We start from the raw sequence: 57,671 nt of genomic DNA on the forward strand, positions 1-57,671 counted from the left end.
AAAGTTACCTTCGGCAATGCCCAGGCAGAAGTCAAAGAACTTAGTGCCACTGAGATTTCTGTGATCCTCCCACGAGGTCCTGTCATTCCCAATGATGACATCAAAATATCTGTCGACGTTACCGTAACCAACCAAGATGGTGAATTCTACCGAGTAGAAAAAGGATTCACCTATTATAAAGACGGCGGTCTCCCCGAAGACCCTCCAGAGATCCTCGCCCGAGTCATCGACCGTAACACCATAAGCATTACTTGGTCACCTGTTAACATGGCCCAAGCTTATGAAGTAGAAATCTCCGAAGGGAACCACCATAACTACCGCCTCTATGAAGTCGTCCCCGCAGCGAAAGTGCAAAATGGGCAGTTCTACAGCCTCGTCCGCGCACTCGAATCACAGACCCGTTACGCCTTCCGCGTTCGTGCCATCTCCTCTGCCGGCACAGGTCCATACTCCGAAGTCGTCTTCGCCACTACCAACAATACCCGCGGCTGGGAGGGCTTTGGCCAAGCAGAAACAGAAGTTCTTGTCACTGCAGAAGGTGCTACACTCATGTTTCGTCAAGGTAGACCCGATGGGTACTACGATCTCCGACAGGGCCTTCTCGGTGCCGCCCAGAACAAAGCCGTTTCCTTTAGCCCCCAATCCCAAAGCTATAACACTTCCGTTCTCTTAGACAATGACAACTGGAAAATAATTGTTCCAACTCAATCTTTACGCTTTAACGCTGCCCACATGACCCATAGCTACAGCACCATTCAAGTTAACCAAGCCTCTGAAAGAGAAGCAGAACGACTCCTTATCTCCAACGGCCAACGTCGTCCCCTAACACCTATATACGAAGTAAAGCTCACCTACGAAAATAACAACCAACAAAGATTCGCCCCTGCGATTTACCCCCAACCCTTCACCTTAAGCCTCCGATACAACAACCTATTCAATAACCCCAGCAACTTGAGTCGCCCTCACCTCTACTGGTACAACCACAATACCAGACAGTGGATCCGATTAGAAAGCTCGATGGATAGCACCGCTATCTCAGCGACCATCAATCGCCCCGGCTACTACGCCCTTTTCACTGATTAAAAGACACCCCCTGCCCGTCCGGTCACAACCAGCAACATGTACCTGGGTCAGGGCTTATTCCTTCCTGGAGAGAGGACTTCAGACCTCAGCCATCGGCAGCTACGCTGCCGCTCATGGCGTGGGATGAGTCCGTTCGGAAGGAATGAATAAGGACTGACCCCACCACAAGGCAACTAATTTCGCACTAACCAACCAAATGGTCACTGAAAGATATAATAAAGCAAGCCAATAAGGACAGACATAGTAAATCCATAGACAAGAACAGGTCCAGCAATGGAGAACATTTTCGCTCCAACGCCGAAAACGTATCCCTCGCGCTTATACTCCATGGCCGGCGCTACAATCGCATTGGCGAATCCTGTAATAGGAACGATTGACCCCGCTCCGGCATGTTTGCCGATTTTATCATAAAGACCAAGACCTGTTAAAAAGGCGCCAAGAAAAATCAAAGTGGCTGCAGTAGCGGCTATGGAATCTTTCTCCGCAAAACCCAAGCTTATATAGCTATTGTAAATAAGCTGACCGAGTGCAGAGATCAGTCCACCGACAATAAAAGCCCAAAAAGCATTTTTGAAAACAGTAGGCTTTGGTTTAACCTTTTGTACTTTTTCTTCATATTCTTGTGCCGATAAGTTCTCGAACTTGTAGGGCAAAGATTCCACCCCCCTATGCTATTATGGAGTTGCATAGACGCCTTTTATACGAAAACCGCCAAAAGGGATAGAGCAACGTAAGCTCTACTCTTTTGGCGGTTTTTATACCTTATTATTCTCCGGAAGTTTTCGCATGGTAAAACATTGTCTTAATTTTCTTCAAGGCCGATCGCTCAATCCGTGAAATCTGCACTTGCGAAAGTCCCACTTGTTCAGCCACTTCTGTCTGCGTCTTATCTTGAAAAAAACGCATATGTAAAATCTCTTGCTCTCGCGGTGCCAAGCGACTCATGGCGTCTCTTAAGGCCAGATGCTCAAACCATGTCTCTTGATCGCTTTCTTCTGTCGAAAGCTGATCGAGTAAATAAATGGGATCACCATCATCCTGATAAAAAGTCTCGTGAATGGATGTGGGCGATTGAACGGCTTCTAAAGCTTCCACAACTGCTTCTGGTTCAATTTCCAAAGCGTTGGCAACTTCTTGTATGGTCGGTTCTCTTCCAAGTTTTCCTGTTAATTCATGCTGGCAGCGATGAATCCGTTGTGCCGTCTCTTTATAAGAACGACTTACCTTCACAGGACTATCATCGCGCAAAAAGCGGCGTATCTCTCCAATAATCATAGGAACGGCATAGGTACTAAAGCGGACGTTATAGGTCAAATCAAACTTATCAATCGCTTTAATTAAGCCAATAACACCAATCTGAAATAGATCTTCTAGTTCATAGCCGCGGTTTTGAAAGCGCTGCACCAAATTAAAAACAAGTCGGAGATTGCACTGAATCAACCGCTCCCGCGCGTCACTATCACCACCCTGGGCTAGTTGAAGCAATCGAGTGGTCTCTTGCTCTCCGAGCAAAGGAAAGCGAGGCAAGTTCATCTCTGTCAATCGATAATTCATAGAAGCCTCACATCACTGAACAGCCCGCTGCAATTGCGGGACATATTTGTAGAGGCGAACAACAGTACCTTGACCCACTTCCGACTTTACGTCGATCTGATCCATAAATGATTGCATAAAGACAAAGCCGAGACCCATTCGATCCGGCGAAGTCGAATAAGAAGGCTCCATGGCTTTGGCAATATCTTGAATGCCCTGCCCCTGATCAGCGACTATAATCTCAAGACCTTCGCCATCTAAAGTGACAGCAAAATCAATCAAGCCATCGGTTTTATTATGATAACCATGCATTATGGCATTAGAAACAGCTTCCGACACAGCGACTTTCACATCATCTAAGTTCGTCAAAGTGAATTCTAGGTTCGACATCATTGTCGCTACAACAACACGAGCCAAAGCAACATTTTCAGGAAGACTCGCAAACTGCATCTTCACCTGATTCACATTCCTCACAACACACCATCCCCCTCTAAAGCACGCAAAGCCAACTTTTCTTTTCGATAATGCTTCATTAGACCATATAATCCAGACATATCCAACAAACGATCCACCACTTCATTCGCGCCTGTCAAGGTAATCTTTCCACCGACATTGACAACATACTTATATCGACCTAAAAGCATTCCCAGCCCAGAGCTGTCAATAAAATCGACTTTGCTTAAGTTAAAAAGCAAGTTCTTCGCTCGTTCTTTTTCCATCTCACGTTCAATCGCTTCTTTAATACTGTTGCTGACAGACATATCAATCTCGCCTTCATAGCGGACAATGAGGGTCTGTCCCACTTTTTCTAATTGTAAATTCATCATTCACCATCCCCAAGCTCAAAAACATTTTTCGCAGAGTTCTAACAAGTAGGACTTCTAGAGCTACTTGTTCTACAAAAGATTGGTAATTCCTTCCTTCCTTAAATAAAAAAGTGCCCTGAAATGCTAAAAATTTGCAAATCGGACACTTTTGCTAGGTATGAACAGATTCTTATTGCTAGAAGTTTATCATTACTGGCTTACCAAACCGACATAGATATCCATGTCAATATCATCTACAACAAAAGTGGCTTTCATCGCTTTCGGTACAGATAACATAACTTGACCTTTTTCACCAGCAATTATGTTCGGCGGTGATATATCGAGCCCCACAATCCCTTCATTGCTGTAAAGTGTGCAAGAAGTAGCACAAACCATATTTCCCAGTTCAGAAAGAGCACTTACAGCCATATCATCTAACTCTGAAACAGGCATACCCATCATCATTTTAGATGCTATATGTTTGGCTGAAGTAAGGTCCATACCAATGAGTATGGAGCCTTTTAAGGGTCCAACTACACTAACATTAATAAAAATCCCCCTATTGTCCAAGTGCTTATCGACCAAAACTGCTGTATCTTTCTCCTCAATATGAGAAAAGCCCAATTGTGGCATGATTTGATTAAAAGCATTAATTACAGGATTTATCATATTCATGTCCATAAAGCCGACCCCTTTTTAAAACCGATAAATAAATTAATACGTCCATGGGGTGTTTCCGCACCGATACATTGTAAATGTAGACTTGGGCTGATAACTTTCGTAGGAGCACCATAAAAAACGTTCGGTGGTGATACCCGTAACTGAAAAGCCTTTTCCTTTTTATTAAGCATGGAACAGGCAACACCAGCTATAATGTTGGCAAACTCAGCACCTAAAGCCATGACTTCATCACGATTCTTAGGTTCCCGTCGGAGCAGTACTTTTGCCATTTTCTCAGCCGTAGATTCAGATAAATCCAAAATCATCGTTCCTGAATAATGTCCAATTATTCCAATAACAACACTAATTCCTTGCGAAGGAAAAAAGTGCTGCTGAGGCTCTTCATCCAATAATGAGGCCGAAACCTTCGTCATACGGGTAATGTTCTGACTCAATGATTCTTTGAATGTAGGAATGCTCATTGTGATCAAACTTTCAAACAATCTATCAGGGGCCATAACATTGTCGATAACTCTTTTTAGCTCTTCTGCCTCAACAGGCTTTTGGAGGTAACCAGAAACGCCAATTTGCTTGGCTTTTTCTATAGTCTCATCGTCCTTCATCGAACTAACCAAGATAATTCTTGCTTGTGGATCATGGGCTAGAAGCGCTTTACTGCATTCAAATCCATCGGCGCCAGGCATGGCAATATCCATCGTCACAACATCAGGCTTGACTGTAGAGTACCTATCGATAAGCCCTTCTATTGACTCTGCTTCTCCCACAACTTCATAACCAATCTCTTCAAGATAGTCCGCAATAATGGTACGAGAAAGCATTGAGTCATCCACAATCATGATTTTTGTTTTCACGTAAAAAAGCCCCTCCTGATCAAAAAATTTATCTTTTTGAAAAAGAACATCTCTAATTTTGTTTCATTTATACGAATGTCGTTAGCCAAATATTCACAACACTTGGCTGTATTTCCCTTGTAATCAGTATAAGTTATCGTTATTTTACCGTCAAGGCATTTTCTTCTTTATCTAACCAGCCATATGTAATGAGGCCTGAAAAGTCTAATTCCCATAGAAGGACGCAAGACCGCTTGCCCTACGCAGCATAACAATCTGCCACATAAGGCAAGGGCTGCCTCGCAGGAAATTAAGCTCTACAGGCCTACTGTAATGTTGCTCTCTGCCGAAGTATACATTGCGGACTCCACAAATCGATAGCTACACTTACTAAGAGAACGTAACAAGTTAAGCAACATCCAAGCAGTTATTGAAATCCATACATACCCCGAAAAATCTTAAATAACTGATGATCAAAAGTCCCTCGCATTACGGCTTCTTGGGCAATCAAGTCAATGCGCTTCTTTTCTTGCGAATCTTGCAAAATAATTAATTCACCAAGCTTCTGACCCGCTTCTACCGGTGCATCAACGTAAGGAAGTACTTCCATCGATGAAGTAATCCCTTTATCCTTGCCTTTTTCTACAACAATGCCTGGCTTTTCTTTCGGAATTAAGGCAACTTGATCGACTGTTCCTTTACCGACAGGAACTTGCCCTAAAGCTTGATCCGGTTGTGCGACTAGCTTAAAGCCATAGCGGGCAAAACCGTAGTTGTATACTTTCATCGTCTCTTTGAAGTGACCGCGCATTTCTGGTACACCGAAGACAGAAGCAATCAAGCGAAGATTGTCTCGCTCTACTGTTGAAACAAGACAGTATTTGGCTTCATTGGTCCAACCTGTTTTGAATCCGTCTGTACCTGGATACCACCAGAGTAGCTTGTTATGGTTATCAAGCTGCATTGGCTTGTCGCTTTCTTCGCGAATTTTATAATGTCGTATAGAAACCATTTCCCGTAGCTTGGGATACTTTAAAGCCTCTCGAGCAACCAAAGCCATATCATAAGCGGAAGTATAGTGGTTTTCTGCAGGCAATCCATGAGGATTTACAAAGTTGGTATTTTTCATCCCCAACTCTTGCGCTTTTTTGTTCATTTCTTCTACATAGGCTTCATAAGAGCCACTGATATGCTCGGCTACAGCAACACAAGCATCATTGGCCGATTGCACAGCAATAGAAATGAGCATTGTTTCTAAAGGCATTTCTTCGCCAGGTTCTAAGTAAATCTGAGAACCGCCCATTTCAAAGGCTCTTTGGCTCGTTGTGACCCTGTCGTCCATGCTAACGCGACCCTGGTTGATCGCATCGAAGGCTACTAACAAGGTCATCAACTTTGTTGTACTGGCTGGTGCTACCTTTTTGTGAGGATTCTTCTCAAAAAGAACAGCACCGGATGTGGGATCCATGAGTACAACACTGTCAGCTGAAGTTTCTAGCGGTACCGTTGCGAAAGCAGCAGCAGGTGAACCTAAAAGGAGCAAGGTACTTAATAAAATACCCCAAACTGATTTTTTCCAACGCTTCAAAGCAGATTCCCCCTCGAATATACTCGCCTTTATCACGTAGCAATTTGAGATCATTATGTCCTTAAGGGGAGACTGTCATTCGAAGAGGCTGCTGAAAAAAATCAACCTTTAAAGGGCCTTAAAGAGGTTTATAAAGGATTCTCTTCCCAAACTTTTCTTCATTATGAACAATATAGATGACATCGGGCCTAAACTTGTATACTTTATTTTTCTCTACTTCTTGTAACAAAGATGGCTGCTGCAAAAATTTCTCAAAAAAAGAAAACCGTCTTCCAAAAGCAAGCAATAAAGCACTTCTCTTATGAAAGGCTTTGACTTCCTCCACTGAGCCACTCATCTGTAACCCTCGAATGGCCTCATAGGCTTCCGGTTCATTATAGATGGACACAGACGCTTTCATCGATGCTTCTAGTTGCAAAAGCTCTACATGACGGCTCTTTGGAGAAGAAAAAAAGTAAAAGCATTGATCTTGATAGAGATAGTAAACAGGCGCACTCCAGGGCGCACCTTCTTGATCAACGACAGCGACAGTCATGGCTCGATGTTCATTACAAAGGGCATGAAAAAGTTCTTGTAACTTCCTTTTATTATTTTGTGTCATGGTATCTTGATAACGATTCATAGGCTTATCTACCTTTTCTACCTTATCTAGAGCATAACTTCACCCAATAGGAGTGCTGTAGGAGCAGGCACAGGTTCTTCAACGATCTCGTACGCTTTGGCAATCTCCTGAAGCGCTTCTTTTCGATGTTGTCCATCATTATAATGGATTTCGGCCAAAGGCTCTCCCGCTTCCACTTTATGACCTTGTCTCTTATATATAATTACACCCGCTGCTAGATCAATGGCATCTCCTTTTAAGATTCTGCCAGCTCCGAGTAAGGAAGCAGCTTTTCCAATCGGAAGCGCTTGCAACGATTTTACATAACCACTTTGTGCAGATACGATCACTTCTTTGTTTTGCGCTTTCGGCAAATATCGATCGGGATCTTCAACAACAGCGCCAACACCACCTTGGGCCTCAATCCATTGACGAAAAGATTGTAAAGCGCAGCCTGTGCATAAAGTTTCCAGGGCTTTCTCTTTTCCTTCTTCAATAGAGGCACTTTGACCTGCCAGATAAGATATTCGCGCCGCCAGTTCAACGGTCAGAAGTAGAGCATCGTCTGTGACTTGCTCAACACTCTTTGGTTGTAGCAATTCAATGGCTTCTCGCACTTCCAGAGCATTACCAATCATATTGCCCAAGGGCTGATCCATCGATGTAAGTACAGCAGCTGTACGGCGACCCAATTGATTGCCTATTTGAACCATTGCTTTCGCCAATTTTCTTCCCTCGGCTAGACTTTTCATAAAAGCACCATTGCCAACTTTTACATCAAGCATAATCACATCAGCGCCGGCCGCTATCTTTTTACTCATAATACTAGAAGCAATCAAAGGAATGGACTCCACAGTAGCCGTTACATCGCGAAGTTCATACAATTTTCCATCGGCAGGTACCATTTCTTTGGTCTGACCGATCAAAGCAAGATTCCATCGCCGAACTTGTTGAATAAATTCTTCTCTACCTAGATCAACGCGAAAGCCAGGTATACTTTCTAACTTATCAATCGTACCTCCCGTATGTCCTAAGCCACGTCCTGACATTTTCGCCACTTTTAGTCCCATTGCGGCAAGCAGGGGTACTAATAGAAGTGTCGTTAGATCTCCAACACCACCGGTGCTGTGCTTGTCTACTTTCAGACCTTCAATAGGAGATAAGTCAAGCTGTTCACCGGACTGAATCATCACCTTCGTTAAGGCAGCTTGCTCTTTCGCTGTCATTCCTTGGAAAAATACAGCCATAGCCCAGGCTGCTACTTGATAATCTTCAATCTCATTTTTTACATAGCCAGCAATGAGATGGTGGAGTTCTTCTTCTGTAAGCTCCTGCCCTTCTCTTTTCTTCCATATCAGATCGTTGGTTCTCATTATCTCACCTTCCAAACAATCATGGGCTCACCGACTTCATGAGAAGGTAAACCAAGCCAAGTGAGCACCGTTTCTCCTACATCGGCAAATGTTTTTCTTATGCCTACAGACTGTCCCTCTACGGTCGGACCATAAAGCAATACAGGTACATATTCTCTAGAATGATCTGTTGAGACAGTGGTAGGATCGCAGCCATGATCGGCTGTAAGAATCAAAAGATCGTCATCTCGCAAGGCTTTTAAGAGATCTGGTAATTGCTGATCAAATTCTTGTAAAGCTTGGGCATACCCTTTCGGATCATTTCGATGCCCATAAAGCATATCAAAATCAACAAGGTTGGTCATAATAAGACCTTGCTTTACTTTCTTCATCATTTCAATTGTTTTTTCCATGCCTTCTCGGTTCGACGTAGAAGATTCGTAGGCTGTAATACCTTGTCCTGCATAGATATCTTTGATTTTTCCAATGGCTACCACGTCCATGGATGCTCTTTTCACTGTATCAAAAATCAAAGGCCGCGGTGGCAACAAAGAGTAATCTTTGCGATGAACGGTCCTTTGGAAAGATCCGGAAGTTCCTACAAAAGGTCGAGCAATGACTCTGCCTACAGCATGCTCACCTCGTAACATTTCCCGAGCGATTTCACAGTATCGATAGAGATCCGCAAGCGATATGACCTCTTCATGGGCTGCAATTTGAAAAACCGAATCGGCAGAAGTATAAACAATGGGAAAGCCTGTTTCTACATGCTCTTGACCAAGCCTTGCTATAATCTCCGTTCCCGAAGCCACTACATTGCCAAGTATCTTACGACCAATTGCTTTTTCATAGGCTTTAATGAGTGTAGACGGAAAGCCCTGTGGGTACGTGGGAAAAGGCCTATCGAGGATCACGCCTCCTAGCTCCCAGTGACCGGTTGTCGTATCTTTGCCGGGCGCTTTTTCAGCCATTTTACCATAGGCTGCCAAGGGCTTGTCTACGGCAGGAACTCCTTCAATAGGGCCAATATTGCCAAGGCCCAGTTGCCCTAAGGTAGGGAGATTCAAACCGCCAACAGCACTGGCAACATTGCCAAGGGTGTTAGTACCTTCATCACCATAAAGATGAGCATCAGGCATAGCGCCGATACCAACGCTATCTAGGACTATTATGATGGCTCTTTTGTTCGAATTCGGCAGAATCATTGTTGTTCGTCTCCTTTTCTGGTTCTTTCAATAAAGCCCGTGGATGACTGCGATCATAAACTTCTCGAATCCGTCCCGTTGTTAGATGCGTGTAGATTTGGGTCGTGCTAATGTCAGCATGTCCCAACATCTCTTGCACCGAACGTATATCAGCGCCATTGGCTAACAGATGGGTGGCAAAAGAGTGCCGTAACGTGTGCGGAGATATCTCCTTGGTAATACCAGCCTTTAAAGCATAGCTTTTTAGAATTTTCCAGAAACCTTGACGACTCATTGCTTTTCCTTTTTGATTCACAAAAAGGTGATTCTCCCGACTATGACCGACCCAGCGACTTCTCGCTTTTGTTACGTATGCTTCAATCGCTTCAATCGCTTGACTTCCTAGAGGAACAATGCGTTCTTTCCCACCTTTGCCCATCACTTTCATAAAAGCCTGTTGAAGCTGAACTTGATCCAACTTTAGTGAAAGAAGCTCGCTCACACGTATACCTGAAGCATACAGCGTTTCTAGCATGGCTTTATCGCGAAGACCTACGATGGTCCGCGGAGGGCTTTCTAAAAGCGCTGCTACTTCCTCTACATTCAGTATGTCCGGCAACAACCGAGATTGGCGAGGCCCATCAAGGAGCGCCGTCGGATCTTTTTCCAATTGTGTCTCTTGCAACATAAAAGTAAAAAAAGTCTTCATCGCAGCAAGACGCCTCGCTCGCGTTGACGATGCCAGTCCTCTCTGATGAATATCATATAAATAGTCTTTCAAAGCACTACGGTCGACCAATGTCCAGGATTGTATTTCTCGATTTTCTAAAAAAGAAACAAGGTCTGTTAAATCTCTTCGATAGGCTGCAACAGTATGATCAGATAAGCCTCTTTCTACAACTAGATGCGTAAGAAACATGGAAATTTCTTTCTGCAAACTATCATCCCCTTTAGGGTCCAAGAGCCCTAGATTGAATCCCTATGGGAATCTTTCATTCGACTTCTTCTTCTATCTTTCCTTCATCAGGATGGAGGACTCGCATTGGTTCACCGGAAGGTTCTTCTTCTTTTGGCATTTGTGCGTACCTTTCGTTCCAACTCATAATCTGAGGCACAAGCAAAGCGAGGACCAACAAGATAACGAGCAGTCGTACTGCCATACGAAGGCGCTTTTGAACTTTTGTAATCAATACAAAAAGCATGGCTATCCCCTTTTTTCTAAAAGAATTTGCTATAGAAAAGCTATGCCTTGAAAAAATCTATAGACCATACATTATTTTCTATTTTTTAATTGGTGTAGCCTTTCCCGGCCAGGAGCACACTAGTCAGTGCAGAGGCAAATTCATGATGGCTAATCCTTATAGCCGTGAAAGGAGGACGAAATGGCTAGAAGAAGAAATAATTTTATCGTAGCCCGTTCCCTAACAGCAACGACAACAGGTGCTCAGACTGGCGCAATGGCTACGACAACAACAAATGATACGATGACGAATGTACAAACTCAAAGGGGAACAGAAGCTCTTCCAGAGTATGGTCAACCTACCCAAGGTACCGACACAGCCCTCTTTGGAAGTGTACGACCTACTTTTGAAATCTATCCTGGCGAGTAATTTTCATGGAATGAAAAAAAGAGTCACTTTGTACTTGTAAACTTGTACAAAGTGACTCTTTTTTGAACCCATTCTTAAAGTACGAACCAGCGCAAAAACAGGGGCGATACATAGGCGTCAAGAAGTGCTGCAATAATGGCTATAAGCAAAGTAGCGCCACCGACTGTCATATATAACATAAGAGCTTTCCCTAAAGATATACTGCTATCTTGACGCCCTTTGATCAACCACAGTGAAAAAGCCAGCGCGATGGCTCCCGTAATGGCCAAGGCTGGAATAAAGAGCAGGCTCGACGGGACTAAAGAAAGAAGAACGATAAAAATCCCATCTTCACGAGTTAACATAAGGAAGCTGGCCGTAAATCCAAGCACAAAGCCACGGAAGAAAAGTAGAGCCACAATAAAAGGAAGTCCTAAAACTGTTAAGCCGAGAAAGAGGATAAGTCCAATTACCGTAAGATTGCGTGTAATGGCCACATAAGCGAGACTATGGTAATCTAGACCACTTTGTACGATATAAAAAGCATCTGAAATTCTTGTACTTAAGATTTCTAGTTGTTCCGGCGGTAACGCTCTTGCTCCAATCGCTCCTATGGCAATACCAGCACTAATCACGACAACGATTGCAAGGTAAAAACTCCAATGAAGATTAAAATGGTACATCAGAACTTTAATCGTTCGTAACACCAAAACCGCCCCTTCGCCGCACCTTTCAGACAAGCTGTTAAATGGTAAACATTAACAAGGCTGTCCTACTTCACTCTATGCAGCTTGGGGTCAGGGAAGAACCTTCATGCCTGAGAAGAAGTGCCTCCTTACTTTTGTCGAGCTACTTCAATCAATGCTGTAATCGTCTTCCCATCAAAAATTTCTCCACTTTGAATTTTCTCTAAGGCTTCATCTAAAGGCATGGTCAGGGATTCAATAAATTCATCCTCATCGGGTCTTGCTTCTGAAGGAATAAGATGGTAAGCCTTGTAGATATGAATCTTTTCATTGCAAAAACCAGGACTGGCGTAATAACTGAAAAGATGATGCCATTCCATCGCCTGAAAGCCTGTCTCTTCAGCCAACTCACGCTGTGCACAAAGCAGGGGATCTTCACCCACTGAAAGCTTGCCGGCAGGTATCTCCAAGGAAAGGCGCTCCAAGGGATGACGCCATTGCCGGACTAGAATGACCTCACCTTGATCGGTGAGAGGAACAACACAAGCAGCGCCAGGGTGGGTTACGACTTCCCGCGACGCTTCCTTTCCATTGGGAAGACGGACTTTGTCCAGTCGCAAGGTGATAACTTGGCCTTGAAAAAGGACTTTCTTTTCTATCGTCTTTTCCATCAAGTGATCCATGAAACCGTTCACCCTTCCCATTTTGAAGCGGCTCTAATAATCTCCAGTACATTGCGAGCATTAAGCTCTAAATCTTCTAAGGTGATGAATTCTTCCGTCGTGTGTACTTTTTGCATACCAATGCCTAAGTTGGCTGTAGGTATTCCAGCACCGTTAAAAATATTGGCATCGGAACCGCCTCCGGTTCCCTCTAGAGTAGCTTTTCTTCCAAGCTTTTCGGCCGCTTGTACAGCCAGGACCACAACAGGATCTTTTTCATCTAAAGAAATTGCGGGATAGATCTGCTTTGTTCGCACATCAGCTTTTCCGCCAAGCTCTTCGGCGGCTATATGAAAAGCGGATACCATGCTCTCCGTTTGTAAAGCTAGCTTCTCTAAAGACAGACTACGTGCTTCTCCCATAATCGTAACACGCTCGGGAACAATATTGGTAGCCCTGCCCCCGTTGATAGTCCCAATGTTCGCTGTTGTTTCTTCGTCAATACGACCGAGTTTCATCTGTTGAATGGCTCGAGAAGCAATTCGAATGGCACTAATTCCTTCTTCTGGACAAATTCCAGCGTGAGCAGCACGACCCAAGATATGGGCTTCAATGTTATTTTGTGCTGGGCCTCTGATAATAATATTTCCTGCAAATCCAGCTGCATCTAATACATAACCCATCTTAGACTGCAAGCGACTCATGTCAAAAGCTTTAGCACCGTTGAGGCCGCCTTCTTCTTGCACCGTGAAAATAACTTCTATTGTTGGATGAGGCTCTCCTGTTTCCATAAGCACTCGCAAAGCCTCTATTATCGCAACAAGACCGGCTTTGTTGTCAGCCCCCAAAATGGAGGAACCAGCCGAATAAACAGCGCCATCTCGAACAATGGGTTGAACCTGATCACAAGGAACTACGGTGTCCATATGAGCACAAAAGAACAAGGCAGGACCCGTTCCTGTACCAGGAAGCATTGCATAAAGGTTACCAGCATTGCCTCCGATCTTCTGACCTGCATCATCTTCTTCTACTTTCAAACCCAAGCCCTCTAAAGTACGAATCAGATCATCGGCCACCTCTCGTTCCTCACCCCCGGGCGAAGATAGGGCGCACAAGCGCAAAAAATCCTGCAGCAAACGGTCTTGCTGAATCAAGAAATTTCACTTCCTCTCATCTGTAAGGTACATCCTGAAACATCGTCAATATGGCCTTCATCAATTAACTCTAAAAAAGCATCTACTACAACGGGATCAAATTGTGTCCCCTTGCCTTGAATTAACTCTCCAATTGCTTTTTCTCGAGGCATAGCACGTCGATAGACTCGGTTCGCTGTCATAGCCTCAAAAGAATCGGCGACAGCAATAATTCTAGCACCGAGTGGAATCTCTTCTCCAGCTAACCCTTCAGGATACCCTTTTCCATTGTACCACTCATGGTGCGCAGCCAGCGTAGCAGCCAAGTCCCGAAAATCAGGTACTTGGGAAATAATCTGCTCCCCAATAATAACATGCATTTTAATTTCCGCATATTCAGCATCCGTGAGGCCACCGGGCTTGCGCAAAATAGAGCTATCAATACCAATCTTTCCTATATCATGTAACGTCGCTGCCATCGCAATACGTTCTACCGTCTCTTCAGGCAGTCCCATGCGTTCAGCAATTAATTTGCTATAGCGATGCACATATTCCGAATGACTCCGGGTGTAAGAGTCTTTCGCGTCGATGGCCATAATAAAAGCTTGCACAACAGAGTGGTATAGATTTTTTTGCTTTTGGTAAGCCGACGCGTTTTCAATCGCATGCCCCATCTGTACTGATAAAAGGTCAACCAACTCTAGGTCGTCTTTAGAAAAAGGCTTTTCTTCGTTGGAGAAAAGGGTAAGTAAACCTAAAGTTGTGCCACAACTTTGCAGAGGTACTAATAAGAGCTGGCGATATTCTTTGAGCAACTCATCTTTTTCACAATGCGAAAAAGCCACTTCAACATTGCGAGAGCAAGCCACAGGCGCTCCTTTTTTTAGTACGTCGCCAAAAAAACTATTCTCCAGAGGCAGTTCTTTTCCCTCTAAAGAAGGGATACCCAAATTGGCCATCGGCTGCAAATATCCTTTTTCTTCATTAAGAATATGTACGGTACAACCTTTTACTTTCATAGTCACCACAGACAACTGAACGATCGATGAAAGTACTTGGGGCACCTCTAAGGAGGAATTGACGGTGCGGGCTACTTCTGCAAGCGTGCTAAAGCGATTCACTTTTTTCTCTAGTTCTTCTTTGGTGCTTTTCAGTTGATCAGATAGATAACCAATCGTCAGTACCAGCGTAAACAGAATGCCAGCACGAAGCATTATGTCGCCACCATAATAATATAAAGAAAGCGGTACATTCGTAGCGATGTAAAGAGTCATTGCCATCACAGCAATTGAAAGGCTCAGTTTCAGACCAAAATATAAGCTATGCAATGCGCAAAGCAAAAAGTAAGCAAGAAAAAAGTTGCTTTCTAGCCCTCCTGTTAAATGGACCAACCAGGTGATCATGATCAGATCACAAAAAATTACACCTAGAAGGAGGCTATCTTTTTGAATCAAGCCCACGTAAAAAGATAGATATAAAAAGGAACTGTAGACCAAAAAGAAGAGAATCGGAGGTACTAGTGTTGAAATTATATCTTGCTGAGGAGAGAACAAAGTCCAGAGTAAAATAGCAACAAAGGAAACAACTCTTACGATAGCAAATACGAATCTTTCATCGAAAAAAGGGTCTTGCAGCGTCCTCTTCATTACACCCCTCCTTCTGATACAACCTGAGGGTTATTTTTTTCGACAAACTAACACTTATCACCTTCATAAATAGAGCCTTTAGTTTAAAATTTTTTCTTCACTAATAAACTTTCTTTAAAAACAACTGCTATTTTCGTTCATTGAAAATATAAAAGCATCTTATGCTCCCTTATATTCATAAAATTGCTCAAAGAAATAGGACACCTTGTAATAGCTAGGACCCTATAATTTTTGCATAGAGATTACTTCGTTACTTATTCTTCAAAAACATTGATTTCCCTTTCTTGAGCAAATTACAAAAAAATAATAGTGCTTGGCAAAAGAGCACAGTCTACTATAGACTGTGCTCCGATGTATCTGATATTTACCTAGATGCTCTAGGAATTTAACCGACTTTTTGACCTAAGCGCAATTTATCAGCTACCATCGCAATAAATTCTGAGTTCGTTGGTTTGCCTCGCTCTAAGTTGATGGTGTAACCAAAAAATTTAGACATAAGCTCGACATTACCACGATCCCAAGCCAATTCAATGGCATGACGAATGGCTCGCTCTACACGAGAAGGTGTGGTCATATACTTCTGAGCAATCATGGGATAGAGCTCTTTTGTAACAGCACCCAGTAAGTTAACTTCTTGAATCACCAACAAAATTGCATCGCGAAGATATTGATATCCTTTGATATGAGCTGGTACACCCATTTGGTGTATGATATTTGTCACTTCCACATCAAGATTCCGTGGTTTCGAAGGCGGCGGCGGTGGAAGCTCCATGGAAGCACAGCTTTGTTGTATGGCCATGGAAGAACTGGTCGCTATATATCCACCCATAAGTTGTCGGATGCGGTTACCTAAAATCTCAAAGTCAAAAGGCTTTAAGATAAAATAATCAGCACCTAACTGAACAGCACGATGGGTCATTGACTCTTGCCCGAAGGCTGTCAAAATAATGACTCGCGGACGCTGTCGCAATTGCATATCACCAAGACGTTCTAGAACACCAATGCCGTCAAGATGAGGCATAATAATATCTAGTATGACAAGATCAGGTTCTTCCTGTTGAATGAGTTTCAGGGCATCATTGCCATTATGGGCAATCCCAACAATTTCGATATCATCCTGAGAAGATATATAATCTCGGAGAATATCACAAAATTCCTTATTGTCATCAGTGATGACTAGGCGAATTTTGTTTAACATTATTTTACCAGCCTCCCCAAGTTTTTCACTGGTCATAGCTTTTCGACAAACGAAAAAAGATATCCTCCTAACTTCCCACAAAATCGTTCGTAAAAAAATGTGAATTTATGACATTTAGTACCATTGTATGTATTTCCTGTTATTTGTCAAAGATTGAAAGAAGGACTCTGCTTTGATGGCAAAGTCCCTACTTGCTTTTGCTCCTTTTTCCACAGTCCTGCTTCTTCTAACATTTGCTCGACTAGGCATCCATATCCAGTACTGGGAGAATTTATGAAAACATGAGTGACCGCCCCCACGATGTGTCCGTTCTGGATAATTGGACTTCCACTCATGCCCTGGATAATGCCTCCTGTTAGGTTGAGTAACCGCGGATCGGTAACGCGAATCACCAATCCTTTTCCATCCGAGCGATGAGGCATAATCCGATCAATATGAATCTGGAAGCGCTCTAAGCGGTCTCCATTGATTACGGTAATAATCTCAGCAGGTCCTTGCGTAACCTGCGCTGACAAGGCGATAGGAATCGGCTCTGGGTAAAAAGGATTGGTCAGCTTGCCTTCTAAGTGCCCGAAAATTCCCACATAGGTATTACGTTGAATATCTCCACTAAAAGAAGCGTCCTCTTCTTGGAAAAGACCTACCTTTTCTCCTGGTGAACCTTTTCTGCCGGGATGAATTGATTTGATAGTAGCTGGAATAATCTTTCCATCTGCCACATCGATTCGCTTATTCGTATCGGCATCATTAATAACATGACCTAAAGCACCATAGGTTTGTGATTTTGGTTCAAGAAAGGTTAAAGTTCCTACACCAGAAGCGCGATCGCGGACAAATAGACCAATACGATATCGCTTTGTTTCGTCACATAGAATGGGCTCTATTTCTGTCTTATTCATTTTACCATTTCTTGACCATTCTATCTCTAATTTTCCTTTAGATTTTCCCATTTCGTCAATAATTCTTGCTAAATCAGCGTCACTTTTTACCGTTTTCTTGTCGACTCGATGAATAACATCGCCTACTTGAAGACCTGCTATTTTAGCAGGATAATGCTTCTCTCCTTTTTTATCGGCAATCGGTGCTTGTCCAACGACGATTACCCCTTCGGAATGGAGCATCACACCAATCGAATGGCCGCCTGGAAGCAGCTCTAACGGTGGCATTACGTCTACAATAATGTTTTTCAATGGAATAAGCCCTAGTAGGCGTAAGGTAACACTGATTCGACCTGGTTCATCGGTTGCAGTGTCCGTTGTAACGACTGTAGAGGCACCTTCTTGGCCATCTTGGTGACTATAGTCCACAAGATCGTCTCCACCCGATAAAGCTTGTAGTGCCGGCATATCGATTCGATTCATCTCTAGTGTTACATGGCGCATCATAGAGGGAGGAAACATACGGTCAAAAGGAATCTCTTCGCCCACAGTCGTGCGTAATTTTGATGGAGCAGACCAAATGCTCTGCGCTTCTTTTGTCATACTACCCGTCAAAATCAAAAGGGCCAGAAGAATGCCTGTTAGCTGTTTTATCCTCTCTTTCGCCATTACCGCCTCCTCTTTCCTCGGTGAGCCAATAGATTTGAAAAGCTTTTTGTTGGCGCTGTCCTTACTGTCTCCTTGTAAGGCCGCACCTATCCTGTCAAAACCGTGGTTACAGCGCAATGCGCTGGAAGTAGAGGTTGTTTCACGGCTTAAAAAACAATGAACCCCTTTCCTGATCATCCTCAATCAGGAAAGGGGTTCAAAAATATGAATTTACGATATCTTCGAAAGAGCGCGCCTGGATTTTTGATACATCTCTTTGGCATGCTCGACAGTGGCTTCACTGGCCTCATCGCCGCCTAACATCCGTGCTAGTTCGCTGATTCGTTCTTCTTCTTGTAATGGTCGAATCTGAGTTACTGTCCGCTCTTCGTTAATTTCTTTACGGATTAGGAAGTGATTGTCAGCATAGGCAGCCATTTGCGGTGCATGGGTTACACAGATCACTTGCACATGTTCTGCCACTTGTGCCATTTTCTGTGCCACTGCTTGTAAGGCTTGTCCACCAATGCCAGCATCGATTTCATCAAAAATAAGTGCAGGAATGCCTTCAACACGGGCCAATAGAGTCTTAAAAGCGAGCAGAATTCTACCTAGTTCACCACCGGAAGCGATGCGCGCCAAAGCTTTTGCAGGCTCACCCACATTCGGAGCAAAAAGAAACTCAATCTCTTCCAAGCCCTGTGCTGCTGGCTCTTGCCTTTGGCGAAATTGAACTTCTAACCGTGCTCTGGCCATACCGAGAAAAGCAAGTTCCTTCTGTAAAGCTTCTTCCAATTCTTTGGCCTTTTGGCGACGTTTTTCGGTTAAGATTCTCGCTGACTCCAAATATTTATCAAGCCACTGTTGTCGCTCTTTTTCCAGAACCGTAATTTTTTCATCACAACTTTCCAATTCTAGCAGTTCTGCAGCGATGCTGTCATGGTACTCTAAAATATCTTCAATTCGATTGCCGTATTTATGTTTCAGCCGATCGATACGAATCAGTCGCTCCTGCACCTCATCGAGACGACCTGGTTGATATTCTAGGTCTTCCCGATAATCGCGCAATCGCTCGGTCACATCTTCTACTTGATAATATGTTTCTTCTAGAACTTTACTAAGATCACCTAAGGTGCTATCAAAAGGGGCTGCCTCATCTAAAGCCTGGCGTGCTTTGGCAAGCATTTCTAAGGCACCTTGGCCTTTATCACCATAAAGAGCCTCATAAGCCTCATTGCTGTGCGCCATAAGTTTTTCCATATTCTGTAGCTTTTTGCGCTCTACTTCTAATTCTTCATCTTCACCGCATTGCAACTGGGCATCCTTAATTTCTTTGCTTTGAAAGGCAAGCATATCAAGGCGCTGCATTCGATCTCTCTCGCTTTTTTGTAACTTGACAAGATCTTGTTCAATTTTTTGAAGCTTCTTGTAGCAGGCTGCTACTTTTTCCAAAATTTCCTCGCCCTCTTGCCCAACGAGGCGATCGAGCAGTTGTCCATGCTTTCGAGGATTCATTAAAGACTGTTGTTCATGTTGACCTTGTAAGTCAATCAAGCGACCGCCTACTTCACGAAACAACGACAACGTCACAGTACGCCCATTGACTCGACAAGTATTTTTACCACTTCGAGCAATCTCTCTTGACAACAACAGTGTTCCGTCTTCCTCAACTTCTATCCCAAGCTCTAGTAATTCAGCATAAAGCTTGCTTTGATTTTCAAGATCAAGAACAAAAAAACCTTCAATCCGCGCTTTATTGGCACCGCTACGTAACGCTTCCAGGGTCGAGCGACCCCCAATGAGCAAACTGACTGCATCAATGACCAAGGACTTGCCAGCACCGGTCTCGCCTGTTAGCAAGTTCAAGCCAGGCGATAGTTCAAGCTCCACCTCTTCAATCAACGCAAAATTCTCTACCCTAAGTCTCTCCAGCATAGTGCCTCCGTTATCTCCTTTACAGTCCTTCCGTCATTTAGTCGTCATCTATCCATTGACCGATTCTTTCTACAACCTCTTCTACCGCTTCAGGCGGTTTGACGACGAGCAAAATGGTATCATCACCAGCAACCGTTCCTATCACTTCCGGCCAAGGATTGCTATCAAAAATGGCCGCGACAGCATGGGCATGACCGGGTAAAGTTCGAACAACAATGATGTTGAGACTGTAGTCAATTTGTGTAATCGTATCGCGTAACATGCGGAATAAAAGATCCGATGGCGAGGGTTGATGTCCCGACTCTGCCGGCGGTGCATAACGAGATTCGTCTTTGCTTACAGGTACTTTGATCAAGCCCAGTTCTTTGATATCTCGAGAGACTGTAGCTTGCGTCACCTCCATCCCCCTATCACGCAAATGCTGCGCCAGTTCATCTTGGGTGCGAATTGATTCCGTCTGAATAATATGCAAAATCGTTCTATGTCGTTTGCTTTTCAAGGTCATTCGCACCGTCCTTTGACTTTCTTTTTCTCAGCCAGCAAGACATAGGGGGGATGACCTCGACGATTGGGAAAGGTGATGGATAAAGTATCCCACTGTTCTGGCGGCAATTGGGCCCACCAATGATCGACTGCTTTCGCTTCTTCTTCTGCACCATCATGACCGACGTAGACAACAACAATCAAACGCCCTTCCGGCGCCAATCCTTTGGCACTTCCATCAAGAGCGGCAATGGTAGAAGTCGCTTGAGTCGTCACAGTACGTTCGCCCCCTGGCAAATAGCCAAGGTTAAAAATCGCTGCTTTCAGAGGTGGTAAAGTTTCTGTTCCTCTTTCTAAAAGCTTTCCCAGTTGACCATGATCTGTTCGGAACAGAAAGATGCCTTCTCGATCCAGCGAAAACGCAGAGCCTTGATTCAACAAGCTTTCCATTTCTTTTTCCTCAAAAGTATAGGTTTTAGAATGATAGCCACTTTTTTGCAATCGCTCTGCTGTTTTATATATTGCTTGTTCTTGAATATCGAAAGACCAGATGCATCCACCTGGCATAACTCGTTGTGCCAGAAATAGACTATCATGACCATTGCCTGCCGTCCCGTCAATCACAAAGTCGCCAGGTTGTAATTTTTCTTGTAACAATTTCTGTGACCACATTACAGCTGATGTTAAGGACGTCATTACGCTCTCCCCTGTTGCATCTTCTCATGGAGAATATGGAAAAAACTACGATTTTTGATCTTTAGCAATCGACAACTTACGGAAGCTTTTCGAATTAAAACGCTTTCACCCCATCGTAAAGGGCGCCCCGGTTGACCATCAACAGTGACGAGTCCATCGACATAGGGTGAACGAACGGTGATGCGAATTACTTTCTCTTTTGATATTACGAGAGGTCTTGCATCTAGACTATGAGGACAAATGGGTGTCATAATCAAGGCCTGTAAATCAGGTGACAGTATAGGGCCACCGGCTGACATAGAGTAGGCTGTTGAACCTGTTGGCGAAGCTACGATCAATCCATCGGCCGAATAACTCGCAACCACTTCATCATCAATAGAAGCATCCATTCGTAACATTCTAGGATTGGCACCTTTGGTAACAACCATATCATTGAGGGCGTAGAAGATGGGACTGGCCCCTTCTTCATTAAGAATATAAGCTTCTAGCATCATGCGCTCCTCAATGGAATAATCACCTTCTATAATTTTCTCTAAAGCGAAAAAAAGATCTGCTTCTTCAATTTCTGTTAAAAAACCAAGCCGTCCTAGGTTCACACCCAACAAAGGCACTTTAAATGGTGCTACCAATCGCGCTGTATTTAAGAGGGTACCGTCACCGCCTAAAACGATTACATAGTCAAGCTTTTGCAGATTCGCAGACAATTCTTTCGACGTTGACTTGACCAGTTCCGTTACATTGGTCAAAGGAATCCCCATAGAAATACCTCGAGCAGAAAGCCATTGGGCCATTTTTCGAGCCACTTCATGAGCTTGTGGTTTTTCTTCGTTTAAAATCACGCCAATGGCTGTCAAATACCTCTCCTCCACATCCGAATTAACAGTCTTCTTCTATCTCATAAACTCAATACGATGAATTTCTTTTTCTGACATATCGACAAGTAGTAGTCCGTCGACTGAATAGGCAAAGTAATATTCTAATAGCTGCCGCCGCGTATCGACAAAAGTAGGGCGCGGCGCTACATTTCCCGTTTTTACTTCCGCAATATATCGTTTTCCGTGCCGCGTTACCAGATAGTCAGCTCGCACTTGAATTGTTGTCCCTTGTCCATTCACACGCATGTTCACTTTCCCAAGAGGCTGACTCTCTATAACAGTATACCCTTTTGATGAAAGCACCTTAATAGCTTTGCTCTCTCCTTTTTTTCCTCTTCGCTGTCTCATCTGGATCAGCCAACGTTGATAGAAGCTACGAAGCTTGGAAAAAAGAAATGCACCTAGAGCCATAGCCAGGAAAAGCAAAAAAAGCAGCCTGAACCAATCGAAAGATCCTTCCGCCTGAAGTAGGTCGGGCAAGCTCTACACTCCTTGTATTTCATCAGGACCTTATTTTGCTTTTTATCTTCTACGCTCTTCCAATCTTGTCCTGCCCATAGGAAAAAAAAAGGTCGAACAACCTTCCTATTCAAGGAATCTTGTTCAACCTTTTTGCTTTTACGACGTTAATCGATTATGGGCTCTGTCTACAAGCTCGGCAATCGCTTCTCCATCGATCACGTAGAGGTTTCTATTGCTATCGTCCCTATCGTTTGACTGTTCCTGCTCCGTGCTTTGCTGGGTTTGCTCCTGCTGACCTTCTGGATAGGTCTGCTGTAGATTTTTTTTCTGTAACCAGAGCAGATATTCAATATTGCCTTCTGGTCCTGTAATGGGAGAGTGATCCAAGCCAAGGACCTTCCAGTCATGATCAAGTGACCATTGTACTAGCCCTTCAATTACTTCACGATGGACTTTACGCTCGCGAACAACACCTTTTTTGCCTACCTTATCTTTACCTGCTTCAAATTGAGGCTTGATTAAAGCAATGACATAACCTGGTGGTTCAAGCAATTCTTTCACGGCTGGCAATACTTTTTCTAAAGAGATAAAAGCAACATCAATCGTAGCAATCTGGGCTTTTTCACCCAATTGCTCTGCTGTTACGTAACGAATATTAGTTCGTTCTAAAGAGCGAACTCGTTCATCTTGCCGTAGAGACCAGGCCAATTGCCCATAACCAACATCAACAGCAATGACTCGACTGGCACCATTTTGAAGGGCTACATCGGTAAAGCCGCCTGTCGATGCACCTACGTCTAAAACAGTATAACCCTGCAAAGAGAGTTCAAAAGCTTCTACAGCACGAGCCAACTTAAAGCCACCTCGACTCACATAAGGACAGGCATTCGATTCTACCGAAACTTCTGCATCTTCGGGAATCTGGGTGCCTGCCTTGTCGATACGCTGTCCATTGACGCGTACAAGTCCAGCAAGAATCGTAGCTCTCGCTTTTTCACGACTCTCAGCAAGACCTTTTTCTACCAGTAAGAGATCCAGTCGTTCTTTCTTAATAGCCATCGTTGATTTATTTCTCTCCACGGAAGGCAACTTTTACATTCCCCATAAAAGGAGCTAGCTTCAGATTGCCTCGTTTAGTTAATGCTTTCTTAATACCGACAAAATCAGCAGCCACGGACGCAATGTTATCAGCAGTTAGCCCATAATCTTTTAACAAAATAGGCGATGCACCATGCTGTATAAATTCATCAGGAATCCCAATGCGACGAACTTGACAATCTACAGCTTCCTCTTGAAGAAGCTCGATAACAGCACTGCCAAAGCCACCTTCAAGAGCATTCTCTTCTACAGTTAGGACTTTCCCAAGAGCTTGCGCTTTTTCAACAATCAAATCCTTGTCCAAAGGTTTGACATAACGAGCGTTAACAACAGTGGCTTCAATGCCCTGGCTCGCCAACTGCTTGGCTGCTTCCATAGCAGGATTCACCATTGAACCAATCGCCAGAAGAAGAAGGTCATCTCCTTCTCGCAGTACTTCACTTTGACCGATGGGGATCTCTTGTAGTACCTGATCAAGAGGTACACCCTGGCCTTTACCACGAGGATAGCGAATGGCTACAGGACCTTCTTGCTTATAAGCTGTATAAAGCATATGTTGCAGTTCGTTTTCATCTTTCGGTGCCATCAGGATTAATTCAGGAAGATGACGAAGGTAGGAAAGATCGTAAACACCATGATGGGTCTCACCATCTTCACCGACAATGCCAGCTCGATCGAGAGCTAGAATGACCGGTGCTTTCTGGAGACAAACTTCATGAAAAACCTGATCGTAAGCTCGTTGCAAGAAAGTAGAGTAAACGGCAACGACAGGTTTCAGCCCTTCTAAAGCAAGTGCAGAAGCCATACAAACGGCATGCTGTTCGGCAATACCAACATCATAAAAACGAGCCGGAAAAGCTTGGGCAAAAGGCGCTAAGCCAGTACCATCTGGCATCGCTGCTGTAATGGCCAGAACACGCTCATCTTGTCGAGCCAGTTGCATCATCGTATCGCTGAAGACTTGCGTATAGGTCTTCGGCCCTTCGCTTTTGTGTACTTTGCCTGTCTTGATATCAAAGGGACCAACACCATGGAAAAGACCAGGATTTTGTTCTGCTGGCTCGTAGCCACAACCTTTTTTGGTTAAGACATGAACAAGTACGGGACCTTTAAGCTGTCGTGCATTATCAAGAACAGCCCGTAACTCTGTTAGGTTATGTCCATCAATGGGCCCTAGATAAGAATAGCCCAGTTCTTCAAAAAGCACACCTGGAACCATTAAGTGCTTGAGGCCTTCCTTGACTTTTTCTAATATTTTGAAAACCTGCGGACCAATTGACGGAATCTTTTTGACAACGTCTTCCATCTCTTCCTTGTTGCGGAAATAACGTGGATCGGTGCGCATTCTGGTAAGATAGGTAGAAAGGGCGCCCACATTATCAGCAATTGATTTTTTGTTGTCATTGAGTACAACAATAAGATCGGTATTTTCATTGCCCGCATGGTTTAAAGCTTCCAAAGCAATACCACCCGTTAGGGCGCCATCACCTATGACAGCAACAATGGCGTTATCTTCACGCTTTAGATCGCGGGCAAAAGCGAGGCCCAGCGCAGCGGAGATGGATGTGGAACTGTGTCCGGTGTTAAAAATATCGTGAGGACTTTCTGAACGTTTCGGAAAACCAGCCATCCCTTGGTAGGTTCGTAAGGTATGAAAATCTTCATACCTTCCCGTTAATAACTTGTGAACGTAAGATTGGTGTCCCACATCCCAGACGATTTTATCATCTGGTGAGCGGAAAACAAGATGGAGTGCAAGAGTCAGCTCTACAATGCCCAGGTTAGGGGCTAGATGGCCACCGTTTGCGGCTGTCGTTTGAATCAGAACCTCTCTGATCTCCTGACATAGCTGTTCCAATTCAGGTTCAGAGAGCTGCTTCATATCTTCTGGGTCTTTGATCTGGTTAAGAACTTGGACCATAGGCGTAGGTCACCTTCTCTCTGCTAGCATTCATAGTATGTTCTACTCATTCTTTTTCGCTTTTTCTTTTTTACTTCCTCTTTTATAGACTTTTTTCTTTTTCATTTGAAAAATGTTTCTTCCTGTCAATGCTTCAAAGCGAGCCAACCAACGAGCGACTATAAAAACGACTTCATGACTGTAATTAATTGCAATCATTTTACCGAGAGATTTGCCACCTACTGTTAAAGCAGCCACAAAACCAGTAATAATAACACCCCAGTAGATCCCTTCAGCCCCAGGCAATTGGGCCAACCGGATGGCGATGCTAATGCCTATAGCACCGGCTACAGCAGCAGCAATATCACCAATGACATCATTACAAAAATTGGCTACACGATCGGCATTTCTTACGATCCATAGCGCTTGTTGAGCGCCTTCTGTTTTGCGCGCTGCTTTGGCATGAAAAGGGATCTCTGTTGCAGCAGCAGCAGAGGTTCCAATCGTGTCAAATAAAACGCCCGTAAAAATCAATATTAATAAGACAACAATCGACAAAGAGATAGACACCACTTTGCTCAAGACAAAGTCAGAGCCTACTGTAATACCCATGGCAATGAAAAAAGAAAGCAGACCAATTAAGGCCGCATGACGCGCCGATTGTCGTAAATCTCTAAGTAAACCAGGACCCAAATGTATGTTCACCTCAATATAACTACACAAAAAAGATGCCTGAGTAACAGGGTGACAGTCTGCTAAGTAAACTCTATGGCTTAGGTTCGGTAGGCTTTCCCCACCCGGCTCCGACAAGTCACCTTATCGGCGGTTTCCCTTTATGCCAGGCGCAGTCCTGTCACCAGGGCACTGAACCGAATCACCACTTAGTCCATACTTTAATCCCTAACAGACCTCTTGACAGAACAGTCTAGGAATTTTCTTCAACAACTCTACCTGTCTCTAGCCTCTTTTGCAGTATTGGTTTCAAGTCGCGGCTCTTCCTCCCTGGCCGGGGAGAAAGCGCCGTATCCTCCTATCCGCCAATCCCACTCAAGGCAGGCTACACTGCACCCAGCATGAACCAAATGCAGGTTCTTCCCAAGCCATAGTTTCCTCCGAAAATGGTCCCGGAGTTCCCCACGTATCTTGGGTCTCCACGGAGGTAGGGTCATCGCCCGCATGCCATTGCAGATCGCCCTATCCCCCTTAACTCCCAGTACCAACCCCCGACTGGGCGTCGGCAGCCAGCACCAGGAACTTCATCGATATGCCCTTGACGGATTTTTAGCCCCGCCTTCAAAACAGGAGATGCTGACTAGAATACTGCGTCACCACATTCAGACATCTTGTCTGAGTATTATAGCACAAGATCTTGCCACTATCAAAAAAAATGCATCTTTTTTGTCTGGTTATATTCTGGGTCATTTCTCAATACTATCCAATTCGTAGCGGGACACCCCCTGCCTGGTCGGGCACAACCAACGATGAAAATCAACTTTTCCTGATTACGTTGGGGTTACTTCTTGCAGGGGCCAGGTCATCACGCTTTCCTCCGCTCTGGACTGGTCCCACGCTGTTACCGCCAGCAAGCTACTGATGCGCTGAGGTCCCAAGTCCCGCTACGGAAAGCGTGATGCCCTGGCCCAGAAGGCTTCTACTGATTGTTACTCCCATTGGCATTGCTTTGCGTAACTTTCTGCTATGTTTAAGCAACTACCTATTGTATTTGCAATGCAATAGGCCAAAACTCAGTCACAACCAGCAAAATCTACCTAGGTCAGGCGTTATGACTTCCTGGAGAGAGGACTTCAGACCTCAGCCTTTCACGCAGCTTGCTGCCGCTCATGGCGTGGGATGAGTCCGTTCGGAAGGAATTCATAACGCCTGACCCCACCACAAGGTAGCTATTGCGTGTTAAAGCTCATGTCCATAAGAACACTACAGAATCATCGCTGTGCTAATTCTCTCGCTCCAGCAAGTAAAGTGCCAACTGACGAAGCAGTTCTGCCTCTGAACCGAAGGGTTCTAGTGCTTCTACAGCCGACTGTACAGCTTCTTCTGCCGCTTCTCTCGCTTTTTCTACGCCTAGCAAAGAAGGATAGGTTGATTTTTGGTTTTTCTCATCGCTACCAACAGGTTTGCCTAGCTTTTCTGTATCTCCTTGGATATCTAAAAGATCGTCCGTAATCTGGAAGGCAAGGCCTAAGTATTCGCCATAGGCAGAGAGTGCTTCAATCGCTTCATGAGAGCCCCCACCTAAAATGGCACCCGTGCGGAGAGATGTTTTAATCAGAGCGCCTGTTTTGTGTTGATGTATGTACTCCATCGTAGGAAGATCAATGGCCTTTTCTTCCGCTTCCATGTCCATAACTTGTCCGCCGATCATGCCTTGACTTCCAGAAGCCTGAGCGATTTCTGTAATCACTTGCAGATAGCGCTGTGCTACTTCCGCCGACTGGCCTTTCGCTTCAGCAAAAGCTGCTTCTGCTAAGAGACCAAAAGCTCTTGTAAGAAGACCATCGCCAGCGAGAATGGCCATGGCTTCTCCGTACACAATATGATTCGTTGGTTTGCCACGGCGAAGGTCATCATCATCCATGGCCGGCAAATCGTCATGGATTAAAGAGTAGGTATGAATCATTTCTAAAGCACAAGCTGCGGCCATAACTTTGTTCTGGTCACCTTGGACAGCTTGGCACGCTGCGAGTGCCAGAAGGGGACGCAATCGTTTGCCCCCAGCAAAAAGGCTATAGCGCATTGATTGATGGATTATCGAAGGAATGGCCTCTTCTTCGGGAAGAGCTTTCACTAAAGCTTGGTCAATCTGTTGCGCCATTTTTTTTAATTCTTTTTTCAAATCATAGGTCTGCTGAGCTATCGTTTCTACTTGCAAGGACAGATGACCTCCTTACTCTTCTGTCGAGAAAAGCTCTAGATTTTCTGGTGCTTCTATCAGCTTCTGTACTTTCGCTTCAAAAGCTTCAAGCTGACCGTGACAACGCCGCACAAGAACAATACCTTCTTGAAAAAGCTCTAGCGATTGATCTAGGGTGACATCGCCTTTTTCTAAGGCACGGATCACTTCTTCGAGACGGGCCAGCGCATTTTCATAGGAAAGGTTTACTTCTTCTCTATCTGCCATCGCCGAGACTCCTTCCTTTTTTCCACTTTGCAAGTCAATTCACCTTTGCCTAAGGTAACATGAATCTGATCTCCCACCGAGACTTGCGTCGCTTCACGCAGGATTTGTTCTTTCTCATCAACGCAAAGGGCAAATCCTCGCTCCAAAACAGATAAAGGGCTCAAGGCATCGAGCATGGCGCCTTGTCGAGCTACTTCTTGGCGTCGTCTCTCTATCGCCTGGTTCGCCTGCTGTATCAACCGTTTGCGCAATTCTTCAATACGCTGGGTCATCCACTGAAAACGCTGCGTTTCTACCGTAGCAAGAAGGCGTTTCTCGAGATCGCTGACTTGTTTTTTCATCTGTTCGACTCGCGCCTTTTCAAAAGGTCGTAAAAGGCGTTCTTCGAGTTGATCAACTCGCTGTTGTTGAACACGCAGATTTTGCAGAGGATTGGCTAAAGCAGGTCTTTGCTCCAGATTGATAATAGCCTGGCGAGATTTTTCCACTTTGCTATGAATAGCCCTTTGAAGCCTCATTTCCATTTCTTCTAGCTGTGCTTTGAGTCCATCATACCGGGGAACAGCCAGTTCAGCCGCGGCAGAAGGGGTAGCCGCTCGCACATCGGCGACAAAGTCACTTAATGACACGTCGGTCTCATGACCGACTGCTGAGATAATAGGAAGAGGAAAGTTGGCTATAGCGCGACAAAGCTTTTCATCATTAAAAGCCCAAAGATCTTCTCGCGAGCCACCACCTCGACCGATGATAACAACATCAACCAAAGGATGGTCTCTTAAGGCTTCTAAGGCTTTTATCAGGCTTTTTGGTGCTTCCTCGCCTTGCACAATCGCTGGTGACAAGATTATATTCATGTTCGGATAGCGCCGAGTAATGACTGCGTAAAGATCCCGAATGGCAGCACCTGTTGGCGCTGTTACAATTCCAACGGCGCGCGGTAGAAAAGGGAGAGGCTTTTTGCGCTCTGGTGCAAAAAGACCCTCTCCTTCTAAACGTTTGCGGACTTGTTCTAAGGCTAGATAAATACCTCCAAGTCCAGCAGGCTCCATCTCTTCGGCATAGAGTTGGTAGATACCATCGCGGGCATAGACCGAGATGCGCCCTCGAAGAATTACTTTCAGACCGTTTTCAGGGCGAAACTTTAGAAAGCGAGCCCGTCCACGAAACATCACTGCTTTGAGGGTGCTTTCTCCATCTTTCAAGGTAAAGTACATATGTCCGGAGCTGTGGTGCTTAAAGTTCGATAGCTCTCCTTCAACCCAAAGATTGAGCAAGCTCTCTTCCTGGCTGAACAGTCCTTCGATGTATTCATTAAGCTCCGTGATGGACCATACTTTTCTCATCGAAAGCCTCCGTTCTTTTCTCTACAGAAAAATAGCTTCACGGAGAAAAATCTGCTTTCCCTGGCCCCATGTTCGGTAAAAAGGGCCCTTCGGCAGTTCAAGCTTTATTTGCTTTGCAAATATTGATCCATAGCGCGGGCTGCTTTTTTCCCTGCGCCCATCGCCAGAATAACTGTTGCAGCACCGGTAACAATATCACCACCGGCAAAAACGCCCTCTAGAGAAGTGCGTCCCTCTTCGTCTGCATAAATCGTTCCTTTGCGATTCAGCTCAAGTCCTGGTGTAGACTGCGTTACGAGAGGATTGGGACCTTGTCCAATCGCTACAATCACGGTGTCTACTTCCATAAAGAATTCTGATCCGTCAATAGCCACAGGTCGGCGGCGGCCTGATTCATCAGGCTCTCCCAGTTCATAGCGTAGACATCTCATTCCTTTGACCCAACCTTGTTCATCACCTACGATTTCTACAGGATTGGTAAGGACTTTAAATTGCACACCTTCTTCGTGGGCATGTTCGATTTCTTCCGCTCGAGCTGGCATCTCTTTTTCCGATCGACGGTAGACAATCGATACTTCTTCGGCTCCAAGTCGAAGGGCCGTACGTGCTGCATCCATCGCCACATTACCAGCACCGAGGACAGCCACTTTACTGCCAGCACGAACAGGCGTGAGAGCGTTGGGAAAGTCGTAGCCTTTCATCAAGTTGGTTCTCGTTAAAAACTCATTGGCTGCAAAAACACCACAAAAGTTTTCACCAGGAATCCCCATGAAATTAGGCAATCCAGCACCTGTGCCGATAAAGATAGCTTCGTATCCTTTTTGCTGCAGTTCTTCGACTGTAAAAGTCTTGCCACCTACCATATTCACTTGCACATTGACGCCAAGCTGGCAGAGGGTATTAATTTCTTTTTCTACAATTGCTTTGGGCAAGCGGAATTCTGGAATTCCATACATAAGAACGCCACCAGCAACATGTAGCGCTTCAAAGACTGTAACATCATAACCGAGGCGAGCCATATCGGCTGCGCAGGTTAAGCCAGCGGGACCCGCTCCAATGATAGCTACTTTTTTGCCTTTTGGACTGACTGTTGATGTCGCAGAGGTACACTTTTCTTTTGCCATCTGCCCTTCTTGGGCCATTTCCCAATCGGCAACAAATCGTTCTAGACGCCCGATGGCAACGGGCTCTGACTTAATGCCTATAATGCACTTGCTCTCACACTGGCTTTCTTGAGGACAGACACGACCACAGACAGCTGGTAAAGCATTTTTCTCTTTGAGCTGTGCTGCTGCTTCCGCAAAATTGCGTTCTGCAACAGCTTGAATAAATTCAGGGATCAGAACTTCTACAGGGCAACCATCGCGGCATTTGGGCTTTTTACATTGCAGACATCGTTGTGCTTCTAAAACAGCTTGTTCTTCTGTATATCCAAGGGCTACTTCACGAAAATTTCTAATACGTTCTTCCGGCGCCTGGCAAGGCATTTCTTGCCGGTTGGGACGATCTTTTACTGACACCCGCAATGGCCTCCTTTATGCTCCAGTGCTGCTAGGGCTCTCTTTTCTTGATCTTTATAAATAGCCAATCTTTTTATGGCCAAGTCAAAATCAACGAGATGACCGTCAAATTCAGGGCCATCAACACAGGCAAACTTGGTCTCTTCACCAACTTGAACTCGACAAGCGCCACACATGCCTGTACCGTCCATCATCAAAGGATTCATGCTAACGATGGTTTTGACAGCCCAAGGGCGTGTAACATTGGCAATGGCGCGCATCATGGGCATAGGACCAATGGCCCAAACAGCAGCAAGCTTGCCTCGCTCTGCATAGAGATCTTTCAGCGCATCGGTTACAAAGCCTTGACGTCCATAGGAGCCATCGTCAGTACAAACAATAAGCTTGTCACTGACAGAGGCCATCTTCTCTTCCCAGATCAGCAGATCTTTGTTGCGTGCGCCAATAATAGAAATGACTTCATTGCCTGCTGCTTTCAGAGCACGAGCAATGGGAAAGATTGGCGCAATGCCAATACCACCACCGACTAAAACAGTCGGTCCATCGAAAAGTTCAATCTCAGAGGGAACGCCAAGAGGACCTACAAAATCTAGGATTTCGTCGCCTTCTTCCATCTGTCCAACCAAAGTGGAACTTGCCCCTAATTCTTGAATAATCGTTGTAATGGTACCTTTTTCACGATCATAATCGGCAATGGTTAGAGGAATTCTTTCTCCTCTTTCATTGGCACGCATTATAAAAAAATGTCCAGCCTGGGCTTTTTCTGCTACCATCGGTGCTCTCACTTCGAATTCTTTGACAGCAGAAGAAAGAACTACTTTTTTTACGATAGGGTACATGCGCTGTTGCTCTCCTCCTAAAAAAAGGGCGACCCCTCTTGGGCACCCCTATTGTATGTTGTCGCGGTTGCTCAATTTTTTTAGTTTATCACTAAGATTTGTAAGGGTCAACGACAATGGATGAAGTTTCTAGCCTTTTATGACCAATTAAGGCGACGCCTACAGCATTATCTCCTGATAGCTGTGGTGTTGCAAAAGCTAGCTGAGCGCCTACCGCTTTATGTTCTAACCGATGGCGCAGTCGCTGACGAAGGAAAGTATTGGCGGCTACGCCACCGACGATAAGAATCTTTGAAATTTTTTCTTCTTCTACGGCTTTGCGCAAGATTTTTTCTAAGGTAGAAGCAATACAACGTTCCACAGCGCGAGCAATATGACTCGCTTGGCCGGTCCTAAGTACAGATTTCTCTCGGTTGACAGTATCACAGTCGTTGGCACTATCTAACTTGGAAATCATCCGCAATGCCGCCGTCTCGGCGCCTGAGAAACTAAGGTTGTACCCTTTGACGGCAGCAGGCAAGAAGATCTGATCCTTTTCTTCTGTCGCTCTTGCAGCCACTTTTTCTAATTCCGGTCCTGCCGGAAAAGATAAACCAAGGGCAACACCTACACGATCAACAAGTTGTCCAGCATGGAGATCTAAAGTGCCACCTAATTTTTTAATCTGAAACATTGTTGCATTGTACGCAGCGGCATCTTCACAGTGGCTTATCTTTGTACTCTCATATTGAACTCGCAACAACTCTGTAGTCCCACCAGAAAGATGAACTGCCAAGAAAGGGCTTTGTAACCATTCGTCCCTTTGACCCACTTCCTGGGCCGAGTAAAGACCTGCCATAATATGTCCTTCTTGATGGGAAGTCTCAATCAAGGGTACTTCTAAGGTCGTCGCCAAAGCATGGGCCACAAGATAGCCAGCTCGAAAGACAGGCAGATAGGATTCCGGCTCTGGCCTAGGACGCGTCGAAATCGCTACTGCTTCTATCTTTATTTTCTTGCCTCCATCGCGAAGTTCCTGCAGAATTTCTGCTAAAAGTTCTGGCAAATGTTGCCCATGCAAAAAAAAGGCATCTCCTTGCCGGAGACCCCTTTCGCCTTTTTTAACAGGTAACATACGTCGCTTCTCCGCTCGGACTTTTCCTCTCTCGTCGACAAAAGCAAGAGAAGTCGTATAACAACTTGTATCAAAAGCAAGAATGCCTGAGATAACCGGTTCACTTTTTGTGCTGTCCTGCATCATGATTGCACCTGGTTTTGTAGTTCTCGTGCCAGTTGACCTAAGATACCATTGATGAATTTAGCCGCTTCTTCGCCAGAATAGATTTTCGCCAATTCTAAAGCTTCATTGATCGCTACATTATTCGGTACCTCAGGGCTATATAGAATCTCATAGACAGCTAGACGTAAAAGGTTACGATCTACGTTCGCCAGTCGACTTAAGTTCCATTCAACAGCGAGGCGACCTATGGTATGGTCAATGGCTTCGCGGTTCTTTTCTACACCTTCAACGAGATTGCGTGCAAATTGAGCCGCTTGCTCACTAACGCTAAATTCCTCGCAGGTATAGGTTAAAGCAAATTGTAAATCAACACGGCCCAGCTCATGTTGAAAAAGAGTTTGCAGGGCTGTTTCCCTTCCGAGGCGTCTACTCAATCTCTACCGTTCCTTTCTGTAACAAGCAAAAGTCTCTACTATCCATCATTATATAAGGATAAAGAGTTTTTTCGGTTGCCATAGGCTTTCGCATTCTCCATTGTTGACACTATATTGTTTCCAATTTTTATGTAATCCATGTATTGTACCGTTCCGTCTTATCGCACTTGCCTTCTTGCCTTTTTCTGTTCTTCCCAAGGCAAGTCTTTATCGATGAGAACGCGCGTTACTGTAACGCTAACTTCTTCAATTACCAGGCCCGTCACTTCTTCAAGGGCTTCCTGAATTCTCTTTTGTAATCGCGGGCCTAAGATGGGCACCATACCTTCTCGATGTGTCATTACTTTCAATTGTACCGTTAGCCGCCCTGCTTCATTCACATGAAATATTTTGATATGGGCACTGCGAACACCAAATTGTCGCGTTGCAATATCATAGATAAGCTCTTCCATGGCCCGCCGCGTCATCGTGACTTTGCCTAACTTGTTTTCTCGCAGTATGGTAGCATCTCGCTTTTTTACTGGAAGCAACAAGTAGATAAAGCGCCCAATCAAAAAGAGATAGATGGAAGAAGAGAAAGCAATAACCAAAGCAGTCGGCATACTAACAGAAAGTACATAAGGGTCTGTAGCGTCTGAGATAGTGAATCGCAGACCAAAAGAAAGAATGAAAAATGTTACTACAAGAGCGGGCAAAGCGATCAAGAGGCTCAAGAAGCGTCCTGGTATTACCATCCTATTACTCCTTTCCTGATAAAATCGGAAACCCCCTGAGAAGATTCTCAGGGGGACATGGTTACTTCAACCGGTCTTCCTCTTTTGGCTCAGGAGTTACAAAGTTAACTCCTTGAATATGGACATTGACTTCAACGACTGCCAAGCCTGTCATACTTTCAATGGATCGCTTGACATTTTCTTGTACTGCTTTGGCTACTTCAGGAATCTTGCTGCCAAAATCGACAATAATGTTGAGGTCTACAGCCGTTTCTTTTTCACCGACTTCAACTTTTACACCTTTGGTAAGATTCTTGCGACCTAACATTTCAGCGATACCGCCGCCAATGCCACCACTCATGGCTGTGACGCCTTCTACTTCTGTAGCAGCCAATCCTGCAATGGTTGCAACGACTTCGTTGGCAATCCGAATGTGACCATATTCAGCACTGACTTTTGTATTACCATTTTCCATAACAGGTACCTCCTGGTATATGTTTTGAAAACACTATATAGCTTCTAATGATATTATTGTACCAGAGAAAGGGAACATATACCAGAGCTGCTATAGGACAATCTGTCCGCTACTGTCAGTTTATGCAACTTGAACAAGCAGGCTCTTCTGTCGTGAAAAAAGGGCCCAAACCGATTTGTCTGGGCCCTTATAATTAATCTGTTAAGATATGACGTGGAATGAAGCTAGTATAAACTTCACCGGACTGGAAGACAGGATGGGCAAGTACTCTTTGTTGGAAGGGAATGGTCGTTTTGATGCCATCAATGACAAATTCATCGAGCGCTCTTTGCATACGCTGAATGGCTTCCTCACGAGTGCGGCCCCAGACGATCAGTTTACCTACCATAGAGTCATAAAATGGTGGAATTTTATAACCGTTGTAAACAGCACTGTCGATGCGAACACCATAACCACCAGGAATACGATATTCTTTGACTGTGCCTGGGGAAGGCATAAAGTTCCGGTCGGGATCTTCAGCATTAATTCGACATTCCATGGCCCAGCCGTTGATGACAATATCCTCCTGGCTATAGCCGAGAGGTTCACCTGTAGCAACACGAATCTGCTCTTTAATCAAGTCAATACCTGTGATCATCTCTGTAACAGGGTGCTCAACTTGGATACGGGTGTTCATCTCAATAAAGTAATATTGACCATGCTTGTCAAGTAAGAACTCTACAGTACCGGCGTTCGCGTAGTCTACTGCTTTGGCAGCAAGAATGGCTTGTTGGCCCATCTCATAGCGCAATTCTGGCGTCAAAGCCATGGAAGGTGCTTCTTCAATGAGCTTTTGATTCCGTCGTTGTACGGAGCAGTCACGCTCGCCAAGGTGAACGATTGTACCATGTTCGTCAGCCAAGATCTGGAACTCAATATGTCGTGGTTCTTCTACAAGCTTTTCAATATAAACAGCTTTATTGCCAAAAGCTGCTTCTGCTTCTGCTTGCGCTGTTTGCAAAGCATTGGCTAAGTCTTTCTCCGTTTGAGCAACTCGCATTCCTCGTCCGCCACCGCCAGCAGAAGCTTTGATCAAGACAGGATAGCCAATGTCAGCTGCAATTTTTTCTGCTTCTTCTTGTGTAGTAACGACGGATTTTGAACCTGGAACGACGCGAACACCAGCGCCGATCATCGTCTCACGAGCCACTGACTTAGCACCCATTAATTCAATGGCTTTGGCACTAGGACCGATAAACTTAATCCCTACGGTCTCGCAAATCTCTGCAAAATAGGCGTTTTCTGCAAGAAAGCCATATCCTGGATGAATCGCATCTGCCTTTGCGACAGTCGCTGCACTGATAATATTGGTAATATTCAGGTAGCTCTTGTTTGAAGGCGCTGGGCCGACGCAGTAGGCTTCATCGGCAAGTTTGACATGAAGGGCATCACGATCGGCTTCTGAAAAGACGGCCACTGTCTCAATGCCCATTTCACGGCAAGCTCGAATAATGCGAACGGCAATTTCACCACGGTTAGCTACCAATATTTTCTTAATTGTACGACGCTCTACCATTGGTAACCCCCTACGCTTTTTCTATGAGGAAAAGAGTTTGACCGTATTCTACTGGTTCACCGTTTTCTACTAAAATATCGACAATAGTGCCGTTCACTTCTGCTTCGATCTGGTTCATAAGCTTCATTGCTTCAATGATACAAACGGTAGCACCTGCTTCTACTTTGCTGCCTTTTTCTACATATGGACGGGCATCAGGAGCTGGTGCCGCATAGAAAGTACCCACCATAGGAGAGGTGATAGCCACAACGTTCGGATTATTTGCATAATCTGGCTTCGCTTCTTCAACAGGCTTTTCTTCTACTACAGCAGGAGCAGCCAGTGCAGGTGTTGAAGTCACTACAGGGGCTGGAGCTTGAGCCTGCGTGACAACAGGTGCTTGGGCTTCTACTGCATAAGAAAGACCTTTGCGAATTAAGACTTTTACACCGTCATTTTCCACTTGAACTTCACTGATATCCGTTCCATTGATCGCTTGAATCAGTTCTTTGACATCTTGAATGTTCACTTCGATTTCCTCCTTCTGCGCTTTGCCTGCTGAGGCAAGGGCTTTGCGATTCTCTGGGGCAGTAGCTGCCTTGCTGACTTTACTATCTGTGGTTGCTGTCTTTGCCTTGGTAACGGGCGCCGTACTGGTTGGCCCTGTTATATGATGGGGATCTTTGCGATAATCAAAGAATTTAAGAGCGACTTGTGGAAAGAGTCCGTAAGAGAGAACATCTTCTTCGCTATGTGCTAAAGGACCTAGCTCTTTACGCAACTTCTCCATGGCTGGAGGAAGCAAGTCAGCAGGACGTCCTTCAATGGGGCTTTCATCTTTGAGTATCTTTTTCTGTATTTCTTCATTAATAGGCACAGGTGGCTTGCCGTAAAGACCTTTGACATACCCTTTTACTTCGCCCGGCACGAGCTTGTATCGTTCACCTAAGAGTACATTTAGAACCGCCTGCGTACCAATGATCTGGCTTGTCGGTGTTACCAGCGGTGGATAACCCATGTCAGCGCGCACCTTTGGAATCTCTTCCAGTACATCGTTTAAGCGATGGGATGCTTTTTGCTCTTCCAATTGAGAAACTAAGTTGCTGATCATACCACCAGGTACTTGATGATCAAACACTTGCATATCGTTAATTCGAGTCACGCCGCGACTATAGCCTAGGCGCTTGCGAAGATCTTCGAAATATCTGGTAATTTCGAAAAGTTCGTGAATATCTAAGCCCGTATCAAATTCTGTGCCCGATAAAGCTCTTACTAGCGTTTCAATGGGTGGTTGGGAAGCACCGAAAGCAAGGGGCAAAGCTGCTACATCAATAACATCAGCACCGGCATCCACACCTTTTAAGAGGGCACCTACAGCCATACCACCAATGTAGTGGGTATGCATCTGCAAAGGCAAGTCTACTTGCTCTTTGATTTTGCTAACCAATTCCCGTGCTTGAAAGGGCATGAGCAGTCCGGCCATATCCTTAATACAGAGTGAGTCTGCACCCATATCAGCCAATTTTAAAGCCGTCTCTACATAATGGTCCATCGTATGAACAGGGCTGATGGTATAGACGATAGCGGCTTGTACGTGCGCACCTGCTTCTTTGGCGTACTTAATCGGTGCTTCTACGTTACGCATATCGTTCAAAGCGTCAAAAATCCGAATAATATCGATACCATTTTCAACAGATTTGTGTACAAAAGCTTCTACAACGTCATCGGCATAATGGGTATATCCTACTAGAGATTGACCTCGTAACAACATTTGCAACTTCGTGTTGCGAAAATGGCGTCGTAATGTTCGCAAGCGCTCCCAAGGATCTTCATTCAGATAGCGCATGCAGACGTCAAAGGTGGCGCCTCCCCAGACTTCTACGGAGTGGTAGCCGATCTTGTCCATTTTGTCTACAATGGGCAGCATATCTTCTAAGCGCATGCGAGTGGCCCATAAACTTTGATGTCCGTCACGCAAAGTTGTATCGGTGACTTTTACCTGTTTGTTTGCCATTTACTTACCTCCATCACCGTCGCGGCCTGGGTCACTCTGTCACAAACCGTGTTGCCGCAATCTTTTTCATCATCCATTCTCCGTTTTTGTAGAAAGATAGACTCCGCTGTAATATTTTGTCTAGTTCAATCGCACTAGACTCCTACGTTACATTATATGAAGTTTATTAGGGTAATGCAAGAGTTGAGAAAATGTATACACAATACAAAAAAGAGCCACCCTCTTTCCTTTTAAAGTAAGAGGGTGGCTTATTATTAAGTTTGTCCTGCTTATAACGTATCTATGCCCTGGTCCCAACGAACAGTTGCCCTATCCATCCTGCACAAAGTACTTTCACTGAACCATAAGCGAGATCGAGGTCGTTGAGGCACCGGTAATGCTGGACACTGTTTCAATGACGCCTTTTTTACTATCTTTTGTTAGGTTGTCTCCTGATATAACGACTGAAACACTTCCAGGTTGAATGACGACAACAGCGTCATCGTAGCCCTGGGCAATGAGAATTTTTTCTGTCTCTAGCTCTTTGCGCATCAATTCTGTTAAGTAAAGTAATTTTTGTTGTGCTTCTTGACGCGTCGTTTCTCCTGAGCGACTGTTATTTGTGATTTCACGGAGTAGCTCAATTTGTTGGCTTCGGGTGCGTTCTCGCTCCATGCGATATTCAGAGAAAAAGTTATTATTTTCTATGTTTTTTTGTAATTCCATCCATGGATTGGCAACGTCTTCATGCGCAAAAGGAAGATCTTCGACTACGGTAGCGGCGACAGAACTCTCTGGACTTGCTTCTATTTTTTCTTCTAGCTCTATTCCTTCTATGGTGTCCATTTTTTGAAGTACGTAAGTAAAAGCTTTATCCCCGAGTAGATGAGAGCTTTTGAAGCTTAATCCGACCAGAAGCAGGGCTGTTAGCCCTATCACCAGCAAGAAAAACCGTGGTGGGATAGGAGATCGCTTGGTAGCAGAACTTTTTTTGAAGTTACTTCCGCTCTTGCTTGAAAAACTTTGTTTCTCCATCTTCTACATCCCTCCTTCTCGGGGAAAAATACTTACTTTGTGTGCCGGTACATCGAGCAAGGTACAGACGGCGCGGCTGATTTTTTCTTTGATGGCACTGTCTTTGGCGCCATCGGCAATTATCAAGACACCGGCGATTTCATAACGCATTTCTCGAACGACAACAGGCTGTTCTCTAGAGTTCGTTCCTTCTCGCATCACTACGAGTTGTCGTGCATCACTCGTGTCAGTGGTAATTCGCTCGCCGCCTTGCTTGTCCTTTTCTTCAATCGTGCGATTGTTAGCATTGACATTAATCGCATACTCCGCTTGTGTGCCCTGGGCCAAACTAACACGCACTTCTGTGGCACCTACACCCGCAATGGCAGAGAGAGCACTGGCAACACGCTCTTCCAGCAATCGTTCCTGCGCAGCTAGTTCACTGCCTCGTTGAATCCCTGCCAATGGGTTCTGTGCCTCAATTGTTGCGGCTGCTGTGGCGGCAACAGTCCCTTCCTTGCTTTGTCGATTCATTTCATCGCTTTGAATAAGAAAAAAAGTAAGCCCGAGAAAAAAAAGAATCGCTACGAGACTGAACATTTTATGCTTAGAGAGATTCCAAAAGTTTGTTCTAATGCTTGAGTTCTCTTTTACAATGACCCTCTCTTTTGATTTCTCCATCATCTATCCACCTCGGTTTTTAATCACTTTTTGTTGCATTTGTTTTCGTCAATGACCTTTTTTACTCCCACGTTACAATGATTTTCTCAACAGGTACACCATAGAGACTTGATAAAGTCTGAGCTAGCTGGGATGATAACTCCATTTTTTCATAGATTCGATTTTGTTCTGCCTCTTGTTCCACCATGGATGATACAGGGCTATCCGATGATTCGCTATCAATTGGCTCTATCTGTACAGGTTCAACAGATGGAGACGCGAAAAGAGATCCCTGCTCATCTCGCAGATGGAGCCGAATCTGGCGAATCCCTTTTTCTTCGTTTTCATCCAATTCGATTTGTGCTTGTGCTTCTTGAATACCATTTTTGAGTGTTGCAACAGCTTCGATTTGACGCTCCAAGCGAAAACGAGCTTCTTCTCTGGCTCTATCCCAAGTCTGTTGCCGCAGGTCTTCTCCTTGCCGTTTGATTTCTTCGTAACTGCCGACCAGTTCTTCAGGCAGAGCCTGTTGACTCAATGTCTGGGACCAGTCCTGATGATGGAGCATGCTCATTAGGGGATTGAGGATGGCTACCATTATAAAAAGTCCTACAACAAGTCGTACAAGATTTTGGAGGCGGCTGTTGGGCATGAGCATGTCCAGAATGGTACCAACCAGAATGATCAGTAAAACTTGCTGGATAATGTCACTGAGGATGTTCAGTACACCAGCCTCCTTTCATAGACTTTTTCCTATCGCATCATAACAGTAACGTTTCCTGCGCCTACAACAATCGTGAGCGCCAAGAAGAACATCATACCGACAGTGGCAACGGCACCAAATATGAGAGCGAGACTGTTGCCTATGATATCAAGACTGTCGGCAAGAGGACTGTCACCCATCGGTTGGAGAATGGCACCAACGAGTCGATACACGATAACCATGGCTAGTATTTTGAGAGCCGGTAAGACCGTAAGGACAATGATGATCAAAGCACCTAGAATACCGATACCATTTTTCAACAGAAGCGATGAGTTGATCAGAAGTTCAAAAGTATCGGTAACAAGACCGCCAACAACAGGAATGAAAGCATCGGTGGCATACTTGGCTGTACGCAAAGTAAGACCATCGGCTACAGCACCAACAGCACCATAAATGCTGATCACACCGAGAAAGAGCGTAATAAGCAAGCCCATCAAAAGCTTGTAACCATCTTTAACGAGATTGTAAAGGTTTTTGGTCTTAAAACTCGGAGAGATATGGTTAATAATTCCTAAGACAGTGGCAAAGAAGATAAGCGGAAAAATCCAGTTTTTTATCAATGTGCTAATGACTGTGATGGTGCCGAGAATGATAGGATGAAAAAGCGCCCCCGAGGCAAAACCACCCATGGCTGTTAGCAAGGTAAGCATGATCGGAAGTATGGCTTGCATGAATTGAACCATGTCATCAATGGCATTGCGTCCTGTTTGAACAGCACTATGAAAACTATGTAAGGCGATGGTAATAAGAACCATGTAACCAGCGGCAAAAGCAACTTTAGACGTGGTGCTCCCATCAAAAGTAGCCTGCATGTGGTTGAGAATGGCTACAACGACAGCAAGTATGATCAATTGCCCCATTAATGCTGTGTTCGCTAAAACTTCATGGAAAAGATAGGTTAAGACGGCTTGTAAAAGTGCCGAGAGAGAGAAGCTCACTTTACCGTCTCGGAGGTCCTGAAACAAAGTGCTAAAGTTAATAGAAGGAAGGAATCGACCTTTATCTCGCTCAAGTTCATCAAGAAATTGTTGTAAGGCACTAAGATCGATAGCTTCGATTGTTTCTTCCACGGCTTGGGTCGTATCTGGTGATGATAAGGAATCTTGTAAAGAGAAGGGGCTTTCTTGCGCCTCTCCGAGAGAGAGGCTCCAAGGACAAGCTAGCAGGAAAAAAAAGAGAAGCACGATGACTTTTTGACTCCGAGCTTTCATGGTCCACCTCCTTGTGGTAGGAGGTTAATCAGTGTCTCGATCAAAGCAAGAATAATAGGCAAGGCCATAACCATGACAAGGATTTTGGCAGCCAATTCAACTTTAGAGGCAATGGCTGATTCTCCAGCGTCGCGGCAGATCTGAGCGCCAAATTCTGCAATGTACGCAACACCAACAATTTTTAGCAGTGTCGTAAGATAGTAGCGATTGATTTGAGCTTGATGGGCTAGATCATCTAGCACCTGAAGGATGGCCGATATTTTGGTCAGTATGAAAAGAAACAGTATAACACCTGCGGCGATGCTCAATTGCACAGCCATTTCTGGTCTTTGTCTGCGAATTACAACGAGTAGGACCGTGGCGATAATACCAACGCCTACGACTTGGAGAATCTCCACCCTTTTTCCCTCCTTGCCAATCCCCCCTTAGTAGAGAAAAAAGACCGATTTGACTTCTGTAAATAGCTCACTGATAAGCCGGATGACCATAAGGGTAACTAGAACGACGCCCCCAATCGCTAAAAGCTGAGCCAGTTCTTCTCTTCTTGCTTCTTTTAAGATGGAGTAGAAAACGGCAACAAAAATACCGATACCAGCGATTTGAAAGATTTGAAGCATGTCCATAATTGTGTCCTCCCCTTTGAATTACGCAATTATCATTGTTTTTATCTGTAAATGAAGCTTATTGAGCCGATCTTTCTATTGTGCTTTTCATTACTACCATAGTACGAGGACGATGGCTGCACCTGCTAAGACACCCCCATAAGACCAGACCTTCGCCAGGCGTTGGCAATCTTCTCGCGCTTCTTTTTCTAGCCATTCCAAACGCTTTTTTACTTCTTCAATACGCAAAAGCTGATCTTCTTTGGGTGCTGAACCTAGACCAAGGGCTAGGCGTTCTATTTCTTCACCTTCTTTTTTTTGCAAGGCTGTGTTGACTATCCAGGCTTGTAGCGATTCACTCCAAAGCTCGTCAGCACCACGACCCTGGCTTCCTCGTAAGCGCTGGGCCATATCTAGAAAGAGTTGGCTTGTCGGTTCACCACTGATACGTCCGGCCTGTTCCATGGCTTGCGGTAAAGGGACGGCACCGTAAGAAATTTCTGTAGACAAGGCGGAGAGAGACGACTGTAGTTGAGCCAAAATTTTAGGACGACGATGGAGTTCTGCAGCTTTCCATAAGCCAGCACTGCTACAGGCGCCAAGGATAAGCAAGGCGCCTATGATTTTCCACATTTTTTGCCTCCTCCCTAGCAAGAGAATTGATAGCAACAGAAGTACTTATTTGAGTTTTTTTCCTTCTTCGTTATATATGGCTTTGATTGTGCCTGGTTGAGGACGGGGACTTAAGATGATAATGCGTTGAAAAATAGTAAGCTTTTTCATCGCTTGGAGACCCGGTCTTTTATCCATATCACTGTATTGATAGCCGTGAGCCGTAGCAAGCAGCGATACGCCGCAATGCATGGCTTCTTCCACAGCTAAGACATCCTCAGTGCGTCCGATTTCATCTGTGGCAAGAACTTTCGGTGAAAGAGAGCGAAGCATACGTAAGAGACCTTCTGACTTGGGACATCCATCGAGGACGTCTGTCCGAGGGCCTATGTCATTTTGCGGTACACCTCGATAGGAAGCTGCGATTTCTGACCGCTCATCAACAAGGCCAACTGTCATACCAGGGAGATTGAGGGATGGGCAACCGGTGCTGATCTGTCGGACAATATCACGCAAAAGCGTCGTTTTACCACCACCGGGCGGAGATAGAATCAGCGTAGAAAGAAAAGGCCTCTCTTCAGGTCCTCGCAGGTAGGGGATTATTGAATCGGCAATGCCGGTAATCTGACGTGCTATACGTATATTGAGCGATGAAACAGGATGGATCGTTTTCACTTTGCCACCTTCTAAGACAACTCGACCGGCAAGGCCTACGCGGTAACCACCAGGTAGCGTAAGAAAGCCTTGACGAAATTCTTCTTCAAAGGCATAAATGGAGCATTCAGACATGAGATGCAAGGTCTGTAGTAGTTCTTCTGCCGTAGTCGAGCGAAGAAGAATATCACCATGGGTGCAGACAATATTGAGGGGACGACCGCTGCGCAGGCGGATTTCAGAGACATTGGCAAGTGATATTGTAGGATCTTGTAGAATTTCTGTAATAAGTGGCCGCAAGGTAGGCGCTAGGTAAGGCAGAAGTCTATCGACCCAACCACTTTCTAGGCCTAGTGAAGATTCCTGATCAAGAAGGCTTGTCTCACTGGTTGACGATGAGGTCACTTGAAGTGTTTGGACTTTAGGTTTTGTTTTTAGCGTTGTGCTTTTTTTGGCTTCTCTGTCCCAAGTTACTCGCACTGCTTATCCCCCCTATCTATCACAAAGATATGGCGGCTTTGGCAAGTTTATGCAATCTCTCTGGCAATGAAAAAAAAGAGCCCTGCGCCAAAGTCGTAACTTTGCGCAGAGGCTCTTCTATTATGCTCTATGAACTCTACTAGAGTCGTTTCAATGATATGGAGGCAAACTTGCAATCTTGCCTATCTGCCCTTAGTTATGATGGTGGTAGTGGTAAGGGCGTGCACGATAGGTTTCTCTAGGCGGTCTGCTTTGGGGAATTCGAGTCGCTTCTTCGTTGTTTCTAAAGCAAGGGCTGTCTTCGTCGTCATCGTCGCATGCCGTCATGTCTAGATCTTCGCCATCTTGTACGTAAACTGTATGATCGCAAGTCGGGCAAACAACTTCTAGAACTTCGTCATCATCGAGATCTTCTTCTTCAAAGCAAACTGTCTCGTTGCAAGTTGGGCATTCAAATTCAATTACGTCATCATCGTCGTCATCGCAGTCGCAGAGGATCCCATCGTCATCGTCATCGTCAAAATCCTCGTCATCGAAGTCGTCCTCTTCTAAGTCATAGAAATCATTTTCAAGATCGACTAGGTCTTCGTCAATGCTTTCTACCATTTCTTCTAACGATGCTTGATTTCTTCTGACTTCTTCGATTTCCTCGGCCATCGTGTCCAAAATAGTAATCATTTCACTGAGCAGTCGGCCTTCGCGGGGGTCGGCCTCGATCTTCATTCCTTCTGCCATTCCCTTTATATAGGAAATTCGTTCCTTTAGTGAAGGCATAAAAAGTCCCTCCTCGGCAACTTATCTACCTTAGCGTTTTGCCAAAGGCTCTGTCTAAGTATTCCCGGGAGGCTTTTATTTAACAAGATTAGGCAAATTAATTTTTCTTCCTTGTCCGATCTTTAGGGGCTACTGACGTTACGCTCTAGAAACGTAAGCGCCATTGCGCGTGTCAATGATTAAAACATCGTTCTCATTGATAAATAGAGGAACTTGTACGATCGCACCTGTCTCAAGGGTTGCCGGCTTGGTAGCACCCTGGGCTGTATCACCTCGCACGCCTGGTGCTGTCTCAACGACCCGAAGCTCAACCGTATTGGGAAGCTCTACACCCATAAGGTTGCCTTTCCAGGTAAGAATGTGAACTTGCATATTTTCTTTAAGAAAACGAATCTCGTATTCGATCTGTTCCTTTTGTAATGTTGTCTGTTCGTAGTTCTCCATATCCATGAAGGTGTAGCTATCGTCATCGTTGTACAAATACTCCATGGTGCGGCGCTCCATATGAGCTTTAGGAACTTTTTCACCAGCCCGGAAAGTGCGCTCTACAACGCCACCTGTTCTGATGTTTTTTAGCTTGGTACGAACAAAAGCCGCACCTTTGCCTGGCTTAACATGCTGAAACTCAATAACCTGAAAAGCATCGCCATCAAGCTCAATGGTTGTACCAGTACGAAAATCGTTAGAAGAAATCATTCCGTCAGTAAACTCCCTTCAATCACTCTGTGTGAGTGATATGGTTCATAAAAATTTCATCTGTAAGAGTAATTCTTTTCTATGACCTTGTAAGGTTTTCCTGCTTTCAGCAGCCAGAAAATCTTCCTTGCTTCGTAGATTTCTAAGGTTGCCCTAGGGCGCCCCTTGAAAGCACCTAGCATAGATTCTTTCGCAATCCTACTCTATTATTGTGAGTTCTGACGTTTTGGGGGCACTTGTCAAGTTGCGACAACCTTCTTCCGTGATTATGACCATATCTTCTATGCGGACGCCACCCCAGTGAGGGATATATATGCCCGGTTCAATCGTGACAACTTGACCGACTTCAAGAATGTCTTTACTGCTTGGTGAAAGTTGCGGTTTTTCGTGAACGACAAGGCCAACGCCGTGTCCAAGGCCATGACCAAAGTAATCGCCGTAACCTGCTTTTGTAATACTATCTCGAGCTACAGCATCCACTTCACTGCCTTTTCGTCCCGGTCCGATGAAGTCGAGAGCCCTTTGTTGCGCTTCTAAAACAGTCCTATAGACTTTTTGCTGTTCTTCTGTAGCTTTTGCCATGACAAAAGTGCGCGTTGTGTCAGAGCAATACCCATCGAGGCGACAGCCAAAATCAATGGTGACCAGTTCACCGGCCTCAATCACTTTGTCTGTAGCGACACCATGGGGCAAAGCCGAGCGAAGACCTGAAGCAACAATAAAGTCGAAAGCGATGCCTTCAGCACCTTCTTTTCTCAGGTAAAACTCTAACTCTAAAGCAACTTCTTTTTCTGTTAAAGGAATAGAACTTCTAAAACGCTCTTTCATATATGCAAGAATATGTTCGTAGCCTTGATCAGCCAAAGCGACAGCTCGAGCCACTTTTTCTTGCTCCGCAATGTCTTTGACAGAGCGTATTCTTTCAAGTAAGCCCTCCTGATTCGTCCAAGTTACATCTGGAAGAGCTTTCGTTAGAATTTCTTTCTGGGCTAGATTGATATGGTTATACTCAAGAGCAATGTTTTTCCAACCTGATGGAGTGACAATTTCTTGAAGAGCTTTGACCCAAGGCCCTTGCTGGCGGTACAGCTTCCATTGGGGACTTTGCTGTTGCGCTTGCTCCCAATAGCGAAAATCCGTCACAACGATCTCTTCCTGGCGCGTAATTAGTAAAAAGCCTGCAGTACCCGTAAAACCTGCAAGGTAGCGTCGATTGTGGGGCTCCATCACCAGCAAGGCATCGGTCTGATCAGGCCAGTGGGCGCGGAGCTTTTCCAATGCTGTTGTGGCACTCTTCAAGTGTTAAATCCTCCTTTAAGGTGTTGCTTCTAAGTAGTTACGAGCAGCGATGAGGGCTAGCGTGTAACTGTAAGCGCCAAAGCCACTAATCTGGCCGATGGCAAGAGGCGCTAGCATAGAACGATGACGAAATTCTTCACGACCATGAATGTTGGACAGGTGTACTTCAATAAAGGGTATGGCTGTGCCAGCAAAAGCATCGCGCAAGGCAATGGATGTGTGGGTATAAGCACCTGGATTGATAATGATGAGATCCTTTTGGTCCATGGCGCTATGGATCTGGTCAATCAGATCGCCTTCGTGATTCGATTGGAAGCTTTCCAAATCCCAACCCCAGCTTTCAGCGAGGTTTTTCAGTTTATGTTCGATTTCTGTCAGGTTTGTATGACCATAATGAGACGGTTCACGTCGCCCCAGCAAGTTCAAGTTAGGGCCATTGAGGAGGAGAATGCGCTTTTTATGGTGGCTCTGGGGATAAACTTTCGCTTTGAAGGGACTTTGAGGCTGTAATATATTGTTTGTTGTAGTCATGGGGTAAGGGTCCCCCCTTTACTATAGTATTTGTGGGGGTAGAAAAACCCCCACAAAGATAGGGCTGAATCATCACTCGATAGAGCTTAATCACCACTGACAGGAAGACTTTTAATTCTTACAGTAGGAGCGCCTTTGCCAACGAAAAAAGTAAGATCATTGCCAATGCCATCAATGTTCTGGAGTAACTCCATCAGATTGCCAGCAATGGCCACACCGCGAATCGGCGTGGTCAGGCGACCTTTTTCGATTAACAGTCCAGCAGCACCGATAGAAAAGTCTCCTGAAATGGGGTTGGCTGTGTGCATACCCATAACTTCTGTCACATAGAAGCCATAGTCTATGTCTTGCATCAGTTCATCGGTACTTTTGTTGCCTGCCTGGAGATAAAAGTTGGTTGTGCCTACTTCAGGCGTTCCACGAAAAGAACCTCTCGTACCATTGCCTGTCGAAATAACGCCTTCTTTGCGAGCTGTATAACTATTGTGCAAGTAATTTTTCAGAATGCCTTCTTCGATCAAAACAGTTCGCGAGGAAGGAACGCCTTCGCCGTCAAAAGGTGCCGAAGCAATGCGACCTTCTAAGCGTCCATCGTCAACAAGGGTTACTGTTGGGGAAGCAATAAGCGTATTGCCTTTACCTGCTAGAGGAGATTTGCCTTTCTGAACAGCTTCTGCTGTAAGCGATGGTGTCAAGATGCCCATAAACTGTGTTACTACGTAAGGATCGAGCAGCACTGGCATGCGCTTAGAGGCAATTCGTTTGGCACCGAGCATACGCACGGCTTTGTGAGCTGCTTCTTGCCCTACTTTGACAGGGTTAATATCAGAAAAGCGAAGACCATAGGAAAGAGCAAAGCCTGTCTGGTTTTCGCCTTTTTCTTCAGCCACCAAATAGGCGTAAGCACCACAGTAAGCACCGCGGTAGGAAGCGTCGACGCCACGAGAGTTGACAATGGAAACGGTATATTCCGCATCTTGATAGGAGGAACGCTCGGTGATAGCAATTCGCTGATCAGAAGCTCGAGCGGCTGCTTCAATTTCTTTGGCCAAATTGATTTTGGCTTCTACGGATGTATTGCCAATCTCTGGATCGAAGGTATCAACTTGCGGGTACCTATCTACTTTGGAGGGCAGGACGTGATAGGGGTCTTCTCCCGTCCAAACGGCATTGGCTAAAGCCCGCTCTACTGTCCCTTCGAGAACTTTTTCGTCTAGATCGGAGGTATAGGCGTATCCCATCCGTCCGTTTTTGAAGATACGCAGTCCAATACCACGATCTTCAGCAAGCTTCATCGTTTCGACGACGCCTCTAGATACGTCGATGGAAAGTTCTCTGGCATCGAGCCCGTAGGCTTCGGACATTTCTGCCCCTTTACGTTGGGCAAGTTCCACCATTTTGCGGGTTATTGTGCCCATATCGATTCGACTCACCTTCACACCTGCCTTCTAAAATGTGCTATTCCATATTGTAACCTTTTTGAGAAGTATTGAACCCCATGCGCCAAGGTCACCAAGAGAAATTTAACAATCTTGCCTTTTTATAATCGGCGAATTTGGGGCCTCTTGTTGTGGAGTAGTTCCTGCAGATGGGAGGTGCTTTTGCTTTTTTTGTTGGCTTCCGGTTCGCTTTGCTCCTCCGTTGCATCTCCACCGCCCGTACCACCTACGATGAGAGAAGTAATGCGCATCGTAGGCTGGGCGTCAGAAACGGGGACGCCTTGACCGTCTTTGCCGCAAGTACCGATGGCGTATCCCAGATCACTGCCAACTCGATCAACCTTGCGAAGCACTTCAGGGCCATTGCCCGTTAAGGTAGCACCGCGTACCGCGTAAGCGACTTCTCCATCTTCTATGATATAACCTTCTGCAACGTCAAAGACAAAGTCGCCGTTCGTTGTGTTGACTTGACCGCCACCCATTTTCATAACCAAAAGGCCTTGTTTAGTATCTTTGATGATTTTTTCAGGGTCTTCATCACCAGCGGCGATTAAGGTGTTGGTCATGCGTGGAACAGGCTTATGCTGATAAGACTCACGACGGCCATTGCCTGTCGATTCTCTATTGTCTTTGCTGGCTGTAAAGCGATCGTACATAAAGTCTCGCAATTCACCTTTTTCGATTAAGACGTTTCTCTGGCCGCGGGTACCCTCGTCGTCAAAACGAAGAGCACCGTATTTTCCTTTTATCGTACCATCGTCGATCACTGTAACCAGCGGGGAAGCAACTTGCTGACCTTTTTTGCCACCGTAGACAGACAATCCCTTCTGGACCAGATCGGCTTCTAGGCCGTGGCCACAAGCTTCGTGAACCATGGTGCCTCCAGCTTCAGCGGCCATGACCACTGCCATAGTGCCAGAAGGAGCTGGCTTGGCTTGCAGCATTAGAAGAGCACGATCAACGGCTTTCTGCGCAATCTCTTCAGGTGCTTGCTCTTCAAAAATTTCAAAGCCAACGGTACCACCTAAGGCTTCGTAGCCTGTCTGAATCAGGGTACCATCAGCAGCGACAGCGTGAACGATAAAGCGAGAGCGAATTCGCTCATCTTCCACATAGACACCTTCACTGTTCGCAATGGTTACTTGCTGAATCACATCACCATAGCCTACAGTCACTTGCTTGACTCGATCATCGATCTTGCGAGCATGCTTGTTGGCTTCAAGAACTTTTTCAACTTTCTTTTCGATGGCCACTTCATCGGGTCGAAGCTGCACCGATAGATCCACAGGTGCTAGGGCTTTCGTTAAATCAATACTTTGACGAACTTTTTCACTACGAGCTCCGTGACTCGCAACCTTCGCAGCATGGGCTAAACCCTCGAAGCTGACATCGTTGGTATACGCATAGGCTGTAGAATCGCCAGCGATCACACGAATACCTGCGCCTACATCCGTGCCTGAGTTGAGGCGTTCAATTTTGTTGTCTTCGCAGCCAATGCCATTGAGGGCCTTTTTCTCAATATAAATGTCAGCAAAGTCGCCGCCATGGCTCATGGCTACATCTAAAATTTCCTGAAGATCTTTTTTCTCTAGTGACTGGAACAAATTATTCACCATCCTTGGGGATCACTCTCGATTGAGGAAGCTGCTTAACTTCTCGCTCACCTTGGTCTATACTTCCCCTTTTATTATCACGACATAAGGGGACAGGGAAAGTCAAAGAATCACATCATGGCTCCTTGGCTCTCCTCTTGCTGCTCTTCCTGTACCAAGTACGTAGCGATAACTCTAACAATATCGTGCTTGCTAAAAGGTTTGGTAATATAGTCGTTCATACCAGCAGCAAGGCATTTTTCTCGATCACCTTTCATTGCATCGGCTGTTAAAGCAACAATCGTTACGGGTTGCTGTTGCTTGCTTATCTCTCGTTGCCGAATCTGCTTTGCTGCTTCCAATCCATCCATCTCAGGCATATGAACATCCATAAAGATTAACTCAACGGAAGTTGTTTCTAAGATTTCTAATGCTTCGCGACCGTTGTTCGCTTGGATTGTCTCTATTCCCATTTTCTTGAGCAACTGCGTTACTAACAGCATGTTCACATGATTATCTTCTGCGACTAGAACTTTGGTCGCTCGATTTCCCGCTAAACCACTTATTCGTAATGCAGAAGAGTCATTGGGTATAATTGCCGAGGAAAGAACGGTCGATTTCTTAAAGGACTCTGCTGATGAGAGGGGTAAAGGGGGATCTAATATCGATACCTCCTTGTCCTTTAGGCTTTGCCCTGCAAACATCGTTACGATCGATTCTGTATTTTTTTGTTCTTTTGAAGCGCTTTTCAAGGGAAGGCGAAAGGCAAAGCGACTGCCTTTACCTTGATGGCTTTCGACATAAATAATGCCACCCATCAAGTGTACCAGTCTTTTCGAGATCGCTAAGCCCAGTCCGGTCCCACCAAAGCGACGTGTCATCGAGCCATCGGCTTGTGTAAAGCTTTCAAAAACCGTATGAATCTTCTCTGCAGGAATGCCGATGCCTGTATCTGCCACAGCAAATTCTATTAACAAGGGAGCATCAGAAGAACAAGCTGCACCTTTTCCTTGCTCTTCCACTTTCTGAATCGTTACTTCAATCTCACCCTGTTCTGTAAACTTGATAGCATTGCCTAACAAGTTAAGCAAGACTTGACGAATACGCAACATGTCACCGCAAAGATGGGCTGGTACATCTTTGTCAAACTTCGTATAAAGCTTTAGATTCTTCTCCTGACATCGAGTGGAGATAAGCAAGGTAGATTGCTCTATTAATTCAGAGAGAGCAAATTCTACTTCATCAATTTCCATCTTACCAGACTCAATCTTAGAGAAGTCTAGAATATCGTTAATAATTCCTAGCAATGCGTAGGCTGATTGCAAAGTGTTTTCCAGATAATTTCGTTGAATTGGATCCAGTTCAGAAGCAAGTAGCAACTCAGTCATTCCAATAATACCGTTCATAGGTGTTCGAATCTCGTGACTCATATTGGCTAGAAAGTCTGACTTGGCTTGATTGGCACTATCGGCTCTTTCTTTGGCCTCAACGAGTTGTTGCTCTGAGAGCTTCCGTTCTGTTATATCCATGACAATGCCGTCGAGACGTGCTGGCATGCCTTGATCGTCTTTGATTAACCAGCTACGATCGTAAAGCCACTTGATACGACCATCTGGCAACAAGATCCGGTACTCTGCATCGGCATCACCTTGCTGCCTTAGTTTTTCATTTTTTGCAAGAGCATTTTTTTTGTCATCCTCATAAATCACCTCTAGCCAGTAGTTTTCGTTCTGTTGAATGGTGCTGAGGGGTACTTCATAAATGGTTTCTAGAGCCTGATTTAACAGTACATAGCAGTTCTCTTCCAAAGAAAAAGACCAGATACCATCTTGAATTGTATTAACAATGCTATCAAGCTTGTGTTGAACTTTTAGAATTTCTTTTTGGATGTTTTTGTATTCAGTAATATCTTCTGCTACACCAGCAATGCGAATGACTTTTCCTTCTGCATCTTTAATAGGGAAATCTTTGGCTCGAATCCACTTGATGGAGCCGTCGGGACATAGGATGCGATATTCCTGTTGAAAGGGCTTTCCCTTGTTGTACTCTTCCCTGTTCGCCAAAAGCAGAACCGCTTCTCTATCATCGGGATGAATAGCTTCTATGTAGGAGTTCGGATCGTCATAAAGACTTTCACAGGACCGTCCATAAATCTTCTCATAGGCAGGGCTTATATAAAGCATTTCGTCGAAAGTACTTAACCAAAAGACTTGATCGATATGTTCTGCCAATTGACGAATCCGTTCCTCGCTTTGATGCAATTTGTCTTGATTCTCTTTCCTTTCTGTAATATCATAACCAATTGACTGGAATTCAAGAAGCTTTCCCTCGTCGTCGAAAATAGGATAGTCTGTCCATTCTTGCCAACGGATACTTTTATCTGACAAAATTACCTGATGTTCATAGGTTATAGCCTTTTTCTTCTTGGCCATGTTACGCAAATGTGCATATATGACATGGTGCTCTTCCTCTGGAACAAGGTCAAGAAACTTTTTGCCAAGTAAATCTTCTTCCCGGCCAAAATGATTGCAATATCCCTGGTTGACAAAAATCAAAGTCGTATCTGGTAAGAATCGACAAACCATTTCTTTTTGTGTGTTAATAACTTCTTTATAAATTTGCTCCGGCTTTTTGATATGAGAAATATCTTGTATGAGTGCAGCCAGGTACCCTTCTTCAGGCGTAAAACATTGCAAAGAATACCACTTGTCCCTGCTTTTTGAGTAAAACTCAATCGCATCTTCCATGGGAGAGGATGTATGGTTCCAACGAAAGTTTAGTTCTGCTCCAAGCTCACCATGAAAGACTGTAGAAGCTCTTTTTCCTAGAATGTTCTCAACTTGTAGTTGTGTTATTTTCGCGAAAGCTTGGTTTACTTCTACAATCTCATAGTCCCTATGATTCTTTTCTTTACTAGACTTATATCGGAATAAGGCATAGCCCACGGGCAACGTCTGGAGAACTGGGTTCATAAAGCCAATGGATCGTCCCACCCTTTTATCCCCCTATATATTAATGGTGAGTTGTTACAAAGCACATAAAGAATTTCCATCTTATTTACATTATACACATTAATTTCTTAACAACATAATTTTTTTGATGCTTTTTCCTAGCTCTTTCTTTGCCCACATTGTTACACTTTTCTTGATAGTTCTGTAGGGAAATTATAGATTGTGTTGAATATATTTGTAAGTAAGGCATATTGTAAGGTTTACTAACAAAGATATCAAGGCAATCGGCTACAGTTCGCTCAGGATGGATTGGTTAGAAAAGAGGTGTTCATATTGTATACCGTTAATGTGGATTCCATCGATAAAAAAATGGTACTATGCGAGAATTTATACAGCAAAACAGGTGCTTTAATAATGCGACAAGGTCGACTTTTAGATGAACGCATTATTCCCTACCTTAAAAGGTTGGGCGTCACGTCTGTCATAGTGAAAGATGCCAGTGGGAAAGTTAATAATGATCCTTTCTGTGAGTATGACATAAAAGGGCTCTTTGCAGATAGTCCTTTTTCTCGTTCTGAGCCCCAGCGGGGAGAAAACAACAATCGCTATGAGCGGCTAAGGAAAGATCCCAGAATCTTGTTGCCGGACCACACAGAGACGAATAGTTTGCTTACGTTAAAAGAAATCGATCGCAACAATCCTTTTGACCTACTACGAGAAGAAGTTCTATTTATGATTCAAAACGCTGTCATTACTTTTTCATTAGAAGGACGTAAAAATGTTGAGCTTATTCAAAAAGTTGTAGCCCTCTTCGAAGAACTGCTTGAAGGTCATAATGAAATCATTAATCTCCTTGATATTAAAGCAACAGACTCTTTCACCTATCAACATTCAATCAATGTTGCCGTCATATCTACGATACTCGCCTCTCACCTTGATTACCAGCCTGGTGAGATCAAGACAGTTGCTTTAGGCGCTTTGCTGCATGATATTGGCAAAAGAAAGACACCGCCTCATATACGCCTATCCGACAAACAGCTGAGCTTAGAAGATAGAAAAACCATGGAGCTTCATCCTGTGTTAGGCTATGACTATATCATTCGAAACCCTATTATTCCAGAGGAAGCGGCCTTTATTGTCTATCAACACCATGAGCGACTTGATGGTTCAGGCTACCCTGCTCAATTAAAAGGTGATGAGATTCATCCTTTTGCTCAATTGGTTGGCATGGTTGATGTTTTCGAAGCCATGCATGCCAACCGTCACTATCGTTCTGAGCGCAATGAACCTGTTGAAATCGTAGAGTACTTTATGAGCCTTTCGAATACCCATTTTCCTGAGAAGCTGGTTCGTGTTATGCTTAGCTCTATCTCACTCTACCCGATTGGTTCGGTCGTACAGCTTAATAACAATGAATGTGGCATTGTTATTAAGTCCAATTCGAATATTCCCTGTCGACCTGTTATTCGCATTATCTTCGATCGCCTAGGCTTTCCTGTCCGTGGCGAGCGAATTATCGATCTTTCCCACTCTGATAAGCTAACTTATACGATTACTCGCTCTTTTGGCTAACAGTTGTAGGGAGGGTAATTCATCATAGGAAAGACGATTGCAGAAGAGAAGCCCCTTACTGAGCCTTATGACCCAGTAAGGGGCTTGTTGTTGTGTTGGCGAAGCATCTCTTCCATTGCATCAGCAGGTAAAGGACGACTGAAGAAATAGCCTTGAAACTGATGACAGCCGAATGATTCGAGCAGCTTCAGTTGCTCTTCTTTTTCCACACCTTCGGCGATGACCGTTAAGTCCATAATATTGGCGATACCGATGATCGCATCTACGAGCTTAGCATCTTTGGCGCCTAAGACGATTTTGTCAACAAAAGATTTATCGATTTTTAGCGCATCAATGGGAAAGCGGTTTATGTACGCAAGAGAAGAGTATCCTGTGCCAAAGTCATCAATGGCAATACGAATGCCTAGAGATTTAAGTTGTTCCAAGGTTTTTAGAGTGGCAAAGCTATCTTCTAGCAAGCTCCCTTCTGTGATTTCAAGTTCTAACCACTGTGGCTCCAGTCCTGTCTCTGCTAGAACTTCTTGTACATGCTCTACAATCTTTTCTTGACGAATTTCATAGGGTGATAAGTTAACAGCCATAGGGATTGGCGGAAGGCCTTTTTCTTGCCAAGATCGATTCTGGACACAGACAGAGTGAAGCAACCATTTCCCAAGAGGATGAATAAGACCTGTTTCTTCTGCGATAGGAATGAAAGTACCCGGAGAGATCCAACCCAATTCAGGATGGTTCCATCGAACAAGTGCCTCTAGCCCCAGAATTTGCTGACCTTTCATATCGGCTTTCGGTTGATAAACAAGAGAAAGTTGGTTTTCTTCAATGGCTTGACGAAGTTCTTTTTCAATCAGTCTCCGCTCCCGTATTTTTTCATGCATTGTTGCAGAATAAAAACGAAAGGTATTGCGACCCAATCGCTTGGCTTGATACATGGCTGTATCAGCGGCTTGTAATAAGGATTCGATATCTTCTCCATCATCAGGATAGATGCTTATGCCAATGCTTGACGAGACATTAAAAACATTACCCTGTACTTGGAAAGGCAATTCTAATTCTTCCTGAATAGCGAGAGCGATGATGCCAGCATCACAGTCTTGTTCTATATTTGATATCAGTACAGTAAATTCATCGCCGCCAATGCGTGCAAACAAATCAACAGACTCCAGCCTTACTGCTAGGCGCTGAGCAACCGATTGCAACAAAATGTCACCGGCACTATGACCGAGTGTATCGTTGATCTCTTTGAATTGATCGAGGTCAATGAATAAGACAGCCATACGCTGTTTTTCTCGCTGACAATGTTCTATAAGCTTTTCTAGCCGCTCCTGAAAATGACGGCGATTGGGCAATTCCGTTAATGCATCATGATAAGCCTGAAAAAGCATCGCTTGGCTATAGTCATTGATTCGACGTAAATTCGTCTGAAGCGCTACGATCATTTCGTTAAAACCTTTAGAAAGTTTGCCGATTTCATCGCGTGAGCGAACTGGCAATGGTTCTACTTCAGAAAGCTGACCTCGCTCTACCATTTCAACAGCATCAAGAATTTTTTGTAAGGGCCTGGTGAAAATTTTGTTCAGTACAATGCCTAAGAGAAACGCTAAAATCAAAGATATAACAACAATAATGGCTGTAATGCTTAGAGAAAAGTTGGACAGTTTTTTGCCTTCTTGATAGTGATTGGACGCCTGTTCCTGGCTGTTATCAATAATGGCTTGAAAGTACTTACTCGATTCGGTGGTATGGGTTAATATGGAGCGCAAGTCATACTTATAGGAATTCTGTTCCTGGGTCGTACTATTTTCTAACTGCTTCTGCTTAATTTGCTCTTTTACATTATGTAAGAGAAGTCGTATCTGATTGTTTTCTCCATGCAAGTGGCTAAGCCACTTCTGTTCTTGTTCATCTACTTTAAATTTTCCGTATTGTACGAGAAGGACGTCTTTATGATTGATATACTCTTCCATTTGGTCTATGTAGTTGAGAAGCATCTCTTGATTGGGATTGTTCACGAGGCTGCGAATGGCGAGAGATTCTACTTCTTTATTATAGCTTTGGCCTTTGTAAG

At 44.7% G+C, this 57,671-nt stretch carries 56 protein-coding genes (2 of these 56 running past the window's edge); 3 read left to right on the plus strand and 53 right to left on the minus strand.

What is annotated here, in order from left to right:
- Positions 1–1,083: the final stretch of an IPT/TIG domain-containing protein gene (locus tag FTV88_RS01510; protein ID WP_153724074.1), read on the plus strand. 5,898 nt of this gene lie to the left of the window's left edge; the window shows 1,083 of its 6,981 coding nt (coding positions 5,899–6,981); its start codon lies beyond the left edge, outside the window; it ends in the stop codon at positions 1,081–1,083.
- A 200-nt stretch (positions 1,084–1,283) separates the two neighbouring features.
- On the opposite strand, the gene spoVAC is transcribed toward FTV88_RS01510, so the two are convergent.
- From spoVAC to FTV88_RS01570, 12 genes are all read right to left on the minus strand, one after another.
- Positions 1,284–1,736: a stage V sporulation protein AC gene (gene spoVAC / locus FTV88_RS01515; RefSeq protein WP_153724075.1), complete on the minus strand. Its 453-nt coding sequence runs from the start codon at positions 1,734–1,736 to the stop codon at positions 1,284–1,286.
- Between the two features lie 112 nt (positions 1,737–1,848).
- Complete coding sequence (gene sigF / locus FTV88_RS01520) at positions 1,849–2,637, minus strand: RNA polymerase sporulation sigma factor SigF (RefSeq protein ID WP_153724076.1); 789 nt, start codon at positions 2,635–2,637, stop codon at positions 1,849–1,851.
- A 12-nt stretch (positions 2,638–2,649) separates the two neighbouring features.
- Positions 2,650–3,090 (minus strand): anti-sigma F factor, encoded by a 441-nt coding sequence (spoIIAB, locus tag FTV88_RS01525; RefSeq protein WP_153724077.1) that lies wholly within the window; start codon positions 3,088–3,090, stop codon positions 2,650–2,652.
- Complete coding sequence (locus FTV88_RS01530) at positions 3,087–3,443, minus strand: STAS domain-containing protein (RefSeq protein WP_153724078.1); 357 nt, start codon at positions 3,441–3,443, stop codon at positions 3,087–3,089. Before FTV88_RS01530 ends, spoIIAB begins: the two co-directional genes overlap by 4 nt.
- Before the next feature lie 189 nt (positions 3,444–3,632).
- Positions 3,633–4,103, minus strand: coding sequence for a chemotaxis protein CheX (locus FTV88_RS01535; protein WP_153724079.1), 471 nt, complete (start codon positions 4,101–4,103; stop codon positions 3,633–3,635).
- Positions 4,094–4,954 carry a response regulator gene (locus FTV88_RS01540; protein WP_243137249.1) on the minus strand — a complete coding sequence of 287 codons (861 nt, stop codon included), beginning with the start codon at positions 4,952–4,954 and terminating at the stop codon, positions 4,094–4,096. Before FTV88_RS01540 ends, FTV88_RS01535 begins: the two co-directional genes overlap by 10 nt.
- A gap of 406 nt (positions 4,955–5,360) precedes the next feature.
- Positions 5,361–6,521: a D-alanyl-D-alanine carboxypeptidase family protein gene (locus tag FTV88_RS01545; RefSeq protein ID WP_243137251.1), complete on the minus strand. Its 1,161-nt coding sequence runs from the start codon at positions 6,519–6,521 to the stop codon at positions 5,361–5,363.
- 118 nt (positions 6,522–6,639) lie between these two features.
- A complete protein-coding gene (locus FTV88_RS01550) occupies positions 6,640–7,143 on the minus strand; it encodes a pyridoxamine 5'-phosphate oxidase family protein (RefSeq protein WP_153724081.1) in 504 nt (167 codons plus the stop codon).
- 26 nt (positions 7,144–7,169) lie between these two features.
- Positions 7,170–8,495 carry a thymidine phosphorylase gene (locus tag FTV88_RS01555; RefSeq protein WP_153724082.1) on the minus strand — a complete coding sequence of 442 codons (1,326 nt, stop codon included), beginning with the start codon at positions 8,493–8,495 and terminating at the stop codon, positions 7,170–7,172.
- Positions 8,495–9,679: a phosphopentomutase gene (locus FTV88_RS01560; protein WP_153724083.1), complete on the minus strand. Its 1,185-nt coding sequence runs from the start codon at positions 9,677–9,679 to the stop codon at positions 8,495–8,497. The genes FTV88_RS01555 and FTV88_RS01560 overlap by 1 nt, the downstream gene beginning before the upstream one ends.
- Positions 9,630–10,595 carry a site-specific tyrosine recombinase XerD gene (xerD, locus tag FTV88_RS01565; protein ID WP_153724084.1) on the minus strand — a complete coding sequence of 322 codons (966 nt, stop codon included), beginning with the start codon at positions 10,593–10,595 and terminating at the stop codon, positions 9,630–9,632. The genes FTV88_RS01560 and xerD overlap by 50 nt, the downstream gene beginning before the upstream one ends.
- Positions 10,596–10,650: 55 nt before the next feature.
- A complete protein-coding gene (locus tag FTV88_RS01570) occupies positions 10,651–10,860 on the minus strand; it encodes a hypothetical protein (protein WP_153724085.1) in 210 nt (69 codons plus the stop codon).
- Between the two features lie 180 nt (positions 10,861–11,040).
- Between FTV88_RS01570 and FTV88_RS01575 the strand changes: the two genes are divergently transcribed.
- Positions 11,041–11,268 (plus strand): hypothetical protein, encoded by a 228-nt coding sequence (locus FTV88_RS01575; RefSeq protein WP_153724086.1) that lies wholly within the window; start codon positions 11,041–11,043, stop codon positions 11,266–11,268.
- Positions 11,269–11,342: 74 nt separating this feature from the next.
- Here FTV88_RS01575 and spoIIM read toward each other — a convergent pair whose 3' ends face one another.
- From spoIIM to FTV88_RS01775, 40 genes are all read right to left on the minus strand, one after another.
- Complete coding sequence (gene spoIIM / locus FTV88_RS01580; RefSeq protein ID WP_153724087.1) at positions 11,343–11,954, minus strand: stage II sporulation protein M; 612 nt, start codon at positions 11,952–11,954, stop codon at positions 11,343–11,345.
- Positions 11,955–12,082: 128 nt separating this feature from the next.
- The gene (locus tag FTV88_RS01585; protein ID WP_153724088.1) at positions 12,083–12,616 is read right to left on the minus strand and encodes an NUDIX domain-containing protein; all 534 of its coding nucleotides are present in this window, start codon (positions 12,614–12,616) and stop codon (positions 12,083–12,085) included.
- A gap of 8 nt (positions 12,617–12,624) precedes the next feature.
- Positions 12,625–13,749 (minus strand): M20/M25/M40 family metallo-hydrolase, encoded by a 1,125-nt coding sequence (locus FTV88_RS01590; RefSeq protein WP_153724089.1) that lies wholly within the window; start codon positions 13,747–13,749, stop codon positions 12,625–12,627.
- Complete coding sequence (locus tag FTV88_RS01595; RefSeq protein WP_153724090.1) at positions 13,746–15,374, minus strand: HD-GYP domain-containing protein; 1,629 nt, start codon at positions 15,372–15,374, stop codon at positions 13,746–13,748. Before FTV88_RS01595 ends, FTV88_RS01590 begins: the two co-directional genes overlap by 4 nt.
- A gap of 385 nt (positions 15,375–15,759) precedes the next feature.
- Positions 15,760–16,572 (minus strand): sporulation transcription factor Spo0A, encoded by an 813-nt coding sequence (spo0A, locus tag FTV88_RS01600; protein ID WP_153724091.1) that lies wholly within the window; start codon positions 16,570–16,572, stop codon positions 15,760–15,762.
- A gap of 146 nt (positions 16,573–16,718) precedes the next feature.
- Positions 16,719–18,119 carry a SpoIVB peptidase gene (spoIVB, locus tag FTV88_RS01605; RefSeq protein WP_162007850.1) on the minus strand — a complete coding sequence of 467 codons (1,401 nt, stop codon included), beginning with the start codon at positions 18,117–18,119 and terminating at the stop codon, positions 16,719–16,721.
- A gap of 210 nt (positions 18,120–18,329) precedes the next feature.
- Positions 18,330–20,033: a DNA repair protein RecN gene (gene recN, locus FTV88_RS01610; RefSeq protein ID WP_153724093.1), complete on the minus strand. Its 1,704-nt coding sequence runs from the start codon at positions 20,031–20,033 to the stop codon at positions 18,330–18,332.
- Between the two features lie 37 nt (positions 20,034–20,070).
- Positions 20,071–20,532, minus strand: coding sequence for an arginine repressor (argR, locus tag FTV88_RS01615; RefSeq protein WP_153726455.1), 462 nt, complete (start codon positions 20,530–20,532; stop codon positions 20,071–20,073).
- Between the two features lie 2 nt (positions 20,533–20,534).
- Positions 20,535–21,212 (minus strand): tRNA (mnm(5)s(2)U34)-methyltransferase, encoded by a 678-nt coding sequence (locus FTV88_RS01620; RefSeq protein ID WP_153724094.1) that lies wholly within the window; start codon positions 21,210–21,212, stop codon positions 20,535–20,537.
- Positions 21,212–22,066: an NAD(+)/NADH kinase gene (locus FTV88_RS01625; protein ID WP_162007851.1), complete on the minus strand. Its 855-nt coding sequence runs from the start codon at positions 22,064–22,066 to the stop codon at positions 21,212–21,214. The genes FTV88_RS01620 and FTV88_RS01625 overlap by 1 nt, the downstream gene beginning before the upstream one ends.
- A 36-nt stretch (positions 22,067–22,102) precedes the next feature.
- Positions 22,103–22,567: a hypothetical protein gene (locus tag FTV88_RS01630; protein ID WP_153724096.1), complete on the minus strand. Its 465-nt coding sequence runs from the start codon at positions 22,565–22,567 to the stop codon at positions 22,103–22,105.
- Between the two features lie 138 nt (positions 22,568–22,705).
- The gene (locus FTV88_RS01635) at positions 22,706–23,608 is read right to left on the minus strand and encodes a TlyA family RNA methyltransferase (RefSeq protein WP_153726456.1); all 903 of its coding nucleotides are present in this window, start codon (positions 23,606–23,608) and stop codon (positions 22,706–22,708) included.
- A gap of 7 nt (positions 23,609–23,615) precedes the next feature.
- Positions 23,616–25,568 (minus strand): 1-deoxy-D-xylulose-5-phosphate synthase, encoded by a 1,953-nt coding sequence (gene dxs, locus FTV88_RS01640; protein ID WP_153724097.1) that lies wholly within the window; start codon positions 25,566–25,568, stop codon positions 23,616–23,618.
- A 42-nt stretch (positions 25,569–25,610) separates the two neighbouring features.
- Positions 25,611–26,240, minus strand: coding sequence for a hypothetical protein (locus tag FTV88_RS01645; RefSeq protein WP_153724098.1), 630 nt, complete (start codon positions 26,238–26,240; stop codon positions 25,611–25,613).
- Between the two features lie 1,261 nt (positions 26,241–27,501).
- Positions 27,502–28,380 carry a polyprenyl synthetase family protein gene (locus tag FTV88_RS01650; protein ID WP_153726457.1) on the minus strand — a complete coding sequence of 293 codons (879 nt, stop codon included), beginning with the start codon at positions 28,378–28,380 and terminating at the stop codon, positions 27,502–27,504.
- 72 nt (positions 28,381–28,452) lie between these two features.
- The gene (xseB, locus tag FTV88_RS01655) at positions 28,453–28,686 is read right to left on the minus strand and encodes an exodeoxyribonuclease VII small subunit (RefSeq protein WP_153724099.1); all 234 of its coding nucleotides are present in this window, start codon (positions 28,684–28,686) and stop codon (positions 28,453–28,455) included.
- On the minus strand, positions 28,665–30,029 hold the full coding sequence (gene xseA, locus FTV88_RS01660; RefSeq protein ID WP_153724100.1) for an exodeoxyribonuclease VII large subunit: 1,365 nt from the start codon (positions 30,027–30,029) through the stop codon (positions 28,665–28,667). Before xseA ends, xseB begins: the two co-directional genes overlap by 22 nt.
- Before the next feature lie 104 nt (positions 30,030–30,133).
- On the minus strand, positions 30,134–31,516 hold the full coding sequence (gene gltA / locus FTV88_RS01665; protein ID WP_153726458.1) for an NADPH-dependent glutamate synthase: 1,383 nt from the start codon (positions 31,514–31,516) through the stop codon (positions 30,134–30,136).
- 23 nt (positions 31,517–31,539) lie between these two features.
- The gene (locus FTV88_RS01670; RefSeq protein WP_153724101.1) at positions 31,540–32,388 is read right to left on the minus strand and encodes a sulfide/dihydroorotate dehydrogenase-like FAD/NAD-binding protein; all 849 of its coding nucleotides are present in this window, start codon (positions 32,386–32,388) and stop codon (positions 31,540–31,542) included.
- 91 nt (positions 32,389–32,479) lie between these two features.
- Complete coding sequence (locus FTV88_RS01675; protein ID WP_243137253.1) at positions 32,480–33,628, minus strand: Kae1-like domain-containing protein; 1,149 nt, start codon at positions 33,626–33,628, stop codon at positions 32,480–32,482.
- On the minus strand, positions 33,625–34,041 hold the full coding sequence (nusB, locus tag FTV88_RS01680) for a transcription antitermination factor NusB (protein ID WP_153724102.1): 417 nt from the start codon (positions 34,039–34,041) through the stop codon (positions 33,625–33,627). The genes FTV88_RS01675 and nusB overlap by 4 nt, the downstream gene beginning before the upstream one ends.
- A gap of 158 nt (positions 34,042–34,199) precedes the next feature.
- Positions 34,200–34,775: an alkaline shock response membrane anchor protein AmaP gene (gene amaP / locus FTV88_RS01685; RefSeq protein ID WP_153724103.1), complete on the minus strand. Its 576-nt coding sequence runs from the start codon at positions 34,773–34,775 to the stop codon at positions 34,200–34,202.
- Between the two features lie 61 nt (positions 34,776–34,836).
- Positions 34,837–35,229 carry an Asp23/Gls24 family envelope stress response protein gene (locus FTV88_RS01690; protein WP_153724104.1) on the minus strand — a complete coding sequence of 131 codons (393 nt, stop codon included), beginning with the start codon at positions 35,227–35,229 and terminating at the stop codon, positions 34,837–34,839.
- Between the two features lie 193 nt (positions 35,230–35,422).
- Complete coding sequence (gene accC / locus FTV88_RS01695; protein WP_153724105.1) at positions 35,423–36,784, minus strand: acetyl-CoA carboxylase biotin carboxylase subunit; 1,362 nt, start codon at positions 36,782–36,784, stop codon at positions 35,423–35,425.
- A gap of 10 nt (positions 36,785–36,794) precedes the next feature.
- A complete protein-coding gene (accB, locus tag FTV88_RS01700; protein ID WP_153724106.1) occupies positions 36,795–38,777 on the minus strand; it encodes an acetyl-CoA carboxylase biotin carboxyl carrier protein in 1,983 nt (660 codons plus the stop codon).
- 333 nt (positions 38,778–39,110) lie between these two features.
- Positions 39,111–39,791, minus strand: coding sequence for a SpoIIIAH-like family protein (locus tag FTV88_RS01705; protein ID WP_153724107.1), 681 nt, complete (start codon positions 39,789–39,791; stop codon positions 39,111–39,113).
- Between the two features lie 3 nt (positions 39,792–39,794).
- Entirely contained in the window at positions 39,795–40,454 is a 660-nt protein-coding gene (locus tag FTV88_RS01710; RefSeq protein WP_153724108.1) for a SpoIIIAG-related protein, read from the minus strand.
- 58 nt (positions 40,455–40,512) lie between these two features.
- A complete protein-coding gene (gene spoIIIAF / locus FTV88_RS01715; protein WP_153724109.1) occupies positions 40,513–41,154 on the minus strand; it encodes a stage III sporulation protein AF in 642 nt (213 codons plus the stop codon).
- A 29-nt stretch (positions 41,155–41,183) separates the two neighbouring features.
- Positions 41,184–42,404 carry a stage III sporulation protein AE gene (gene spoIIIAE / locus FTV88_RS01720; protein WP_153724110.1) on the minus strand — a complete coding sequence of 407 codons (1,221 nt, stop codon included), beginning with the start codon at positions 42,402–42,404 and terminating at the stop codon, positions 41,184–41,186.
- Positions 42,401–42,802, minus strand: coding sequence for a stage III sporulation protein AD (gene spoIIIAD, locus FTV88_RS01725; RefSeq protein WP_153724111.1), 402 nt, complete (start codon positions 42,800–42,802; stop codon positions 42,401–42,403). Before spoIIIAD ends, spoIIIAE begins: the two co-directional genes overlap by 4 nt.
- A gap of 27 nt (positions 42,803–42,829) precedes the next feature.
- The gene (gene spoIIIAC, locus FTV88_RS01730) at positions 42,830–43,027 is read right to left on the minus strand and encodes a stage III sporulation protein AC (protein WP_153724112.1); all 198 of its coding nucleotides are present in this window, start codon (positions 43,025–43,027) and stop codon (positions 42,830–42,832) included.
- Between the two features lie 93 nt (positions 43,028–43,120).
- On the minus strand, positions 43,121–43,639 hold the full coding sequence (spoIIIAB, locus tag FTV88_RS01735) for a stage III sporulation protein AB (RefSeq protein ID WP_153724113.1): 519 nt from the start codon (positions 43,637–43,639) through the stop codon (positions 43,121–43,123).
- Positions 43,640–43,684: 45 nt separating this feature from the next.
- Positions 43,685–44,752, minus strand: a complete 1,068-nt coding sequence (spoIIIAA, locus tag FTV88_RS01740) for a stage III sporulation protein AA (RefSeq protein ID WP_243137255.1) — start codon at positions 44,750–44,752, stop codon at positions 43,685–43,687.
- Positions 44,753–44,944: 192 nt separating this feature from the next.
- Positions 44,945–45,526: a CD1247 N-terminal domain-containing protein gene (locus FTV88_RS01745; protein WP_153724114.1), complete on the minus strand. Its 582-nt coding sequence runs from the start codon at positions 45,524–45,526 to the stop codon at positions 44,945–44,947.
- Positions 45,527–45,664: 138 nt separating this feature from the next.
- Positions 45,665–46,222, minus strand: coding sequence for an elongation factor P (gene efp, locus FTV88_RS01750; RefSeq protein WP_153724115.1), 558 nt, complete (start codon positions 46,220–46,222; stop codon positions 45,665–45,667).
- Positions 46,223–46,420: 198 nt separating this feature from the next.
- Positions 46,421–47,521 carry an aminopeptidase P family protein gene (locus tag FTV88_RS01755; protein ID WP_243137257.1) on the minus strand — a complete coding sequence of 367 codons (1,101 nt, stop codon included), beginning with the start codon at positions 47,519–47,521 and terminating at the stop codon, positions 46,421–46,423.
- Between the two features lie 15 nt (positions 47,522–47,536).
- The gene (aroQ, locus tag FTV88_RS01760) at positions 47,537–48,052 is read right to left on the minus strand and encodes a type II 3-dehydroquinate dehydratase (RefSeq protein WP_153724116.1); all 516 of its coding nucleotides are present in this window, start codon (positions 48,050–48,052) and stop codon (positions 47,537–47,539) included.
- Positions 48,053–48,138: 86 nt separating this feature from the next.
- Positions 48,139–49,485, minus strand: a complete 1,347-nt coding sequence (locus FTV88_RS01765; protein WP_243137259.1) for a TldD/PmbA family protein — start codon at positions 49,483–49,485, stop codon at positions 48,139–48,141.
- Positions 49,486–49,592: 107 nt separating this feature from the next.
- Positions 49,593–51,044 (minus strand): TldD/PmbA family protein, encoded by a 1,452-nt coding sequence (locus tag FTV88_RS01770; RefSeq protein WP_243137429.1) that lies wholly within the window; start codon positions 51,042–51,044, stop codon positions 49,593–49,595.
- Between the two features lie 170 nt (positions 51,045–51,214).
- Positions 51,215–54,076 (minus strand): PAS domain-containing protein, encoded by a 2,862-nt coding sequence (locus tag FTV88_RS01775; RefSeq protein ID WP_153724118.1) that lies wholly within the window; start codon positions 54,074–54,076, stop codon positions 51,215–51,217.
- A gap of 291 nt (positions 54,077–54,367) precedes the next feature.
- Here FTV88_RS01775 and FTV88_RS01780 point away from each other — a divergent pair, with 291 nt between their 5' ends.
- The gene (locus tag FTV88_RS01780; protein WP_153724119.1) at positions 54,368–55,606 is read left to right on the plus strand and encodes an HD-GYP domain-containing protein; all 1,239 of its coding nucleotides are present in this window, start codon (positions 54,368–54,370) and stop codon (positions 55,604–55,606) included.
- 65 nt (positions 55,607–55,671) lie between these two features.
- Here FTV88_RS01780 and FTV88_RS01785 read toward each other — a convergent pair whose 3' ends face one another.
- Positions 55,672–57,671, minus strand: the 3' portion of a protein-coding gene (locus FTV88_RS01785) for an EAL domain-containing protein (protein WP_162007853.1). Its footprint extends 142 nt past the window's final position; only the last 2,000 of its 2,142 coding nucleotides appear in the window; its start codon lies beyond the right edge, outside the window; it ends in the stop codon at positions 55,672–55,674.

Origin of the sequence: Heliorestis convoluta, from assembly GCF_009649955.1 — a bacterium.
GTDB classification, from domain to species: Bacteria; Bacillota; Desulfitobacteriia; order Heliobacteriales; family Heliobacteriaceae; genus Heliorestis; species Heliorestis convoluta.

Bases quoted from the DNA above. Each gene is read 5' to 3' on its own strand.
- FTV88_RS01535 (WP_153724079.1), bottom strand. From the start codon at position 4,103: ATGGACATGAATATGATAAATCCTGTAATTAATGCTTTTAATCAAATC.
- FTV88_RS01585 (WP_153724088.1), bottom strand. From the start codon at position 12,616: ATGGATCACTTGATGGAAAAGACGATAGAAAAGAAAGTCCTTTTTCAA.
- aroQ (WP_153724116.1), bottom strand. From the start codon at position 48,052: ATGACTACAACAAACAATATATTACAGCCTCAAAGTCCCTTCAAAGCG.
- recN (WP_153724093.1), bottom strand. From the start codon at position 20,033: ATGCTGGAGAGACTTAGGGTAGAGAATTTTGCGTTGATTGAAGAGGTG.
- FTV88_RS01710 (WP_153724108.1), bottom strand. From the start codon at position 40,454: ATGATGGAGAAATCAAAAGAGAGGGTCATTGTAAAAGAGAACTCAAGC.
- FTV88_RS01670 (WP_153724101.1), bottom strand. From the start codon at position 32,388: ATGTACCCTATCGTAAAAAAAGTAGTTCTTTCTTCTGCTGTCAAAGAA.
- sigF (WP_153724076.1), bottom strand. From the start codon at position 2,637: ATGAATTATCGATTGACAGAGATGAACTTGCCTCGCTTTCCTTTGCTC.
- spo0A (WP_153724091.1), bottom strand. From the start codon at position 16,572: ATGTTAAACAAAATTCGCCTAGTCATCACTGATGACAATAAGGAATTT.
- accB (WP_153724106.1), bottom strand. From the start codon at position 38,777: ATGGCAAACAAACAGGTAAAAGTCACCGATACAACTTTGCGTGACGGA.
- gltA (WP_153726458.1), bottom strand. From the start codon at position 31,516: ATGCCTTGCCAGGCGCCGGAAGAACGTATTAGAAATTTTCGTGAAGTA.
- FTV88_RS01575 (WP_153724086.1), top strand. From the start codon at position 11,041: ATGGCTAGAAGAAGAAATAATTTTATCGTAGCCCGTTCCCTAACAGCA.
- FTV88_RS01690 (WP_153724104.1), bottom strand. From the start codon at position 35,229: ATGGAAAATGGTAATACAAAAGTCAGTGCTGAATATGGTCACATTCGG.
- xseB (WP_153724099.1), bottom strand. From the start codon at position 28,686: ATGGCAGATAGAGAAGAAGTAAACCTTTCCTATGAAAATGCGCTGGCC.
- spoIIIAE (WP_153724110.1), bottom strand. From the start codon at position 42,404: ATGAAAGCTCGGAGTCAAAAAGTCATCGTGCTTCTCTTTTTTTTCCTG.
- FTV88_RS01635 (WP_153726456.1), bottom strand. From the start codon at position 23,608: ATGGCTATTAAGAAAGAACGACTGGATCTCTTACTGGTAGAAAAAGGT.
- FTV88_RS01770 (WP_243137429.1), bottom strand. From the start codon at position 51,044: ATGAGCCATGGCGGCGACTTTGCTGACATTTATATTGAGAAAAAGGCC.
- dxs (WP_153724097.1), bottom strand. From the start codon at position 25,568: ATGGTCCAAGTTCTTAACCAGATCAAAGACCCAGAAGATATGAAGCAG.
- FTV88_RS01530 (WP_153724078.1), bottom strand. From the start codon at position 3,443: ATGATGAATTTACAATTAGAAAAAGTGGGACAGACCCTCATTGTCCGC.
- FTV88_RS01560 (WP_153724083.1), bottom strand. From the start codon at position 9,679: ATGATTCTGCCGAATTCGAACAAAAGAGCCATCATAATAGTCCTAGAT.
- spoIVB (WP_162007850.1), bottom strand. From the start codon at position 18,119: ATGGCGAAAGAGAGGATAAAACAGCTAACAGGCATTCTTCTGGCCCTT.
- FTV88_RS01620 (WP_153724094.1), bottom strand. From the start codon at position 21,212: ATGACGTCCTTAACATCAGCTGTAATGTGGTCACAGAAATTGTTACAA.
- FTV88_RS01675 (WP_243137253.1), bottom strand. From the start codon at position 33,628: ATGATGCAGGACAGCACAAAAAGTGAACCGGTTATCTCAGGCATTCTT.
- spoIIIAB (WP_153724113.1), bottom strand. From the start codon at position 43,639: ATGTGGAAAATCATAGGCGCCTTGCTTATCCTTGGCGCCTGTAGCAGT.
- amaP (WP_153724103.1), bottom strand. From the start codon at position 34,775: ATGGTAATACCAGGACGCTTCTTGAGCCTCTTGATCGCTTTGCCCGCT.
- spoIIIAC (WP_153724112.1), bottom strand. From the start codon at position 43,027: ATGGACATGCTTCAAATCTTTCAAATCGCTGGTATCGGTATTTTTGTT.
- efp (WP_153724115.1), bottom strand. From the start codon at position 46,222: ATGATTTCTTCTAACGATTTTCGTACTGGTACAACCATTGAGCTTGAT.
- FTV88_RS01745 (WP_153724114.1), bottom strand. From the start codon at position 45,526: ATGCCTTCACTAAAGGAACGAATTTCCTATATAAAGGGAATGGCAGAA.
- FTV88_RS01555 (WP_153724082.1), bottom strand. From the start codon at position 8,495: ATGAGAACCAACGATCTGATATGGAAGAAAAGAGAAGGGCAGGAGCTT.
- FTV88_RS01550 (WP_153724081.1), bottom strand. From the start codon at position 7,143: ATGAATCGTTATCAAGATACCATGACACAAAATAATAAAAGGAAGTTA.
- xseA (WP_153724100.1), bottom strand. From the start codon at position 30,029: ATGAGAAAAGTATGGTCCATCACGGAGCTTAATGAATACATCGAAGGA.
- FTV88_RS01595 (WP_153724090.1), bottom strand. From the start codon at position 15,374: ATGAAGAGGACGCTGCAAGACCCTTTTTTCGATGAAAGATTCGTATTT.
- FTV88_RS01705 (WP_153724107.1), bottom strand. From the start codon at position 39,791: ATGGAGAAACAAAGTTTTTCAAGCAAGAGCGGAAGTAACTTCAAAAAA.
- FTV88_RS01570 (WP_153724085.1), bottom strand. From the start codon at position 10,860: ATGCTTTTTGTATTGATTACAAAAGTTCAAAAGCGCCTTCGTATGGCA.
- accC (WP_153724105.1), bottom strand. From the start codon at position 36,784: ATGGTAGAGCGTCGTACAATTAAGAAAATATTGGTAGCTAACCGTGGT.
- FTV88_RS01650 (WP_153726457.1), bottom strand. From the start codon at position 28,380: ATGGCGCAACAGATTGACCAAGCTTTAGTGAAAGCTCTTCCCGAAGAA.